Origin of the sequence: Gilliamella sp. B3023 (assembly GCF_026536845.1) — a bacterium.
Taxonomy (GTDB): domain Bacteria; phylum Pseudomonadota; class Gammaproteobacteria; order Enterobacterales; family Orbaceae; genus Gilliamella; species Gilliamella apicola_E.
The window spans coordinates 115,343-173,013 of record NZ_JAFNNH010000005.1; the positions used below are offsets into that span (position 1 = coordinate 115,343).

Here is a 57,671-nt window from a genome sequence, read left to right on the forward strand (position 1 = left end):
TACCGACTTTGCCTCGGCTATTATTGATAACTTTTAATTTTGCTTCTCGATCTTCAAAATGAATTTTGTCACGTTTAAGTTCAATGATTTTAGGTTTGCTGTTATTGCCCGCTGGTAAAATTTCTAATTTTACTATGGTGTTTTTAGGACCGCGTATTTTGTCAACAATATCCTCTAATCGCCAACCGATTACATCTTCTATAGGAGAATTGCTTTGCCCTACCCCGATAATTTTATCGCCAACTGTTAATAATTTACTTTTTTCGGCTGGGCCGCCAGTTACAAATGACATGATTACAGTATAATCATCTTGTTGACTAAGTGTGGCACCGATTCCTTCAAAAGATAAACTCATTTCAGAATCAAAATCCCGTTTTTTACGCGGCGCTAAATAGCTAGTATGAGGGTCAATTTCGCGAGCAAACGCATTCATAAAGACTTGGAAACAATCTTCATTATTAGATTGTTCAATAGTTTTTAATACGCGTTTATATCGTTTAGTTAATACTTCACGAATCTGAGTCTCGTTTTTACCCGTTAATGCTAAATTTAGCTCGTCATATTTAACGCGTTTTTCCCAATAGTCATCAAGTTCTTTTTCATTAGTTGCCCATGCTAGGTCTTCACGCTTAAAATTAATTTCGTCTTTAGCGCTAAAGTCCATTGGACGTTGCAATACTTCAAGCGCATATTGATATCGGTTGTAGCGTTTTTGTAAAAAAAGGTTGTAGATATCGTAAGCTGTTTTTAGATCGCCATCTCTTAATTCTTGACCTAATTGTTCTTGGTAATTACGGAATTTATTTACATCATCTTGAAGAAAGATAGTTTTATTACCATCTAATAATTTGAAATAGCGATCGAAAATTTTAGCTGAAAATGCACCATCTAGGGAAAAATCACGATAATGTGATTGAGTAAAGAAATTAGTTACTCGTTTGGCAACAACTTGATGTACTTCATCTTGTTTTAGAACTGGAATTTGTTCCGTTGCAGGAGCTTTGGCCTGAGCCGTTGTACTAATAATACATAAAATGAGACCGAATTTAACAAAACCTTTCAGTAACTTATTCATATAAATTCTCTATCGATTAATAATATGCTCAGGTTTGACTGTTAGTTCCATTCCTGTTCCTACTTTGACTTTGATGTGCTCTTTTTCAATAGTGATGATCTGTCCTTTGACTGGTTTTTGACCAACATTGACTCGGACAAAATCACCAATTTTCAAAGCTCTAGGTTTTCGAGAAGGTTTAGGGGCTGCTTTACGTTTTTGTTTTGCCCTTTCCTTAGCTTGCTCCTTGCTTTCTTTTAATTGTTGCTGAGCATGTTCCATTTGTTCTTTGGTAATAACTTCAGTTGGGTTACCATCTAAGTCAACGCGATTTGCACCTTCCTTTATGCAATATAGATAGCGCCAACCCATGGTGTAGGCTCTAAGTGCAATGCGAAGTTTGGTTTTGCTCAATAATTCACTATTTTCTAGGCGAGAAATAATATCTTGAAAGATGCCAATTTTTAAAGGCTTTGCTTCCCCTTCAATAGTAAAACAATTAGGAAACTGCTGGTTTAAATAATTAATAATCTCTTTAGTATTTGTTAATTGAAACTGATTTTCCATTGATTATTCCATTGCTACTAATAATTTTCTGACGATAAAGTATATCTCAGCTTGTACAATAACACTAATTATCTTTTTTGTGTTTGTTAATAAAAGAAATAAAATCTTTGATACCATTTCGCATTATCCATGAACTGACAATCGTTTGTTCTTCTGTAGATAATTGTTCAAATGCTGTCATCCACAGTTGTAATGGATTAATTGGCGAAACAACGTAAGTTGCACTCTCTTCCTCTAGATACAAAGCTTTTTTAACATCTATTGACAAGCTGCTAATGTGATATTCAATAGCTTTACCACGAACGCCTGAACGTTTACGAGAAGTCCAGTTTTCAGATCTTGCTTTACGATTTATACCTTGTGTTGTTGATGGCATCCCTGCAATACTTAATAGTTCTTTTGGTGAGAACCACTCTTTCATTCTAATAATCCTATTTTAAGAAACAAGAAAAAGTTATAGAAATTAAAGAAACTTTGATACAATATTAAGAAACTACTTACCATTGTTATTTAAAGTTAAATTATAAACTTACTGGTTTTGATAACTAGAAAGCATAACATAGATATTTAAGGTTATAAACTAAGAAGGAAGAAAAAAATGGAGATTAAATCTAATGATTGGCATAAAGCAGACATTATTGCCGCATTAAAAAAGAAAGGGACAACTCTCGCTGAACTATCTCGTCAATCCGGACTAAGTTCCTCAACACTTAGCAATGCGCTTGTTAGACCTTGGACAAAAGGAGAGTCAATTATCGCTAAAGCACTCAATTTAAAACCCTCGCAAATTTGGCCAAGCCGTTATATAAATTCAATGACAAGACAGCCAATTAAGCGAGTTTTGAGAAAAAGTTCAGATAATACATCTTCAAATCATTAACTGACAACAATCTAATTAACACTTTTTTACAAACATATGGAAACATATAGAAACACTTGTTTTCATGTGTTCGTTTTTGCTTTATTCTTTTATCAATTCAATTCATCTATTTTCTTTATTTAAACTAACTTGATTATTTTCATCAATATTAATCCTATGCTATGATTAGCCATCTTTTGATATAAATCATAGTTTAATAGGCAATTATTATGAAAAATCTTAGTAAAATTTTGGTGCTTTTATTTTCAGTATTAGCATTATCCGCATGTTCACAAAAAAATTATTTAGAACAAGGTACCCCACTAAGTCATGAGAAAGTGGATAAAATTGTTGAAGGCTCAACCACTGAGGCACAACTGCTGCATATTTTTGGTCAACCAGCAAGTAAGGTTAGTATTAATGCTAACGAATCAAAATGGACTTATACATATCTTAAAAAAAGTTCAACCAAAAATGCAATTTTTGGGGAAACTCAATACGACATTCTTGAAGGTACGTTAGAAGTAGTGGTAAACCAAGGTGTTGTAACTTGGTTTAACTATTCGCAAAACAATAAACAGAAGAAGTGGTAATTATCATTTGATTATTAAGCACATCAATTAGATGTGCTTTTTTATCTATTTGCTTAATGATTGTTCCTACCGTTAAATCCCCTTATTCTCATATTTTCATTTCATATTTTGTTTAGATTCCATTCATATACTTTATTCCGCTCTGGACAAAAGTCTTTATTACGTTATACTCGTTTGCGAAATTAACCAGACAATCGCTGCTTTGTTGTAGTCCCTTGCAAAAGGGAGACAAACAGAGGGGAGGAAAGTCCGGGCTCCATAGGGCAGAGTGCCAGGTAACGCCTGGGGAGTGTTGGCGAGAGCGAACATTCACGACTAGTGCAACAGAAAGTATACCGCCGATGGCTTAGCAATAAGATCAGGTAAGGGTGAAAGGGTGCGGTAAGAGCGCACCGCGCAACTGGTAACAGTTGTGGCACGGTAAACTCCACTCGGAGCAAGGTCAAATAGGGATTCATTGGCGCGGCCCGCGTTGAATCCGGGTAGACTGCTTGAGCTAATGCGTGAGTATTAGCCTAGAGGAATGATTGTCCACGACAGAACCCGGCTTATCGGTTAATTTCACCTTTTTATTCTTTACGGTTTTGCTTTGCTTGTTTTTTATTACTTAACCAACGCTTTATTGCTAACCAAATCGAAAATACTAATCCTAATACCAATAAAAATACTGGTATTAACATTAATAAAGACATAATCTGTTTTTCGTATGTTTTAAAAATTGGTGATAAACCAAATAAATAGCCTAATGTAACAATCAAAAATATCCATAATGTTGCACTTACCCAATTGTAGATATGAAATTTACGGCTATGCAAACCTGATAACCCCGCCATCATTGGTAATAATGTGCGAACAAATGCAATAAATCGTCCAATAAATAGTGCTTGTAAGCCATATTTGTGGAATAGTACCTCTGATTTATAGTGATATTTTTCTGGCAAATGTGCCATCCAATTCTGTACAGTTTTGGTATTACCCAACCACCGGCCTTGTGCATAACCGAGCCATGTGCCGAAGGCAGCACCAGCAATTAGAATTAAGTTTATAAGACCAAAATGAAAAACATCAAGACTTATCAATACGCCAGTTAGAAACAGTAAACTATCACCCGGTAAAAAAGCTGCGGGTAACACACCGTTTTCTAATAGAATGATGACAAATAGCATTCCATATAATATCCATAACACATCTGGGTTTGAGAGTGTTTTTATATCCATATGAACAAATGCTTGGTATAGTGTAATGATTGTATCCATTTAGCTTATTTTCTCATTAATGTATTATTATTAGTGGTTAATAGTACCACCTACGGTTAAATTATTCACTTTTAAAGTCGGTTGACCAACTCCAACAGGAACGCTTTGCCCTGCTTTACCACAAACACCAACACCTGGATCAAGTTCGAGATCATTGCCTACCATTGAAATTTGTTGCATCGTTTCAATACCTGATCCAATAAGCGTTGCACCTGTGACCGCCGTAGTAATTTTACCTTTTTCAATTAAATAGGCTTCTGAAGTTGAGAAGACAAATTTTCCTGAAGTTATATCGACTTGCCCACCTGCAAAATTAGGTGCATATAGTCCATAATCTACACTTTGGATGATTTCATCAAAACTCGATGTTCCCGCTAGCATGTAGGTATTGGTCATTCTAGGCATAGGTAAACAGGCATACCCTTCACGGCGACCATTGCCAGTCGAATGGCAATTCATTAATTTTGCGTTAAGCTTATCAAACATGTAGCCTTTTAAAACACCGTTTTCGATTAATACCGTTTTTTGACTTGGCGTACCTTCATCATCAATAGAGAGTGAACCTCGACGATTTTCAATGGTTCCATCATCAACGATAGTACAAAGCTCTGAGGTAACTTGTTCGCCAATTTTTCCTGAAAACACAGAACTATTTTTACGGTTAAAGTCTCCCTCTAGCCCGTGTCCTACTGCTTCGTGAAGTAACACACCTGGCCAACCTGCACCTAAAACAACTGACATGGTGCCTGCTGGAGCCGGTTTGGCTGAGAGCAAAACTAAAGCTTGACGCACAGCTTCTCGGGTATAACTATCTACATAACTTTCACCTGTTTTCGCATTAGTCGTTAAAAAATAGTCATAACTAAATCGACCACCACCGCCACTACTCCCTCGTTCACGTTTACCATCTTGTTCGACAAGAACGGATACTGATAAGCGAACTAAAGGCCTAACATCTGCACATAAGGTACCATCAGTGCCTGCGATTAAAATGTCTTCATAACTACCAATTAAGCTTGCTGAAACTTCAATGACTCTTGGATCAATTGAACGTGCTAACTTATCAACTTGGTGTAATAAGGCAATTTTTTCCTCTTGCGAAAAGCTATTTATCGGATTAAGCGATGGATACTTGATGATATTGTTAGCCGTTTTAAATGGAGTAACCATAATGGGTGTTTGATTTTTAGTAATAGAGTTTGCGGCTAATACACTTTGCTCTAATCGAGCTAAAGAAAGCTGATCAGTATAAGCAAATCCTGTTTTTTCACCAATAATCGCTCTAACACCAACACCTTGATCGCGATGAAAAGAGGCATTTTTAATAATGCTATCTTCAAGAGACCAACTTTCGTAATAACCAGATAAAAAATATAAATCACCAAAATCAATTTGCCTTGAACTAAGCATATCAAGCAAATTTACTATATCTTGCTGATTTAAGTTATTTGGATTGAGTAACCGTTCACTCACTTGGGCTACGTTCATAAATTCCTTAATCTAATGATTATCAATATAAAAACTGTAAAATTTATTATTACATAAGTACTACATCATATTGTTCTTGAATATAAAGTGGTTCAACTTTTACTTCAACACGTTTGCCAACAAACACTTCAACTTCTGCTAGCGCATGTGATTCATCCGTCGTTAATGCATTAGCCACTGCAGCTGAGGCATAAACTAAAAAGTATTCAGAGCGGTGAGCTTTGTATATACGAACAATTTCACGGAGTATTTCATTACAAACCGTTTCTACTGATTTAACAATACCTCGACCTTTACATGCAGGACACTCTTCACAAAGTATATGACCAATACTTTCTCGAGTCCGCTTACGTGTCATTTCAACTAACCCCAAACCAGAGAAAGTGTTCACGGATGTTCGTGCTCGGTCTTTGGCTAAAAAGTCTTGTAAAGATAGTAACACTCGTTCACGGTGAATATCTTCTTGCATATCAATAAAATCGATAATGATAATACCACCTAAATTGCGTAATCGTAATTGACGCGCAATCGCAATGGTTGCTTCGATATTGGTGTTGAAAATAGTTTCTTCTAAATTACGATGACCTACAAATGCACCAGTATTAATATCAATGGTCGTCATAGCTTCGGTTTGATCAATAATTAAATAACCACCCGATTTTAATTTGACTTTACGGTCTAACGCTCGTTGAATTTCGTTTTCAATATCATACAGATCGAAAATTGGGATATTACCGCGATAATGGGTTAATTTGTTGGTAACTTCTGGCATAAATTCCTGTGTAAACTCAACCAACAAATCATAAGTAAGTTTAGAGTCAACCAAAATTCGTTCAATTGGGTCGCCAACAAAATCCCGTAATACTCGTTGAGATAAAGCAAGCTCACCATAGACTAAATATTTGCTGATTGGACGCGCCATTCGTTCTTGAATTTTTGCCCATAAACGTTTTAAAAAATTGGCATCTTGTTCAAGTTCGTGAGCATTTGCTCCTTCGGCAGCAGTTCTAACAATAAAACCACTTTCATCGGTAACATATTGTTCAACAATTTTTTTAAGCCTTTCACGCTCTTCTTCCGATTCAATTCGTTGCGATGTCGCTACATGAGCAGAGTTAGGACCAGGCATTAAAACTAAATAACGCGAAGGTAAAGTTATATCTGTAGTAAGTCTGGCACCTTTAGTCCCCAAAGGATCTTTAACAACTTGTACCATTAAATCTTGGCCTTGACGTACCAATTCAGAAATATCTTTAACTTGAAACTGTTCTTGTTCACTGTCCGATACACATTCGGTATGCGGCATGATATCCGAGGCGTGCAAAAAAGCAGCTTTTTCAAGACCGATATCAACAAACGCAGCTTGCATACCCGGTAAAATACGAATGATTTTGCCTTTATAGATATTTCCTACAATACCTCGACGTGATTCACGATCTACGTGGATTTCTTGTAATATCCCATCTTCAATATATGCCACCCGAGTTTCTGATGGCGTTACGTTCATTAATAATTCGACAGACATAATGATCCCTTATTAATTAATAGCAAAGTTCCGTCTTATTAGTCGTAAGAATAGATAAATCACTATCCATAATACCCCATCAACAAAACTAGATACTAAAATTAAAGGTGAAATCGTTATGGTATGATAAATACTGACTTGAAACAGAAATACTAATATATTATAACAAAGCGAAACGGCAAAAATAATAATTGATTGTTGCCATAAAGCTAAATTACGGATTAACTGGAATTTAAACATTAACAAATAAGCCACGCATGAAAAAATAAATGCGTGAATACCTAAAAGCGATCCTGAGAATAGATCTAAAATGATACCTAATAAAAATGCTATGCTCATACCAATTCGGTGCGGTAATGCTATTAACCAATAGGCCATAATTAACATTAATAAATGTGGCTTAAACATATTATATTCAGGTGACCACGGTATGATTTGTACACATAAGCCAATTAGCAACGTTAACCAAATAACCAGTATACTAATTCGATTATTACCCCTCATGTTTTACTCCTTGATCGCCCCACAATAACAGTAGATAACGTAAACGTTTTAAATCTGCGGTTGGCGTAGCAGAAATAATGGGGGTGGAATCACTTATATCAAGCTTTACTGAGCTAACGACAGCCACTGGGTACCCTTCTGGGAAGCGACCATCAAGTCCAGAAGTGACTAGAACATCACCAACTTTGACATCAACATTGTTAGGTAAAAAATCAAGCGTTAAATCGTTACTGCATCCATTACCGACAGCTACCATTGAAATATCATTTCTTAATACTTGTACTGGAATTGCATGTTGATAATCACAAACTAAGATCGCTCGGCTTGTTGATTGAGCGGTTTGATAAATTTGTCCAACAATACCTTTTTCATCTACTACCGGCTGGCCTATATATACACCGTCATTTTTACCTTTATTAATTACCACTTGATAAACGTAAGGATCAGTATCAGCTAATAATACTTGAGCAGCCATTTTATGTTCATCGTGTCTTAAAGGTGAACCTAATAGCCCTCTTAGGCGGTCATTTTCATGCTTTAAATGTTCAAGCAATAATAGATTACTTTTTTGTTGCATTAAGGTTTCTTGCAGTTCTGCATTTTCTTTAATTAGTGTCTCTTGTGTTTTCGACATTTCATACAGCGAATCAAATGATGATTTTGGTGCATTTGAAACATGATAAAGTGGCGAAATTAAGGTATCTAAATAATAACGAACCTCTTTAAAAGGACGATAATTGATATCTAACACTATTAACGTCAAAGCGAGTGCCAGTGATATAAATAATTGAACACTCAGAGGCGAACGTTTAGAAAAAAGTAATTTCATTGTCCAGTATTTACCTGTTATATATCTAGAATTTAACTATTTTAAGATATGACTCCGCCGACAATGTCGGCGGAAAAAATGAAATATTCGTTACTTGCTAGTAATATTATTACTCTTCACTGAAGAGATCACCACCATGCATATCTACCATATCAAGAGCTTTACCACCACCACGAGCTACGCAAGTAAGTGGGTCTTCAGCTACAACAACGTGAATCCCTGTTTCAGCAGATAATAATTTATCAATATTACGTAATAATGCACCACCACCAGTCAATACCATACCATGTTCTGAAATATCAGAAGCTAGTTCTGGAGGACATTGTTCTAGAGCAACTTTAACAGCACTAACAATACCACTTAATGGCTCTTGTAATGCTTCTAAGATTTCATTCGAATTTAGTGTAAAACTACGTGGCACACCTTCAGCTAAGTTACGACCACGTACTTCGATTTCAAGGACTTCATCACCTGGATAAGCACTTCCAATGAAGTGTTTAATTTTTTCTGCGGTCGCTTCACCAATTAATGCACCATAATTGCGACGAACATAATTGATTATTGCTTCATCAAAACGGTCTCCACCAATGCGTGCAGAAGCGGAATAAACTACACCATTTAATGAAATAACAGCCACTTCTGTTGTACCACCACCGATATCAACAACCATTGAGCCAGTTGGTGCAGAAACTGGTAAATCAGCACCAATTGCCGCAGCCATTGGTTCTTCAATTAAATAAACTTCACGAGCACCAGCACCTAATGCTGATTCACGAATAGCACGACGTTCCACTTGTGTTGCGCCAACTGGCACACATACCAATACACGAGGACTTGGTCTTAAGAAGCTATGGCTGTGAACTTGTCGAATAAAATACTGTAACATTTTTTCAGTGACGGAAAAGTCTGCAATCACACCGTCTTTCATTGGTCTGATAGCTGCAATATTACCAGGTGTTCGCCCTAGCATCTGTTTCGCAGCATGGCCAACGGCAGCAACACTTTTAGGTGTTCCTGAGCGATCTTGACGAATGGCAACAACTGAAGGTTCGTTAAGCACAATGCCTTGCCCTTTAACATAAATAAGCGTGTTGGCTGTACCTAAATCAATCGATAAATCATTTGAAAACAAGCCGCGAACTTTTTTGAACATAATAAAAACTCTTCCTAGAATTAATCTTGTTTAAATATATTTGAGTATTAGAAGCAAACTTAGGCGTCTACAAAATATATATTTTAATTTTATCCGACAAATAATAGTTCATTTAGCAGATAAAAACCACAGCCAGCCTCAATAATAATTAAGGGTTATATTGTATCGCAATTTAAAAATAATACCTAGAAAATAGTATAACAAGTGTTTGTAAAGGAGATATATAATGACAAATTATGATTTACAGTGTATCCTTCCGCGTTAATGTTGAGTTACTATTTTTAGTATCGAATTAAAAGATTACTTTTAAGATATTAAAGGTACATTAAAATAATTGTTATTTATATCAAATAAACACGGTGTAATTCATGGATATACGTAAAATTAAAAAGTTAATTGAATTAGTAGAAGAATCAGGTATTTCTGAGCTTGAAATTTCTGAGGGTGAAGAATCGGTTCGAATTAGTCGGTCGACACCTACCTATACAGCTCCAGTGCAAAACATTCAAATTCCCCAACCAGTTGCTGTTCCTGCTCCTACAGTCACTGCGGCTACAGTTGAAGCAGAAGTCATCACAGAAACTAATAGTGGCACAACCATAAAATCACCAATGGTTGGTACGTTTTATCGAACTCCAAGCCCTGAATCTAAAGCATTTGTTGAAGTCGGTCAGTCTGTAAATGTTGGTGATGTGCTTTGCATTGTTGAAGCAATGAAAATGATGAACCAAATTGAATCAGAAAAAGCAGGGACTATTAAAGCTATCTTAGTTGAAAATGGTCAACCAGTTGAATTCGATCAACCACTATTCATTATTGAATAATCAGAATTATTTGTTAACTTAGACGATTAAGAGATTGAATATGCTTGATAAAATTCTTATTGCTAACCGCGGAGAAATCGCTCTTCGTATTTTAAGAGCATGTAAAGAACTTGGAATTAAAACTGTCGCTGTTCACTCTTCGGCAGATAAAGACTTAAAACATGTGCTACTTGCAGACGAAACCGTTTGTATAGGTCCAGCAGCTTCAGCCAAAAGTTATCTTAATATCCCTGCATTAATCTCTGCTGCCGAAGTAACCGGCGCAGCAGCTATTCATCCTGGATATGGATTTTTATCAGAAAATGCGGATTTTGCTGAACAAGTTGAACGTTCAGGCTTTATATTTATCGGTCCAAAACCTGATACTATTCGTTTAATGGGTGATAAAGTTTCAGCCATTGAAGCAATGAAAAAAGCAGGCGTACCTTGTGTTCCTGGTTCTGATGGTCCTCTTGGCAGTAATATGGACCTTAATAAGCAAATTGCTAAAAAAATTGGTTATCCAGTTATTATTAAAGCGTCTGGCGGCGGCGGTGGTCGTGGAATGCGTATTGTTCGTGAAGAAAAAGATCTCGAACAATCAATCAAAATGACTAAACTTGAAGCAAAAACTGCATTTAATAATGATATGGTTTACATGGAAAAATTCCTAGAAAACCCACGCCATATCGAAATACAAGTTTTATCTGATGGGCAAGGTCATGCAGTTTATTTAGGTGAACGCGATTGTTCAATGCAAAGACGTCACCAAAAAGTACTTGAAGAAGCACCAGCGGTTGGTATTACACCGAAAATGCGTAAATTCATCGGTGAACGTTGTGTTAATGCATGTATCGAGATTGGATATCGTGGTGCAGGTACTTTTGAGTTCTTATTTGAAAATGGTGAATTCTACTTCATCGAAATGAATACTCGTATTCAAGTAGAACACCCAGTTACTGAAATGGTTACTGGAGTTGATCTTATTCGTGAACAAATTCTGATTGCAGCTGGACAACCTTTGTCAATTAAGCAAAGTGACATTGAAATTAAAGGCCATGCAATTGAATGCCGAATCAATGCCGAAGATCCAAAAACATTTATGCCATCTCCGGGCAAAATAACACGTTTCCATGCTCCGGGAGGATTTGGTATCCGTTGGGAATCACATATATATGCTGGCTATACTGTACCACCATATTATGATTCAATGATCGGTAAATTAATCGCCTATGGTGAAACTCGTGAAGTCGCTATTGCCCGCATGAAGAATGCATTAGCAGAACTGGTTATTGATGGTATAAAAACCAATATCGAACTTCATCTAGAGATTTTAAATGATCAAGGCTTCATAAAAGGTGGCACGAACATTCACTATTTAGAAAAGAAATTAGGTATTTATGAGTAAAATAAGCCCTCAATAATTTGAGGGCTTATTGCTGTATAGAAGTAAATAAAGTATAGGTAATACATATGAAAAATTGGAAAAAAAGCGCTGAAGAAATTTTAACATTAGGTCCAGTAGTTCCTGTTATTGTTATTGAGCGTTTAGAAGATGCCGTTCCTTTAGCAAAAGCATTGATTGCTGGTGGCGTGAAGGTTTTAGAAGTCACATTAAGAACAGCTTGTGCACTTGACGCAATTAAGAAAATTATTAACGAAGTTCCAGAAGCTGTAGTCGGTGCCGGTACTGTAACCACAGTAGAGCAACTTAAACAAGTAACTGAGGCGGGTGTAGAATTTATCATCACTCCGGGTATTACTGACTCTATTTTAAAAGCAGCAGTTGAAGGCCCTGTGCCAGTTATTCCTGGGATTGCAACCATTTCAGAATTATTAACAGCTCAAGAATATGGTTTAACAGCATTAAAATTCTTCCCTGCTGAAATTAATGGCGGTGTTGCTGCGTTAAAAGCGTTTGCTGGTCCTTGTGGTTATATGAAATTCTGCCCTACTGGCGGTGTGAATCCTAAAAACTATCGCGATTATTTAGCGCTTGATAATGTTCTTTGCGTTGGTGGGACTTGGTTTATTCCTACTGATGCAATTGCTAAAGGTGATTTTGCTAAAATTACTGAAATGGCAAAAGAAGCCGTTGCAGGAGCAAAATAAGTTTTATCTTACCGCCGACATTGGTCGGCGGTTTAGTCAGTTCTGTCTAACTTCTAAGCCCTCTTCCACTTTCAATTATTCGCCATGCTATAAAATATAAAATGCTAACAAATAATATAAGCATCGAAAAAGTAATAACTAATGAAACATCACTAATACCTAAAAAACCATAGCGAAAACCATTGATCATATAAACAATAGGATTAAGTTTAGAAACCCATTGCCAAAAAGTCGGTAACATAGTGATTGAATAAAAAACTCCGCCCAAGTAAGTTAACGGTGTTAATACAAAGGTTGGAATAATACTTATATCATCAAATGATTTTGCAAATACTGCATTTAACAATCCAGCTAATGAAAACAAAATTGAGGTTAATAATAAGGTGAAAACTACAAAAGTCCACGAATAAACTTCATATCTAACAAAAAATAACGATACAGCAGTGACCAACACACCAGTTAATAAACCACGCATTACACCACCACCAACATATCCCCAAATAATAATATGAGTCGGAACAGGAGCAACAAGTATTTCTTCAATATTACGTTGAAATTTAGCACTAAAAAATGAAGAACAGACGTTTGTATATGAATTGGTTATGACCGACATCATAATTAAGCCTGGCACAATGAATGCCATATAACTAAAGCCCCCCATATCACCAACTCGCGAACCGATTAAATTACCGAAAATAATAAAATATAGTGACATTGTAATAACAGGAGGAATCAGTGTTTGGATCCAAATTCTTAAAAATCGGGTAACTTCTTTACGCCAAATACTTTTTAAGGCAATCCAATATAAATTATTCATCAATAGCTCCTTTGGTATCATTTCGCAACAAATCTACAAATAATTCTTCTAATCGATTAGCTTTATTACGAACACTAATCACTTTTATGTTTTGTTGATTGAGTTGTTCAAATAACTGATTTAATCCTTGTTGTTTATCTACGTTTACTTCTAACATGCCAGATTCAATATCAGTATAATTATACCCTTTAAGGGAGATTGGTGTTGATGTTGGTACATAATCAATAATAATTGTTTCAGATTGACTTTTTGCTAGTAAATCACGCATTGAAGAGTTAGCAATTAATTCTCCGTGCTGGATTATACCAATGTGACGGCAAAGCATTTCTGCTTCTTCCAAATAATGCGTGGTTAATATAATGGTGATACCTTGTTTATTAATCTCACGTAGAAAATCCCACATGGAACGACGTAACTCTATATCAACCCCAGCAGTAGGTTCATCCAGAATTAATAATTTAGGTTCGTGGACAAGTGCGCGAGCTATCATTAGTCGTCTTTTCATCCCACCTGATAACATATTAGCTCGACTATGTCGTTTATCCCATAAATCTAAAATACGCAGATACTTTTCAGCTCGTTGTAAAGCCAATTTTCGTGGCAACCCATAGTAACCACCTTGATTGGTAACAATTTGGATTACTTCTTCAAATTGGTTAAAGTTAAATTCCTGAGGAACAAGTCCTAATTGTCTTTTTGCATTAACAAGATCCGTATCTAAGTCATATCCAAAGATTTTAACTTGGCCTGAGGTTTTAGTAACTAAAGAGCTAATAATACCAATGGTGGTTGACTTACCTGCACCATTTGGTCCAAGTAAAGCATAAAAATCTCCTGCCGCTACAGTTAAATTAATTCCTTTTAATGCTTCTACACCATTTTTATATTTTTTCTTAAGCGCTATAAGTTCTAGTGCAGGTGTTGACGACATAAATGTATCCTAATTGAGTAAATTGCTATTTGAATAATATGATATCATGTTTAATCAATTGACAATATTGTTTAATATTTAGATAAATATATGGATTAAGGAATAAATGTTATGGTTAAAATTGGATTAGTTTCAATATCAGATAGAGCATCACAAGGCGTTTATCAAGATGAAGGTATTCCAGCTTTGTTATCATGGTTGAAATCTGCATTGAAAACAGCTTTTATTACCGAACAACGCATTATTCCCGATGAACAAATCATCATTGAAAAAACATTATGCGAATTGGTTGATGATTTGCAATGTAATCTGATTTTAACCACAGGCGGAACAGGACCAGCAATAAGAGATGTAACACCTGACGCAACTTTAGCTATCGCAGATAGAATAATGCCCGGATTTGGCGAACAGATGCGGCAGATTAGTTTACATTTTGTTCCAACTGCGATTTTATCCAGACAAGTTGGTGTTATTCGTAAGCAATGTTTAATTTTGAATTTACCAGGCCGACCAAAATCAATCAAGGAAACACTTGAAGGTGTAAAGGATGATGAAGGTAACACTATTGTTACTGGCATATTTGCAAGTGTTCCATATTGTATTGATCTGCTAGAAGGTCCTTACATCGAAACACATGATCACATCATTAAATCATTTCGTCCCAAAAATGCTATAAAATCTAATCTTTAATTTTATGCAAATGTCATGCATAATTATGTAGATTATATTCAATATTTGAATGAAGCTTTATAAGAACACTTGCTTAATTAGCAATCATTAAAAATAACTGACCGTAATCAAGCATTTTAGTTAACCCGTTAATATGACTTATTGTTTTAATCAGTTAGTCATAAATTAAATTTAAAGGAACAGTATGAAACAAAAAGATCTCACTAAAACTTTCAAAGAAATGCTTTTACAAGAAAAGTTTAGTTCTCAGATAGGTATCGTACAAGCCTTACAAGAACAAGGATTTGATAATATAAATCAATCTAAAGTATCGCGAATGTTAACTAAATTTGGCGCTGTAAGAACTCGCAACGCAAAATCTGAGATGGTTTATTGTTTACCTGCTGAAATGAGTGTTCCAACAACAAGCAGTCCATTAAAAAATTTAGTGTTAGATATTGATTACAATAGTTCAATGGTTGTTATTCGAACAAGCCCAGGCGCAGCTCAGCTTATTGCGAGATTGTTAGATTCAATCGGTAAATCAGAAGGGATTTTAGGCTCAATTGCCGGTGATGATACGATTTTTAGCACACCAACTAAAGATTGTTCTGTGAAAAAACTATATCAAACGATTATTGAATTATTTGAACGGAGTTTATAATTAACAGTTTATTTTAACAAAGCTCTATAATTTTTTTTAATATTTAACCTATTGACACATTTGGTAAAATCGTTAATCCTATACGACACTGAAATCAGAATTAAGAAGAGGCGCATTACTCAGGCAGATCATTTTAGGGACTGGAGCCGCAAATAAATGATTGAGGGGATGTAATGCCGAGGTTTAATTGTTATTCCAGAAAGCAATTAAATCGACTGCAAGGGCTGAATCCCTTGGGTTGTCACCCTAACAGGTGGAGCGCTTCATGGTATGTATTTTTTTAACTGTATTAGGACATGCCCGCTCTATCTCTGTTAAAAATAAAAATTTTTAATATGAGGAATACATGGAAAGATCATTTATAATTGCTAAGTTTGGCGGTACTAGTGTTGCAGATTATCCCGCAATGGTTAATAGTGCCAATATTGTTATAGCTAATCCTAGTGTCAAAGTTGTTGTGTTGTCTGCCTCTGCAGGCATAACAAATTTACTGGTAGCATTAGCTGAAGGTCGTGATGCCAATGTAAGAGCAAAACATATCGCTAAAATTCAATCGATTCAATACAACATATTAGAAAATCTTCCTGAAAATCCAACCCTACGTGCTGAAATTGACCAAATAATTGCAAATATTGCCTCATTATCAGAAGCTGCAAGCTTGGCAACTTCCCCTGCTTTGACGGATGAATTAGTCAGTCATGGCGAAATAATGTCATCAAAACTATTTGTCGAAATATTAAAACAAAAACAAAAAAATGCCCTATGGTTTGATGTACGTAAAGTCATGCGTACCGATGACAAGTTTGGTAAAGCCGTACCAAAAATTGACGAAATTAAACAACTTTGCTGTGCACATTTAAAATCTTTGAATCCAGAAGCTATCGTAGTTACTCAAGGATTCATTGGTAGTGAAAGTACGGGCAAAACCACAACTTTAGGTCGTGGTGGTAGTGATTATACCGCAGCTCTTCTTGGTGAGGCTTTAAACGCCACGCAAATAGACATTTGGACCGATGTTGCTGGTATTTATACTACCGATCCTCGTATCACATCAGGTGCGAAACGAATTGACGAAATATCATTTGCTGAAGCAGCTGAAATGGCGACCTTTGGTGCTAAAGTTCTACACCCTGCAACACTTGTTCCTGCTGTACGTAGCAATATTCCAGTATTTGTTGGTTCAAGTAAAGCGCCAGAAGCAGGTGGAACTATCGTTTATAACACACATAGCATAAAATCTGCACTACCTTCATTTAGAGCGTTAGCGCTTCGTCGCAAACAAACATTATTGACTTTAACTAGCTTAAATATGCTACACGCACAAGGCTTTTTAGCTAATGTCTTTACCATATTGGCTAAACATAATATTTCGGTTGATTTAGTCACCACCTCTGAAGTTAGTATCGCATTAACCATTGATACTACAGGCACTAATACTAACGGAAATAGCCTATTAACAAAAGCATTATTCGATGAATTATCAACAGTTTGCCATGTTGAAGTTGAAGAAGATTTAGCACTAATTGCCATCATTGGTAACAATCTAACCACAACAAAAGGTATCGCTAAAGAAGTCTTTGGCGCTTTAGATGACTTTATTATTCGACTTTGTTGTTACGGTGCTAGCACCCATAATCTTTGCCTTCTAGCAAGAAGCAATGATGCCGAAGATGTAATAAAGGTTCTACACAAAACGATTTTCGAATAGTTTAATATCAGGGGCGATTACATTATCGCTCCTAATCATTAATCATATAAACCAACAATTAAACAAAATACCTAGAATATTTGAAAAAATAATTGTAAACTACGCCTAATATTTGTATGAATTTGTGTTTCATACATCTATAGCTTCATACTGTTCTACATAATAATCATTTTTCTTCATATTTAGATAACAATTTTTAAAGCTGTAAATTTACGTTTTATTAATATCTGTTCAACAACTATCATCGTTATTTTTTAGCTATACTAGTAACTTTCAACTTAATTAGACGAAGGAAATTATCATGGGTATTTTAAGCTGGATTATTCTAGGATTAATTGCTGGATGGATCGCTAAGTTTTTTATGCCATTAGGCCGTGTTGGTGTGATAAAAACTATCCTACTTGGTGTAGCTGGTGCATTAGTCGGCGGTTATATCAGTACCTTCTTTGGTTGGGGTAGTGTGACTGGTTTTAACTTCCCAAGCTTGTTTATCTCTGTGCTAGGTTCTATTTTACTTATTTATCTTTACCGCCTTTTTAAATAAATTTAATAGCAATTTAAATTGGCGAGTTTACTCGCCAATTTTCACTCATCTATCCAATCAAAGTTCTCTCATTTATATCAATGTTTAAAACCTATTAACTTAAATAGCTTTTTAAGTATCCAAATTAATATATATGATAGTGAGTGATAAATTAGCAAAAGACGCTAGAAGACATGCCAAAAAACCAACAAAAAGTGCAATAAACTTATAAAACCCTATATTGCCAAAGCCTCCTAAATCCTTGTTAACAAAAACCACAAAGAATACTATTGCTAAAAGAGTCCACGTAAATAAAAATAGTAATTTTTCAAAGCGATTATCAAATTTAAAGCCTATTGCAATACAAATAACTTGAAAGGCAGTGAATATAATCATTAAAATTAGCCCGAAACTTCTACCCCAAATTTTGATATCATCAATTAATTCCATTTAATTTATTTAACGAGATTATAAGAAGTAATTTCGCCACTTCCAGTTTTTTGTTATATTAAACACTAAAATTTATCAAATTTATTCTGCAGGATAAAATGCTCAAAATATTTAATACATTATCACGTGAGAAAGAAATATTTAAACCAATTACACCAAATAAAGTTGGGCTATATGTTTGTGGTGTTACTATCTACGATCTATGCCACATTGGCCATGGCCGTACTTTTGTCGCATTTGATGTCGTTACTCGTTATTTACGTTTTTTAGGTTACGATCTCACTTATGTTCGTAATATTACCGATGTCGATGACAAGATCATCAAGCGTGCATTAGAAAATGGTGAAACTTGTGACGAATTAACTGAACGTATGTTAAATGAGATGTATGCCGATTTCGATGCACTTAATATCAAACGACCAGATGTCGAACCTCGAGCAACTCGTCATATGTCACAAATCATTGAACTTGTTGAAGAGTTAATAAGAAAAAATCATGCTTATATTGCTGACAATGGAGATGTGATGTTTTCGGTAGATAGTGATCCTAACTACGGTATTTTATCACGCCAAAATTTAGAACAGTTACAAGCAGGTGCTCGAGTTGATGTAGTGGACGTAAAACATAATCCAATGGACTTCGTTCTCTGGAAGATGTCAAAACCCAACGAACCAAGCTGGGATTCACCATGGGGGAAAGGTCGACCTGGTTGGCACATTGAATGCTCTGCAATGAATAGCCATCAATTAGGCAACCATTTTGATATTCATGGCGGTGGTTCTGACTTAATGTTCCCACATCATGAAAACGAAATTGCCCAATCAACCTGTGCCCATAATGGCCAATATGTAAATTATTGGATGCACTCAGGCATGGTAATGATAGACCAAGAGAAAATGTCCAAATCACTGAATAACTTTTTCACTATCCGTGATGTTTTAAAACATTATGATGCTGAAACTGTTCGATATTTCTTATTATCAGGCCATTATCGTAGTCAACTTAACTATAGTGAAGAAAATCTAAAACAAGCTCGTACCGCTTTAGAAAGACTTTATACGGCTTTGAGAGACACCGATGCTAACTATCCGCACAACACGCCAGATAGCGATTATCATCGACAATTTTGTCAGGCAATGGATGATGATTTCAATACTCCAGAAGCTTATTCAACTCTATTTGATTTGGCTAGAGAGATCAACAAAGCTAAAGCAGAAAATAACATGCCATTAGCTAATGAACTAGCTGCTGAGTTACGTTATTTATCTTCTGTACTTGGTTTACTTGAACAAGATCCGGTTAAATTCTTACAAGGTAATAGTCAAGATGATGAAGATACACAGCTAATTGAAGCGTTAATTAAACAACGCAACGATGCTCGAGCAAGTAAGAATTGGGCTTTAGCTGATGAAGCTCGAGATAAACTAAATCAAATGAATATTATTTTAGAAGATGGTGCTAACGGCACAACTTGGCGTAAAAAAACTTAATAATAAAAAATCCCCTAGATTTACACAAAACTAGGGGACTAATCTCACTATTTTTTATCTATTGACGTTAAAATTCCCCGTAAAATATTGAGTTCTTGCTGTTCAATACCAGCTCGCGTAAATAATCTACGTAAACGACCCATAATCTGCCCAGGATGATTAGGATTAATAAATCCGGTTTTTAATAACGTCTGCTCTAAATGCTGATAAAACCGTTCAATATCTTCGCTTTTAGGATACTGAACCTCATTCAGATTATCATCATCATGTTTTAAAGATGCCTCTAAAGTTGACAACATTGACATTCGAATTTCGTAAGTTAGAACCTGAACTGACATAGCTAAATTTAAAGAGCTATAATCTGGATTAGCTGGAATACCAACATGAAAATGGCACTTTTGTAATTCATCATTAGTTAATCCAACTCTTTCTCGACCAAAAACTAAAGCCACTTGAGCATGATGCGCGGTTTCAGCAATAATTTTGTCGCCACACTCTTTCGGGGTTAAGTTTGGCCATTGCAAACTTCTAGGACGCGCACTGGTACCTATAACCAATGAACAATCTGCTACCGCCTCTTCAAGGGATGAAAAAATCTGTGCCTGTTTGATAATATCACTCGCCCCGGCTGCCAGTGAAATCGATTGGGAATCGGGTTTTATTACAGGGTTCACTAAACATAAACGAGTTAATCCCATCGTTTTCATTGCACGAGCAGCAGACCCCATGTTACCAGTATGCGAAGTTTCAACTAAAACAATCTTAACATTATCTAAATAGCTCACATATTCCTCATTAAATAACTAAACTTAATACTTTAAATCAATCTAAATAAACCACAGTATATAATAAAAAACAGATTAAAAGCAGTTCTGTGCTACCTAATATCAAATACCAATAAATTATTTTAGACAAAAGTCACAAAAATCTTAATATAAACCTAATAACCTATTGACGAAATGTGAAAAATTTGTCAATGTAATCAATATAATAATAGCTCAATTAGTAAGTAAACATAGTGGAGGTCAATTATGACTTTAAGTATCACAAGTAAACAAATGGACATTACTCCTGCAATTCGTAGTTATCTTGAAGATAAGTTTTCGAAATTAGATAAATGGAGAGCTCTACTAATCAACCCTCACTTTATCTTATCTAAAGAGCCCGATGGATTTATTATTGATGCAACCATTGCAACCAAAGGCTCGCCACTAGTTGCTTCCGCTAAACACACTGACATGTATGCTGCAATTAATGATTTAGTTGGTAAACTTGAAAGACAACTAAATAAACTCCAACATAAAGGTGAGTCGCGCCGTGCATTTGACAGTATTAAAAATACAGTAATTGAAGAAGAATAATAATTTATAATTTAACAAAAAGGCACTTTAATAGTGCCTTTATTTTTTTGCTTGTTATAATATTACCCATCTAATTTTTAATCTATTAATGAATATGACAACCAGTCCTTTATTGCCTTTACGAAACAAAATTAACCAACTTGATCAAAAATTAATTGAAATCATTGCTGAAAGACGCCAAATTTCAGCCGAAGTTATCCAGGCTAAAATAAAAGCAAATATCCCTGTGCGTGATTTAGATCGTGAACGTTCATTGATTAAGGCATTAATCGAACAAGGTAAACAATATCATCTTGATGACCTATTAATTAAGCGTTTATACCAAATTATTATTGAAGATTCGGTTCTACTACAACAGAAGTTTTTACAAGAAAAACTCAACCAAGGCGTTATCTCATCAGCTAAAATTGCTTTCTTAGGACCAAAAGGTTCATATTCACATTCAGCAACTCGCCGTTATGCTAGCGCCCATTTTGATCAATTGACTGAATCAAGTTGTAATACATTTAAAGATGTTTTTGAAAAGATTGAATCAAAAGTTGTTGATTATGGAATTGTACCGATAGAAAACTCGAGTTCGGGATCTATTAATGAAGTGTATGATTTGTTACAAAAAACCAATTTACATATTATTGGTGAACTATCCTTAATGATTGATCACTGCATTTTAGCTCTTCCTAACACTAAACTTGAGCAAATAGATACTATTTATAGCCACCCGCAACCATTCCAACAATGTAGTAATTTCTTAGAAAAGTATCCTCATTGGAAAATTGTTTATTGTGATAGCACTTCGTCAGCAATGGAAACCGTAGCTAAATTAAATCAACCAAACATTGCAGCTATGGGAAATAAAGACGGTGGTGAATTATATGGCTTACAAGTTCTGGAGCACAATTTTGCTAATCAAAAAGAAAATATCACCCGCTTTATTGTGTTATCGCGTGAATCGATTGAAGTTTCCGATCAAATTCCGGCCAAAACTACAATCTTGATGAAAACGGGCCAACAAGCTGGGGCTTTGGTAGATGCTTTATCCGTATTACGTAATCATAATATTGTTATGACAAAACTTGAATCACGCCCTATCCATGGCACATCTTGGGAAGAGATGTTTTATATTGATTTACAAGGTAATATTAACGATTACGAAATGCAGATCGCACTTAAAGAATTAGCTTCCATCACTTTATATACTAAAGTGCTTGGTTGTTATCCTAGTGATTCTATTACCGCTGTCATGTAATGACTAATTTAAGTTTTTCAAATGCCGTACTCAACTGGTATGAACAGTACGGCAGAAAATCATTACCATGGCAAATTGAAAAAAGCCCTTATCATGTTTGGTTGTCAGAAGTTATGCTGCAGCAAACACAAGTTGCAACTGTTATTCCATACTTTAAGCGCTTTATTAAACAGTTTCCTAAAATTACCGATTTAGCGAAGGCTCCAATTGACGATATCTTACATCTTTGGACTGGACTTGGTTATTATGCACGTGCTCGTAATTTACATAAAGCAGCACAAGTTATAGCTGACAAGTTTGGAGGAAAATTTCCAACCAAATTTGAGGATGTTATCGCCTTACCAGGCGTTGGGCGCTCAACCGCTGGGGCTATCCTATCTCTATCACAAAATCAACATTATCCAATATTAGATGGTAACGTAAAACGGGTTTTAACCCGAACTTTTGCTATAGACGGATGGCCTGGTAATAAAAATGTCGAAAATCAACTTTGGCAATTAAGTGAGCAAGTCACGCCTAAAAATGAAGTTGCTAAATTTAATCAAGCCATGATGGATATTGGTGCAATGGTTTGTACTCGTTCTAAACCCAAATGCACTTTATGCCCTTTACATCAATTATGTATTGCTTATAAGACCGACAGTTGGCCACAATATCCAACTAAAAAACCTAAAAAGACTATTCCTGAAAAAACCGCCTACTTTTTAATGCTTGAACATGACAACATGATTTGGCTTGAAAAAAGACCGCCTGCTGGTATTTGGGGCGGATTATATTGTTTACCACAATTTGCAAGCGAGCAAGCATTAACTGACTGGCTAGACAGCCATGGTATTAAAACTAGCAAACCCAAACAGTTAATTGCATTTCGACATACTTTTAGCCATTTTCATTTAGATATTGTGCCTATTTACTGTGAGATCAAAAGCAATACTAAATGTCTAGATGAATCGAATGGTTATTGGTATAAACTAAAATCGGAAAATGCAAAAATTGGCTTAGCAACACCTATTTATAATCTATTAAATCAATAATCAACACAATCTATCAGTATCTAACAACCTTTTGATATATAATTACACATTATTTATTTTCTAAATTGTTTATTATGAATAGCAAACAAGCTCAAGGGCTATCTGCATGGTTAGTATTCCTAATGGCATTTGCCATTGGCGTCGCGGTAGCGAGTAATTATTATGCACAACCACTATTACACTCGATAACTAATGATTTACATATTGCAATTAAACATGCAGGTTTTATCATTATGGCTGCACAATTTAGTTATGCTGTTGGCTTGCTGTTCATTACCCCACTGGGTGACAAAATAGAACGTAAACGATTAATATTGACCTTGATGATATTATCAACCTGTGGGCTAATTATTAGTGCAACTTCACAAAACTTATGGTTACTTATGCTTGGTACGGCTATGACAGGTCTATTTTCAACCGTAGCCCAAGTACTAATTCCATTTGCCGCAACACTATCACGACCAGAGCATCGAGGTAAGATTGTCGGTACATTGATGAGTGGTATGTTGCTAGGTATATTATTAGGTCGTGCATTCGCTGGTTTTGTTTCTTCGATGACTGATTGGCATTATGTTTATTGGATTGCCGCGTCAGTAATGATCATTGTTACTTTGCTACTTTGGTTATCATTACCAACTTATAATAACACCATCAGTATTAACTATTTTCAACTGTTATTATCAATTGGCTCACTATATAAACAAGAACCTGTTTTACGAATTCGCTCATTGTTGGCAGTTATTTCCTTTGCGTTATTTTCACTGTTATGGACGCCGCTTGCCTTTTTATTAAGTAATAAACCTTACTATTATTCTGATTTTATAATCGGTTTATTCGGCCTAGCCGGTGCCGCTGGTGCACTAGGTTCACCTATCGTTGGCAAATTATCAGACAAAGGAAAAGGCTTTTTAGCCACGACCATTGGCCTAATATTACTTCTTGCTTCATGGGTACCACTTTCTCTTGCTGAATATTCACTTTTAGCCTTAATTATTGGGGTAGTATTGCTGGATTTTGCTGTTCAAGTTACTCATGTATCAAACATGAACGCCATTTATCAAATTCGACCAGAAGCACGTAGCCGTATGAACACTGGTTATATGGTAAGTTATTTTATCGGAGGCATGTTGGGTTCTATCGCTTCTACTTATTTGTATAGCAACTATGGTTGGATCGCGATAATTATTGCTGGAACAGTTTTAGGATTATTGGGTTTATTATGTTGGCTCTACTATCTTAAATCAGTTCGCAAACCATAAACGATTTAATTGCAAAAAAAAGTTGAGGAACGGGGTTTTTTAACGTTTATTTGCTCTAATATTCCGTTTTTAAACACTATATACTATTCGTCAGTTAACTTAAACATTTGCACCATTAATAAAAACAGGAGCCATCCATGGCTAAAATAGCCTATATTAATACGCCATTTAAAGTAAAAAATTTATCACTCAAAAATCGTATTGTTATGCCGCCGATGTGTCAATATCAAGCAAAAGACGGATTGGCTAATGATTGGCACTTTGTTCATTATGTTTCACGAGCGGTTGGTGGCGTGGGTTTAATAATTTTAGAAATGACCAATATTGCTCCAAATGGTCGAATATCGCCAAATTGCTTAGGTCTATGGAATGATGAGCAACGCGATCAGCTTAAACGTATCGTTGATGCGGTTCATGCTCAAGAAGGAAAAATCGCTATTCAAATTGCTCATGCAGGACGTAAAGCTTTGGGTGAGTCTGATGTCGTATCCTGTTCTCCTATCCGCTATGATGGGAACGTCGAAGCGAATCCAAAATGGCAATATCAAATGCCAAGAGAATTAACCAAAAGTGAAATCGCTGATATTATCGAAAAATTTAAACAATCAACCAAACGTGCGGTTGAAGCAGGTTTTGACGCAATTGAAATACACGGTGCACATGGTTATTTAATCCATCAATTCAGCTCATCAAAAACGAATATTAGAACGGACGAATATGGTAAGGATAAATTATTATTTGGTGAACAAGTAATTAAAGCAGCAAAATCAGTGATGCCAAAAGATATGCCACTAATTGTTCGGTTTTCGGCTCAAGAATACGGTACTAATGGTTACGATATTAATTATGGTTGCCAAATTGCTAAACGTTTTGCACAAGCAGGCGCAGATGTTTTAGATGTGAGTGGCGGTGGTGATGGTCAGTTAGATCCAAAGCATACGCCTCTATTTCATGCTGGATACCAGGTTTATTTAGCGCGAGCTATTAGGAAGGTCACTAATTTGCCAATTATTACTGTTGGTATGCTTGAAGACCCATATCTTGCTGATTATGTATTAAGTACTGGCGATGCTGATTTAGTTGCAATTGGTCGAGGTTTATTGAAAGATCCTTACTGGCCGCTAAGAATTCCAGCATCTCCATTTATCCCAACATCTTATCAAGTAGCTTTTAAATAAACTAATGATAATCCTGTAGTGTTAGCTACAGGATTAATTTACAAACTAAATTTTCATGGCATATTTGATGAGACGTTTCTTTATTGGCGAAAAGTTATCAATTGCGTTCATCCCAACTGTTCTCACCATTTTTTTAAAAGCATTATCGCCATTAAACATATCTTGAATAGTTCGCATTGCGGTTAACATGACTAAAGCATCTTTACGGCGAGTGAATTGGAATGATTTTAAGTTTTCTACTAAACCAATATCTTTATGTTCATCAATAAGTTTATTAATGGTTGCCACCAATAATGCAGAATCTTCAAATCCTAAATTAACTCCTTGACCAGCCAATGGATGAATAGTATGGGCAGCATCACCAATTAACACTAATCGATGTTTAATAAATTGTTTTGCAAACCGAGCTTTTAATGGAAACACCATTCTCGGATTGACCAACTGACATTGTCCTACTTTATCACCGCTTAATTTAAACAGCTCTTGGCAAAACTCAGATTCAGTTAACGAAGTTAAAATAGCTGCTTGCTCTGGTTTAGTTGACCATACTAAACAACTGTAATTGGGTTGCCAAAGTGGTAAAAATGCCACAATACCATTGGGATAAAAAATCTGCCTAGCACATGCTTGGTGAGGATATTGTGTTTCAACAGTTGTAATCACTGCATGATGAAGGTAATCACGCTCAAACACAGAAATTTTTTCCTGTCTGCGCAGCCAAGAGTGTGCGCCATCAGCACCTATGATCAGTTTTGCTTGTAACCGAGTATTATCCGAAAGTGTTAAAAAAGCATAATCTTCATTATAGCTATTGTCTATAGCGGCCAAATTGAAAATAGTGATATTTGAATTTGCTTGAGCATGTTGATACAGGTAGTAAGAAATTAAATTATTTTCGATGATATACCCAAGATTTGGATAACCATAATCTTTAGCATGTGCAGTAAGATGCGCTAAACCGTTTTTTTCCCAAACTCCGATCTCGCTAAAAGCATTAACGCGTTCGCTCGCACATAAATCGTTCCAAATACCAATTTGAGAAAAATATTGCTGACTTGCGCCATTAATTGCAGAAGCTCTAATTCCTATTTCGTCAAAAGCAAAATTTTGATTATCATTAACGTTAACATCAACAATAGCTACAGTTAAATTAGATTGGCTAAGAGCACATGCAGTTGCTAAACCAACCAATCCACCACCAACGATGGCCACATCAAATTGCGTTTTCATATCAATAAATAGGGTTATTTCTTATCAAGCTTATTATCATCTTCAACATCATCATTCATCGCTTTTTTAAAACCTTTCAATGCTGAACCAAGATCAGAACCTAAATTACGTAACTTCTTTGTTCCGAAAATGAGAACCACCACGGCAAGAAAAACTAATAGATGTGGAATGCTAAATGACATAATTAAAACCTCATTTAAAAATGTATCGCTATTTGAACAAGTTAAACGAACAAATAGATTATTTAATATTGGAATTGATTATACTCTTTTTATGATGGGATTTCATGACAAGTTAATTTAGATAAAAAAAAGACCCGCATAAAATATACGGGCCAACATGAAATATAAGGAATATAAGGAAAGAAAACAATGAAAAATCCTTACGCTGCTTATTATCCACTTTTTTTCTTTTTAGTCAACGTTTTTATTTGCCTTTCAGTAAATGTAGCAATTTTAGCTAAAAAATGACTTTAACCATTATAAATCAATAAATTAAAATAACACCCAACATATAAATAAGAATAATATATATTTGATAAATATCAATTACGCATTAAAAAAAACTTAATATCTATAAAACTACTTGAAATTTCAACGGAAAAACAAAGACAATAAAACGGAAAAAAAAGCCATACTTCTTATTATAACACTCGCTGTTTTTTTATTTTTATGCGAGAAAAGAATATTTTTCCATAATATAAAACGCGTTTAAACAAAAAATCGCATTAAAACTTAATAAAATTAAGAAGATTGATTCAAATTCATATGTAAAACTCATAAAAAATACAATATAATTATCAAACGGATGAAAAAATAAAAACGAAATAAGTATGATTAAAAATAAAAATGTAAAAACTTTTAAAGATAGGCTACATTCGTCAATGCAAGGATTATCTGTTTCATCCTTTGCAAAAAAATGTGATATGTCAGAAACGGTAATACGAGATTATTTGTCTGGAAAAACCTACCCTTCACTAACTCGTTTAGAAGTAATTGCTGAAAAATGTAATGTTTCATTCAACTGGTTAGCTACCGGTTATAAATTGGAAGTGTTGGATCCTAAAGACGATGATAATAACGAAGTTTATAATGAAAATATCTATCGTATCCCGGTTTATAAAAAACAATTACCAACTAAAGAAGAGGCGCAAAATCAACGTTACGTACGTGAAACGCCACCAGTAATGAATTATCCTATTGTTGAAGGTTGGGCTTCTCATCGTGGTTTAGATATCAAAAAACTTATAATCTATTGGGCGAAAGGTGATTTAATGGCACCTGAAATCGAAAATAATAATGGATTAATTATTAATACAGAAATAAACGAAATAATCGATGGCGCAATTTATTTAATTGAATACGAGAATTTCACTCTACTAAGAAAAATTCGCCTATCACTCGGAAATTGGATTTTGATTTGTAATAATCATCAATACCCAACGATTGAGGTTCCTAAAGCTCATTTCGAAAAATATAATATTGTCGGACGCGTTGTACAAATTATTAAAGATGTTTTTTAAGACAATTATTAGTAATCTAGTACTTTTCACTATATAATTTGCCATGAGGAAAGCTCAAAAACCCCTTTCCTCAACTTTTTTTAATTTTTATTAATGTTAGTTTAATAGGTATTGGAGTGATGTCTCTTTTAATTTAAAAATATCATATTTCGCTTATAGCACTTAGCATTTGGTAATAAAACCCTCACTTTTTTAGATCATTGGTAAACCTATCAATGAATAACCTTTTAACTAATAGGTCTAATATGTATCGATTTTTTGAAAAATTGGTATCACCTTATCCACAAGATGAACCACAGCCGATGGCTAAAAGTTTTTTTAGTTTTATTTGGCAATCGACGAAAGGCACACGTTCTTTCCTTCTATTATTAATCATACTGAGTTCATTAGCTGGCGCTTTTGAAGCCTTTTTATATGCTGCACTCGGTAAAGTTGTTGACTGGCTGGCAGCTGTTTCACCTAGTCAATTTTGGCAGCAGGAAAAATCAACCTTAATTGTATTTACGATTATTATATTAGCTAGCACGATCATTATTGCCTTACAAACCATCATTAAACATCAATGTTTGGCGGGAAACTTTCCAATGCGACTGCGTTGGAATCTACATCGATTAGTGCTAAATCAAAGTATGCGCTTTTTTCAAGATGAATTTGCCGGCCGTATATCAGCAAAAGTGATGCAAACCGCACTTGCGGTTAGGGATACCTGCTTTTTGGTTGCTGATATCTTTATCTATGTTTTGATTTCGTTTATTACTATGGCAACAATCATAGGTCAGTTAGATCTTTGGTTATTAGTACCGTTTATGGTTTGGTGTTTTGTTTATGGCATTGCGATGTATTACTTTATTCCACGACTAAGTAAAGTGGCTAGTATGCAGGCTGATGCTCGTTCAACCATGACTGGCCGAGTGACTGATGCTTACACGAATATTATGACAGTTAAACTGTTTTCTCATGCAGGCAATGAAGCAAAATATGCACAAGAGTCGATGGACGAATTTTTAGTTACCGTTAATAAACAAATGCGTTTAGTTAGTAGTTTTGAAATTGTTAATCATTTATTGTCTATTTTCCTCGTTCTTGGTACTACTGGCTTATCATTATGGCTATGGACTAATGATTTAATTGGTGTTGGAGCTATCGCCACTACAACTGCTGTCGCACTTAGATTGAACGGCTTTTCGCATTGGATTATGTGGGAAATGGCAGCATTATTTGAAAATATCGGCGTGGTTAAAGATGGTATGAATACGTTTTCTGTTGCTAAAACCGTTGTCGATGAACCTGATGCACCAACTCTTAAGGTGACTGATGGTAAAATCGAATTTAAAAATATTAATTTTAGTTACGATGCAAAATTAAACAATGCCATTATCGACAACTTAAATTTAACCATTAAACCAGGTGAAAAGATCGGTTTAGTTGGCAGATCAGGGGCGGGTAAATCCACTTTAATCAATTTATTGTTGCGATTTTATGATTTACAAAATGGTCATATTTTTATTGATAATCAAGACATCACCAAAGTCAATCAAGAAAGCTTACGCGCTCAAATTGGTATGGTTACCCAAGATACTTCACTATTACACCGCTCAGTAAGAGATAACTTATTATACGGTAATAACCATGCCACAGAACAAGAGATGATAATCGCAGCTAAAAAAGCTCATGCCGATAGTTTTATTGAAACCTTAGTAGATGCTAATGGAAGAACTGGATATGATGCTTTTGTTGGTGAACGTGGGGTTAAATTGTCCGGAGGACAACGCCAACGTATCGCTATTGCTCGAGTTATTTTAAAAAATGCACCAATTCTATTGTTAGATGAGGCAACTAGTGCGCTTGATTCTGAAATTGAACAAGCTATTCAAGAAAGCTTATATACGTTAATGGAAGGTAAAACGGTTATTGCTATTGCCCATCGATTATCTACAATTGCGGCGATGGATCGATTAATCGTTTTAGATCAAGGAAAAATCATCGAACAAGGAACACATCAAGAGTTGCTTAGTAAAGATGGACTTTATGCTCAACTTTGGAAGCATCAAAGTGGAGGTTTTTTAGCTGAAAATTTTTAACTTAAAATTTAGGGCGATGAGTAAATAACATCGCCCCAAAATCTTAATTCTCAAATTAGTCAAATCTAATTAATGAAATTTTTATAAAACTCAGATTCGAACTTCATAACTGCCCCGTTTTTAGGTTCCCCTTTACTATCAGCCCGATACCCTGATAATAATTGAACAAAAGCGACATAACGTCCGTCTGATTTTTGAATAAATCCGGCTAAATTATAACTACCTTGAATATAGCCTGTTTTAGCCATAACTACATCTTTAAATGGTGCTTGACTGAAGCTTTTACGGTTTTGCAACGTTCCATCAACACCCGCAATTGGTAATTTTTCAATAAAAGCGAGTTGATTGTTATGTGCTGAAATATACTGCAACACTTCCATTAGTTTGTTGGCGCTAACTAGATTAAGACGAGATAAACCCGAGCCATCGGCAATCACTAAGTTTTCTAAGTCAATACCTGCTTTTTTGCGAAGGATTTGTTTAACCGCATCACCACCATTACGCCATGTTCCTGCAGTATTATAATAGCGTGCGCCAAGTGTTCTAAAAATGGTGTCAGCATACAAATTATTTGATTTTTTGAGCATAACCGTTATTAACTCAGAAAGCGGTGCTGATTGACTTGATGTTAATAACGTTAAGGAACCAGTGGATTTTTGTTTTCTTTCGAAAACACGTCCACCATAAGTTATTTTTTGTTGTTTTAATTCATTTTTTAAAACAGTCGAAAAATATTCAGTTGGATCCATTACTGCAAATTTTAATGGTGTTTTATCCGCATTAGAAGCGATGCATCCAGATAAATAGTAGCGATTTTTATCGGCATTAACATCAAGCTCACAATATTTATCATGTGCATCTTTACTACTAGCGGAAATCGTTCTGACATCACCTGAAACCATAACTGGAATATTAGATGAAACAGAAACTGATGCTTTACCACCTACTTTACCCGGGGTTATTGTTGCATAAAAGCAGTTATCATCAATTGTTGCAGCTGATGCAGGGGCATTGTAACAAGCGGTTAAATTATTCCATGACCACCCTTCTGCTTTATCATGACTAGCAAAAATTGAAGTGTCTAAAATAACATTACCTGAAATTTTTTCTACACCCTTTTGACGAAGGGCGCTAATCATATTTTTTAATCTTTCTCGACTAAAAGTGGGATCACCACTCAATTTGATAATCAGATCACCATTGAGTTGTTTATTACTAACGGAACCATTCGCGTACATTCCAGTAACAAACCGAAAGTCATTACCCAGTTCAAGCTGTGCAGCTAGTGCAGTTATTACTTTTTGCGTACTAGCTGGCTGTTTAAATTGATCACTTTTGTATTTGGCTAATGTTTTAGGATTGCCATCAACAGTTTGCACTAAAATTGATAAATCACTCCCTTTGGGTAATGATGATATATATGGTTCAACCGATTGTGCTTGCAATAAGCTTGAATAAAAAGCAACGATAAATAGAAAAGATACCCTTATATTTGTCATGAATGTATGCTCAAAAAATTTATTAAATATATTAGTGTGGAAACAAATATATCTTTTTTTGATAAGCCTATCAATATATACTCAGTCTCTTTAAAAATAATGTTCTAAATACCATTATATTTTACATTTTTGAATTTAATCCAAGAGATAATTTAATATAGGTAACAAGGCTATGATTCATCATTCATTAGGTTTTCCAATCGAAACTGTACTGATGTTCGTCATTTTGGCTTTAACTGCGATTATAATTGATTTATATGCTCACCATAACGATAAACCCATTAGCCTAACCAGCGCAATATTATGGTCTTTATTCTGGGTTGCTGTTGCATTAGGTTTTGCACTTTATCTTTATCTTCACCATGGAAGTGAGATAGCAAGTTTATTTATCACAGGTTATGTGCTTGAAAAAGCGCTTTCGGTAGATAACTTATTCGTTATTATGGCGCTGTTTTCATGGTTTGCTATCCCTAACAATTATCGACATCGATTACTTTATTGGGGCGTAATTGGTGCGATTATTTTCCGAGCTATTTTTGTTGTAATAGGTACGGGTTTATTATCGTTAGGTCCTTGGATGGAATTGTTCTTTTCAGTAGTGGTTGCTTTAACTGGATTTATGATGCTGAAAAACCAAGGTCAAGATGAGAAAATTAAAGATTATTCAGAACATTTTGCTTATCGTATTGCTAAACGTATTTTCCCTTCTTACCCTAAGATAGTTGGTCATCACTTTTTATTAACCCGAAAACAACTAAACGCGGAGTTAACGAAGCCAGAAAATAGCGACCTAATTCATAAAATGCCAAAAAGTGCCTTATATGCAACACCACTATTTTTATGTGTTGTTGTGATTGAGTTGAGTGATGTTATGTTTGCATTTGATTCTGTTCCCGCAGTAATCGCGGTCAGCCAAGAACCACTGGTTGTTTATAGTGCAATGATTTTCGCTATTTTAGGGTTACGGACTATGTATTTTGTTTTAGAAGCAATGCAACAATATCTTGTTCATTTAGGCAAAGCTGTAGTCTGCCTACTATTTTTTATCGCAGCAAAACTGGCTTTAAATGCTAGCGACCATCTATTTAATTATGGTATTAACATAAGCCCTACTCTCAGCCTTTATATAGTATTAGGCATTTTATCTTTAGGTATTATTGCAAGTTTTATTTGGCCAAATAAATCCTAAAAAATAATAAGGGAATTGATAATCGGCAGTAAACCTGCCGATTAAAGATGAGAGCTATTGGCGTGTTGATGAACGAATAAAGTAACTCACACCTAAAATAATAAACCATAGTGGGGTTGCGATCAGTGCTTGGCGAGTATCAGCTTCAAATGTCAATAATACAATCACAAAAGCAAAAAACGCTAAACAAACATAACACATAAAAATTCCACCAGGCATTTTAAATTGTGATTCTTGATGCAAATTAGCTTTTTTACGGCGATAAGCAATATAGGAAATCAATATCAACGACCAAATAAACATAAATAAAATGGCAGAAATAGTCGTTACAATAGTGAATGCTTCCATCACATTTGGTACTAAATAAATCAGTACTACCCCACCGAACAAGCAGGTACATGAAAATAACAAACCATTAGCGGGGACTGAACGTCTTGATAATTTACCAAATGGTTCTGGTGCATCTTGTTTTTTAGCAAGACCAAACAACATTCGACTGGTTGAGTAAATACCACTATTGGCTGAAGAAGCCGCCGAAGTTAATACCACAAAATTGATAATACTTGCTGCAGCAGGTAAGCCAATCAAGGTAAATAGTTCAACAAATGGGCTTTTATTGGGTGAAATAAACTGCCAAGGTGTTACACTCATGATAATAATCAAGGCAAAAACATAGAAAAAGATAATTCGTGCTGGCACTGAATTAATTGCCCGTGGTAAATTTTTATTTGGATCTAGTGTTTCAGCCGCTGTAGTTCCAACAAGCTCAATACCAACAAAGGCAAAAATTGCAATTTGGAAACCAGCAAAAAATCCCATCGTACCATGGGGAAAGAAACCACCATACTCCCAAAGATTAGAAAACGCAGCCGTAGTATTGGTTTGTTCTGAATGATAAGCCGTGAAGACTAAAACAAGTCCAATAGCTATCAAGGCTAAAATGGCCACTATTTTGATCATAGAAAACCAAAACTCAGTTTCACCAAACATCCTAACAGTTAACAAATTCAAAGTTAAAAGCACAATAACTGTAAGTAGCATTGGGATCCATGCTTGTAGTTCTGGAAACCAGTGTTGAGCGTATCCTGCGATAGCAACAACATCTGCAATTCCGGTAATTACCCAACAAAACCAATAAGTCCAACCAGTAAAAAAACCAGCCCAAGGACCCAATAAATCGTTAGCAAAATCACTGAATGATTTATAATTTAGGTTGGATAATAAAATTTCTCCCATTGCCCGCATAACAAAAAATAAAACAAACCCAATAATCATGTACACAAAAACAATAGATGGTCCGGCAAGGCTGATTGTCTTCCCAGAACCCATAAATAATCCCGTACCAATTGCACCACTTATTGCTATTAGTTGAATATGTCTACTGGAGAGATTTCGTTTAAGATCATTATTTGAAGACGTACTGTTCATCGTATCGATTACCTGTCGTTTTTACAATTTTCGTTTTTTTATAAGAAGTAAAGGACTATAAAGTCTACAGCGCTAAATCGCAAGCTCAATCACATGAAAAATTTTTATAGCAATATCATAATTATTGGTAGTTTCTTATAATAGAATTGTGTAGCATAACCAACCATATCATTTAACTTATTACAATAAATTATCAAGATGAAAGAAAACAAATTTCACATTTATCTATTATGTTTAGCATTTATCATGTCACTACTTGCTGGCTGCCAGAGTGATCCTAATTCATCAAGTAAACAATTTAAAGACGGTAAACTACCACATGATTTAAATGCCAGTCGTCCGCATTTAGCTGTGCCTGTAAATATTTCTGACTATACGATTCAAATTGAAAAAATAAAAACAACATCGCCTTCTTTGTATCGTAAAAATGAACATATTTATAAAGCCGTTGATGCTTGGATTAATCGCTCATTGGGCTCAGCAGAATTCCATAAAGTGGGTCTAAAAAGTTATGAAATGGCGGGTAAAGATGGATATGGTAATGTACATCTAACCGGTTATTACACTCCGGTTATTAAGGCTAGATACCAACCAACTGGTGAATTTAAATATCCAATTTATAGAATGCCAACCCAATCTAAAGGGCAGTTACCAAGTCGAGAACAGATCTACAATGGCGCATTAGCTGGAAAAGGACTGGAGATCGCTTATAGTAATTCGTTAATGGACAATTTCATAATGGAAGTCCAAGGAAGTGCCTATATCGATTTTGAAGATGGTAATCCGCTTGTTTTCTTCTGTTATGGTGGAAAAAATGGCCATGGCTATTCAAGTATAGGACGCTTATTGGTTGAATCAGGAGAGATCGCTAAAGAAGATATGTCTATTCAATCCATAAGAGATTGGGCAAAAAGTAAGAGTGAAAAGAAAGTCAAAGAGCTATTAATCCAAAACCGATCATTTGTGTTTTTTAAACCGCAATATAACGCCGAAGTAAAAGGTGCAGCAGCAGTACCTTTAGTTGCCAATGCAGCAGTGGCATCAGATAAAACATTAGTCCCAACCGGTTCAGTTGTATTAGTTGATGTACCACTGCTTGATAATGATGGTCAATATCGTGGAAGGCGCGAAGTTCGTTTAATGGTTGCGCTTGATGTTGGCGGAGCAATTAAAGGCCATCACTTTGATCTTTATCTAGGTATTGGAAACAAAGCAGGTAAACAAGCAGGTTATTACAATCATTTTGGTCGAGCTTGGGTGATACAACCTTAACCAACCAACATCGACGCCATCAAAAGAACCTGCTAGAATAAGATAAAAAGCAGACTTTAAGGATAACTTATGAGATTATGTGACCGTGATATTGAAGCATATTTAGATAGTGGTAAATTAAAAATCACGCCACAACCTGCATCAAGTTGTATTAATGGAGCAACAGTAGATGTTCGATTAGGTAATCAATTTCGTACTTTCAGAGAGCATACAACACCTTATATTGATTTAAGTGGACCTAAAGAAGAAGTTGCAGCCGTTCTAGATCGCGTTATGAGCGAAGAGATGATATTAGCTGAAGGTGAAGCATTTTATTTACATCCAGGCGAACTTGCTTTAGCAGTGACACTCGAATCAGTTACGATTCCTGATGATTTGGTTGGCTGGTTAGATGGCCGTTCATCATTAGCTCGCTTAGGACTTATGGTACATGTTACTGCTCATCGTATCGATCCAGGCTGGCATGGACAAATTGTTTTAGAATTTTACAACTCAGGAAAGATACCAGTAGCACTTAGACCTGGTATGACTATTGGTGCATTAAGTTTTGAAACACTTAGTGGACCAGCTTCTAGACCATATAATCGCAGACAAGATGCAAAGTATAAAGACCAACATGGCGCTGTCGCCAGTCGTATTGATAAAGACTAATACAGTTCATAACCTTAATAAAGGACATTAATATGATAAAAAAAATATTGGTTACGCTATTTATCTTAATTTTGGTCATTGTTATCAGTATCGCTTCCCTTATTATATTTGTTGATCCTAATAATTTTCGTGGTTACATCTCACAAACAGTGAAAGACAAAACAGGGTATGAACTGACTATAGAGGGCAATCTACGTTGGCATATCTGGCCTCAAGTTAGTATTTTAACTGATTCGGTTAAATTATCCGATAGCGGTGCAACAAAACCTCTTTTAACCGCTGACAACATGAGGCTTGATGTTGAGCTTCTTCCTTTGTTTTCAAAAAATTTAGCGATTAAAAATGTATTTATTAAATCAGCAACAATCAATATTACGGATGAAAGCAAAGGTGAAAATGCTAAAAATAGCACTCAAGCCATTTCTTCAGAAAAACAACCATCTGAAGATAAAAAAAATCCATCTGATTGGAAATTCAGTTTAAATAAGTTTGAAATAGCGGATAGTACAATTGCATTTCAGCATAATCATGATTTGATAAATTTCAGAAATATTAATCTGTTATTAGAAAAAAATAACGATAAAAACCTTTCTCTTGAACTCAATGGGAACATCGATAAAAACCAGCAAGACTTATATTATTCATTAAACGCCAATATTGATTTAGCCCAATTCCCTGAAAAAGCAGTTATTGATTTAAAAAAATTGGATTACACGTTTAACGGCATAGTCAATTCAGAAAAAGAGATAAAAGGTAATGTAACTGGTGTATTTAATTATCAAAAAGCACCAATGCAATTGGATAGCCAAAATTTGGTTTTTTCAATTAACGATAATGATTTTACAAGTAAGATCAATGTCCGTTTTGATAACAAACCGGTGATCGATTTCCAATTAAATTCAAATAAATTTGATTTAACACCTTTCATCCAAAAAAATGAAAATTCAACGAAAAGTACTAACGTTCAACAAACTTCGCCAGTTGTATCGAATGTTTCCAAAAATGATAATGAATTAAGTATGCTTAATTCATTTGATGGAAAAGCAAAAATAAATATCAAAGAAGTCAAAGCGGATAAAATTGCATTAGGTAATTTGAATGTTGAAGTTGACAATCAAGATGGTATAGCAAACTTAAAAAATCTAACTTTCAATTTTGCAAATGGGCAAATTGCTGCCAACGGCACCGCTAATGGTAAACAAAAAAACCCACAAGTTAAATTGAATACCAAAGTTAGCAATATCAATTTAAGCTCATTTTTTACGCAAATGAATATGGCTTATGATCTTGATGGAATATTCAATGCTTCTGGAGTATTAGAAGCCAATACATTATCAACAACTAAATTATTAGAGAACATTAAAGGTAATGCTAATATCGTCATTACTAATGCTAAACTAAATAATATTAACATCCAAAGCATCATCGAAAATGCCGCCGCGAAATATAGCAATGGTAATATAAGTTCTGAAAATCATAAAAAATATACTGAGTTTCATAAAATCACAACCAATGCTTATATAAATCAAGGTAACATTGATCTTAATTCACTCAATGCAAACTCTGAAACATTAGATGTGATAGATAGTTCAGGAAGAGTGGGAATGGTTAATCGTGATTTAGATGTTAATCTAAATATAAAAATATTAGGTGGTTGGAATAGTAAAAGTGAAACTATTGCAAAACTACAAAAAGTGACTATACCACTACGTATATATGGTCAATTTTCTAATTTACACTATCAACTAGATATTGCCAAAATAGTATCTGATGTGCTTAGTGATAAATTACAACAGCGTTTAGATAAGCTACGTGATAAATTAGAAAACAATGGTTCCAGAGATAAAGATAAATCTAGACAAAAAGCAGTTGATATTTTAGGTGAATTTATCAAGAAATAAATATTTGATGAAATAATTATAATAGATATAAAAAAAGGTGAGCTAAATAACTCACCTTTTTTTATTCAATTAATCTACTTGATTATAAAATGAATTTGCTTAAATCTTCATCAGCAACAAGTTTATCAAGATGATCGCTGACATATTTAGCATCAATTGTAATGGTTTGACCACCCAATTCACTGGCTTCGAAAGAAACCTCTTCCATCAAACGTTCAAGCACAGTATGCAAACGGCGAGCACCTATATTCTCATTTTGTTCATTAACTTGCCAAGCAGATTCAGCAATTTTACGAATCCCATCTGGTGTAAAATCAATATTAACACCTTCTGTTGCCATTAATGCTTTATATTGCACTGTTAACGACGCATTAGGTTCCGTTAAAATACGCTCAAAATCTTCACTAGTTAATGCTTGTAATTCAACGCGAATTGGTAAACGTCCTTGCAGCTCAGGAATCAAATCTGAAGGACTCGCAGTTTGGAACGCACCTGATGCGATAAACAAAATATGATCAGTTTTTACTGAACCATGTTTAGTTGAAACAGTACAACCTTCAACAAGTGGTAGTAAATCACGCTGAACACCTTCACGTGAAACATCAGGACCAGATGAATTACCACGCTTACACACCTTATCGATCTCATCGATAAACACAATACCATTTTGCTCGACAGCTTCAATGGCTTCGTGTTTAAGATCATCGGGATTAACCAATTTAGCAGCTTCTTCTTCAATTAGCTGTTTCAAGGCATCTTTGATCTTCATTTTACGAGCTTTGGTTTTTTGACCACCTAAATTTTGAAACATTGACTGCAGTTGGTTGGTCATCTCTTCCATACCTGGCGGTGCCATAATTTCAACACCAATATTAACGCCAGCTATTTCAATCTCAATTTCCTTATCATCAAGAGCGCCTTCACGTAATTTTTTTCTAAATGCTTGTCTAGCAGTTGAATCATTATTGTTTTCAACTTGTCCCCAACCATCTTTTGCTGGCGGTACTAGCACATCTAAAATACGTTCTTCAGCTAATTCTTCTGCTCTATTACGATTTCGTTCAATTGCTTCTTGACGAATCATCTTAACAGCAGAATCGGTAAGATCACGAATGATTGAGTCAACTTCTTTACCTACATAACCAACTTCCGTAAATTTTGTGGCCTCTACTTTGATAAATGGAGCATGTGCAAGTTTAGCTAATCGTCTTGCGATTTCTGTTTTACCCACCCCTGTTGGGCCTATCATAAGAATGTTTTTTGGGGTAACTTCATGACGTAATGCTTCATCAAGTTGCATACGACGCCAGCGATTACGTAAAGCAATAGCAACAGAACGTTTTGCTTTATCTTGTCCAATAATATGTTGGTTTAATTCGCTTACAATTTCGCGAGGAGTCATTTCAGACATAATAATATTTCTCTTAAATCAGTTTTAATTAGTAATTAAGCTCTTCAATAGTTTGGAAGTTATTGGTGTAAACACAAATGTCACCAGCTATTGATAGCGATTTTTGTACAATATCATGTGCAGATAATGAAGTATTATCTAATAAAGCTCTTGCAGCAGCTTGAGCATAAGGTCCACCAGATCCAATCGCAATCAGATCATCTTCTGGTTGAATAACATCCCCTGTACCAGTAATAATTAATGATGCGGTTTCATCAGCTACAGCAAGTAATGCTTCTAACTTACGCAACATCCTATCGGTTCGCCAATCTTTGGCTAGTTCAACTGCCGCTTTAGTTAAATGGCCTTGATGCATTTCTAATTTACGTTCAAATAATTCAAATAAAGTAAAAGCATCTGCTGTACCTCCAGCAAATCCTGCTATCACTTTATTATTGTATAAACGGCGAACTTTTCGAGCATTACCTTTCATAATAATTCGTTCACCTAATGTAACTTGCCCATCGCCTCCAATAACGACTTGACCTTCACGACGGACACTGACAATTGTTGTCATATTCTGCTCCTTCTCTTACTAAAACACTTAATTCGGAATGAATAGAGAATATATTGGGATGATTAATAAATTTTCAACATCTGATTATTAAAATGCGAAATATTTATTTATTAATAGATGAAATGGTTAAATATCGTATTAAGATTTAAGCAGTTCAGATCTTACTTATTTGGGTTGGAAATCAATAGTCATTGTTTTAACTTCATTGTATAACTTACTAGAAGGTTTTGGTATAACCGCTAATTTAGTAGCTGCTAATGCCTCTCGACATAAATCAGCATCACCGCCTTTTGAGGTGACATTCAGCAATAATCCATCAGGTGCTATCTGGATTTGCAATGTACAAGTTTTTCCTCGATAAAGATTTTGCGGATTAATAAACTTATTACTAATTGCATTTTGTACCAACGATCTATATTTATTTAATTCGCCATCTGAGACACCTTTACGACTAGCTGCACCACCGGAAACATCAGGAGAGCCTGATGTAAGACCACCTAAGAGCTCATTAAGCGCTTTATCCTTTTTTGCTTGCTCAGCCCTTTTTGCAGCTGCGGCCTTCTCGGCGGCAGCTTTTTCTGCAGCAGCCTTTTCAGCGGCAGCTTTCTCAGCAGCAGCTTTTTCTGCAGCGGCTTTTTCTGCAGCGGCTTTCTCAGCAGCAGCTTTTTCTGCAGCGGCTTTCTCAGCAGCAGCTTTCTCAGCAGCAGCTTTCTCAGCAGCAGCCTTTTCAGCAGCAGCCTTTTCAGCAGCAGCTTTTTCTGCAGCGGCTTTCTCAGCAGCGGCTTTTTCAGCAGCAGCTTTTTCGGCTTCGGCTTTTTCGGCTAATTCTTTAACTTGTTTGTCTAATTGCTCTTGACGCTGTTGATTTGCTTTTTCCTGATTAACTTGCGCCTGCAATTGTCTTTGATATTGTTCGGTCATAACTGACGGATCAATCATGATTGCGTCAATAGAATTACCATTAATACTACCGTAATTTTCTCCATTATCATCAGGAATAAATTGATATCCTAAAACAATAATCAATATACCATGTAAAATAATGGATATGATAACTGGTAGACTTAGTTTTGATCTTAACTTGTTAGACATTGCTGACATTTTTTATAATTATTAATTTAAATTGGTTGAGTCATCAAACCGACCGATTTAACACCCGCAGATTGAAGCAAATTCAAAGCTTTTATAATTTCTTCGTAAGGAACTTGTTTAGCTCCACCGACTAAAAACACTGCTTTATCATTTAATGACATTTGCTGTTTAACTTCTGCAACAATTTGCTCTTGAGGTATATTCGATTGTCGATTTTGATCAATAATTATTGCATAAACACCAACTCCGGAAACCTCAATAATAATAGGTTTATTATCGGAAGGTGAAACAGTTTTTGACTCTGTCGCTTCAGGCAGATCAACTTCAACACTTTGACTAATAATTGGGGCTGTCGCCATAAAAATCAATACTAATACAAGCAATACGTCAAGTAACGGTACAATATTGATTTCTGATTTGGTTGAATAGCGTGAACGTCTACTCATAATTATTTCCTAACAGCTACTGCTTGACGTTGTAAAATTGTAGAAAACTCATCAATGAAGTTCAAATAGTTTTGTTCCATTCGACTTACACTTAATGATAATCGATTATATGCTAATACAGCTGGAATCGCCGCAAACAAACCAATAGCTGTTGCAATTAACGCTTCCGCAATACCTGGTGCAACCATTTGTAATGTAGCTTGCTTAACTGCGCCAAGTGAAATAAAGGCATGCATAATACCCCACACAGTACCAAAAAGACCAATATATGGACTGATTGAACCGACTGTTCCTAAGAATGGGATATGCAATTCTAAGTTATCTAATTCACGATTCATTGCTAAACGCATTGAACGAGATGCGCCATCTAATGCAGCTTCTGGCATATTTGGATTAATTTGATATAAACGAGAAAATTCTTTAAATCCCGAATAGAAAATATGTTCTGTGCCACAGATCTCTTCTTTATTGAATTTTGCTTTATCAAAGAGCACATTTAAGTCTTCGGCAGACCAAAAACTATCGTCAAACTGTTCGACTTGTTTTTTTGCTTTGCTTAAAATTTTGCTACGTTGGAAAATGATAGCCCAAGACATTACCGAAAATGCTAATAACAATAACATAACACCTTGTACTAAAAGTCCAGCTTGTAAAAATAGATCAATAATATTGAGATTATCCACTTAAATTAACTCCAAAACTAATAACTTGGGAAGCGCACACGGCTTCATTTTAGTCATATTGACACAAGCAATAACGACATCAGCGCTGCTGATAATTTGCTTATTCTGGTTTAAAATTGTCTGTTTAAAAATAATAGACGCCTTACGAATTTGCTCAACCTTAGTGCTGATAGTTAGCATGTCATCTAAACGGGCTGGAAAATCGTAGCTAATATCCATCTTTTTGACAACAAATGCAATACCTTCCTGTAATAACTTTTGCTGACTAATATCAAGATGTCTTAGCATTTCCGTTCTAGCTCGTTCAAAGAAGGCTAGATACCTAGCATGATAAACTACTCCGCCAGCATCTGTGTCTTCATAATAGACTCTTGCATTCCAATTGAATTGTTTCATATTTTATAATTTGAACGAAAAAATTTTCGTCATTATATATGATTATAAAATTCGCTGCACTATGATATAAAAATAGTTAAATGAAAACAATTATCATTTGTTAATTATTTGTCTAATATACAGCCCTATAACTAAAAAGGTGGCAATTTGCCACCTTTTTATCTATTTTATGACTCTTTAGTTTCTTTATCGTTATTTTCAAGCCAAAGTCCTGTAACAACTGCAAGCATACAAGCTGCAATTAATCCTGCTAACCATAGAAAGTAATACATAATAAATCCTTAATAAAGTGAATGTTTATTATTTTCAATATGATTTTTATCTAAACGGCCAAACATCTTAATGTAACACCATGTGGTATAGAACAGAATGAGTGGTACAAAGATTAGTGCTACACCAAACATGATATTAAGTGTTAATTGGCTAGAAGATGCGTCCCAAATTGTCAAACTCGCATTTGGCATAATGCTTGAAGGAATGATGAATGGGAATGTCGCAATACCATATGTCAGTAATACACAAGCAATGGTTAGTGCAGAAGATAAAAACACTAATCCATTTTTATTTAAACTAGAAAATAAAATAGTAAATAAAGGTAATAAAACACCTAAAGCTGGTACAACCCATAATATTGGATAGTTCATGTAATTTTTTAACCATGAAACATCTGTCGAAACAGTTTTGCTCAATGGGTTTGAAACACCATTAGGATCTATAGCGCTAGTTACCTCATAACCATGAATACCGAAGGCAACCCAAACTCCAGCTAATACAAATGCAATTAACATAATTAAACTAGCTATTTGAGTTGCTTTTCTTGCTCTTAAATAAAGTTCACCAGAAGTTTTCATTTGCAACCAAGCACCACCATGAGCAACGATTAACATTAAACTCACAACACCTGCTAATATTGCAAATGGGTTAAGTAAACCAAAAAATGACCCATCATAAAAAGAGCGATAACTATTATCAAATCTAAATGGAACGCCTTCTAACAAGTTTCCGAATGCAACACCGAAAACAAGAGCAGGAACAAAGCTACCTAAAAAGATTGCGATATCCCACATATTACGCCATTTAGAATTTTCTAATTTACTACGATAATCAAACCCAATTGGTCTAAAAAACAGTGCACATAACACCAAAATCATCGCAATATAAAATCCGGAAAAAGATACCGCATAAGCCATAGGCCAAGCAGCAAAAATACCTGCACCACCAGTAATTAACCAAACTTGGTTACCATCCCAGTGTGGTGCTATTGCATTTATCATAATACGGCGTTCAGTATCAGTTTTGCCAATAAATGGTAGTAAGATACCAACACCCATATCAAAACCATCGGTGACAACAAAAGCGATTAACACAACGCTAATCAGCACCCACCAGGTGACTCTTACAATTTCATAATCAATCATTGTATATACTCCCTATGCCTTATTCTGATATCGATTGTGTTTTTTCATAATGATAGCTGCCAGTACCTAAAGAGCTTGGTCCTAATCGAGCAAACTTAAACATTAAGAACATCTCAGCAACTAAGAACATTGTATAAAGTCCACAAATAAGAACCATAGTGAATAGTACTTCACCTGGAGTTAATGATGAATTAGCTACTCCAGTTGGCAATATGTCTTGAATTGCCCAAGGTTGACGACCATATTCTGCAACAAACCAACCACATTCACATGCTAGCCAAGGGAATGGGAGTGATAAAAGAAGTAAACGGCATAACCAACGTTTTTCACCAATTTTATTTTTGTAAGTTGACCATAAAGCAAGGCCAGTACCTAAAATCATTAATAAACCAAAGCCAACCATTCCTCTAAATGCCCAGAATAAAGGCCATACAGCTGGGATTGAATCTTCAGTTGCTGCTTTGATGTGTTCTTCAGTAGCTTCTGGAATTGTTAAGTTATCTTTATCGGTAAAACGTTTAACTAAATAGCCATAGCCTAAATCAACTTTATTGTCTTCAAAGGCTTTTAAAACCGCAGGGTCTTTATCGCCTTTTTGAATTTTTTCTAAACTAGAATAAGCGACAATACCATTACGAATTCGAGTCTCATTATCCGCTAAAATATCTTTTAAACCAGTTACTTTGGTATCTAATGAGCGAGTTGTCATAATTCCCATCACATAAGGAATTTCAACCGCAAACAAGTTCTCTTTTTTCTCTTGTGAAGGGAACGCTATAACGTTGAACGATGCAGGTGCTGGTTGAGTTTCCCATTCAGCTTCAATTGCAGCTAATTTAACCGGCTGTACAGTAGTCATTTCATGACCAGCTTCATCACCCATAATAGCGACCACAATTGACATAATAAAACCAAATACTGCAGCTACAGCAAAAGAGCGCTTAGCAAATGGTAAATCACGTTTTTTGAGTAAATAATATGAACTAATACTTAAGACAAAAATAGCACCAGTTAAATAACCCGCTGCTACGGTGTGAACGAATTTATATTGAGCAACAGAATTGGTAATTAACTCAAAAAAACTTTGCATTTCCATTCTTGAATTAATCGGATTAAAGTCTGAACCGACAGGGAACTGCATCCAACCATTGGCAACTAAAATCCAGAGCGCAGAAAGATTAGAACCAAAAGCCACACACCAAGTGACCATTAAATGCTTGCCACGGCTTAATCTATCCCATCCAAAAAAGAATAAACCAACCATGGTTGATTCTAAGAAAAATGCCATTAATCCTTCTATTGCAAGCGGTGCACCGAAAATATCACCTACATAATGCGAATAATAAGACCAATTTGTACCAAACTGAAATTCCATAGTTAAACCAGTAGCAACACCAACAGCGAAGTTGATACCAAATAGTTTACCCCAGAATTTAGTCATATCTTTCCAGACTTGCTTACCACTAACAACGTATACCGTTTCCATAATTGCAAGCATAAACGCCATACCAAGCGTTAATGGTACAAAAATAAAATGATACATCGCAGTGAGTGCAAACTGAAGGCGTGACAGTTCTACTATATCTAACATAAAGCGCTCCCTTATCCTTAAATGCCCACAAATTTTGTAACGTTATTATTGTACAACAAAATTTAATGAATAAAAATTGATTAATGTCAAAAAAATAAAACTTAAAAATGTTTTTTTATTGCTTCACCAATTTGAGCTAAGCTACTTACAACAGTAACACCTGCTGATTGCAGTGCTTTAGTTTTTTCTGCTGCGGTACCTTTATTGCCAGAAATGATTGCACCTGCATGTCCCATACGTTTGCCGGCTGGGGCCGAAACACCAGCTATATAAGCAACTACAGGTTTAGTAACATTATGTTTAATATAATTGGCGGCTTCTTCTTCTGCGCTACCACCAATTTCACCAATCATAACTATTGCTTCTGTTTTAGGATCTTGTTGGAGTAATTTTAATATTGAAATAAAATCACTGCCGGGAATGGGATCACCACCGATTCCGACGCAAACGGATTGGCCTAATCCAATATCAGTTGTTTGTTTAACTGCTTCATAAGTTAGCGTACCTGAACGCGAAACAATCCCAACTTTACCAGCTAAATGAATATGTCCAGGCATGATACCAATTTTACACTCATCAGGAACAATAATTCCTGGGCAATTTGGACCAATCATAACAACATCATTTTGGGTTAATTTTTCTTTAACAATAAGCATATCCAAGGTTGGAATGCCTTCTGTAATACAGACGATTAATTTTATACCTGCATCAATGGCTTCTAAAATTGAATCTTTACCAAAAGCAGCGGGAACATAAATAACGGTTGCAGTTGCACCGGTTGTTTCAACCGCTTCTTTAACAGTATTAAAAACAGGTAAACCTAAATGTGTCGTACCACCTTTGCCTGGTGTTACGCCACCAACTAATTTAGTACCATAGGCCAGTGCTTGTTCAGAATGGAATGTACCTTGGCTGCCAGTAAATCCCTGACAAATAACTTTTGTATCTTTATTAATCAAAATTGACATAGTAATTATTCTCCACCCATTCTCTTATTGTGCAACACTGACGATCTGTTGGGCTGCATCGACTAAACTTTTTGCGGTAATAACATTTAATTTACTTTTAGCTAAAATATCTCTTGCTAGTTCCGCATTATTACCTTCAAGACGAACGACAACAGGAACAGTCAAACCTATTTCCTTAATTGCATCAATAATGCCATTAGCAATAAGATCGCAGCGAACAATACCACCAAAAATATTGACTAATATTGCTTTCACATTTTTATCAGAAAGTATCAATTTAAAGGCTTCGGCAACCCGTTCTTTTGTCGTGCCACCACCAACATCTAAAAAGTTTGCTGGCTCACCACCATAAAGTTTAATCATATCCATAGTTGCCATAGCAAGGCCTGCGCCATTAACCATGCAACCAATATTGCCATCTAAAGATACATAGCTTATGCCTTGTTTAGCCGCTATCGACTCCCGTTCGTCTTCCTGTGTAGTATCTCTTAATACGACTAAATCAGGATGTCTAAACATAGCATTATCATCTAGCACAACTTTAGCATCTAGACAGATTAACTCCTGTGTATCGGTAATAACTAAAGGATTGACTTCTGCTAAAGAAACATCTTTTTCAATGAAAAGATTAGCAAAATTAACAAATAATTTAGCGAATTGATTGACTAATTTACCGGTTAAGCCAAGTTTAAAAGCTAACTCTCGGCCTTGATATCCGCATGGTCCTGTTAAAGGGTCGAGTGATATTTTATGAATTAAATGTGGCGATTGCTCAGCGACTTTTTCGATCTCAACACCACCTTCGGTAGATGCCATAATCACAATGCGTTTTGTACTACGATCAACAACCGCCCCTAAATAAAGCTCTTTTTCTATATTAGACGCTTTTTCAATTAAAATTTTATTAACTGGTTGCCCTTTAGACGTTGTTTGATAAGTCACTAAATATTGACCTAACCATTTTTCAGCAAACAATCTAATTTCATTAAAATCTTTAGTACAAATTACCCCACCTGACTTACCACGTCCACCTGCATGAACTTGGCACTTTGCTACCCAAGCATTAGATTGAGAAGAGAGCTCAGCCAATGTATCTTGTATTTCATCGATTGAATTACACACATAACCTTCTGGCACTGGCAAATTATATTGTTTAAATAGGTGTTTTGATTGATACTCATGCAGATTCATAAATAATTCCGAAACGTCGATTGCCATAAAATAGTGGCTAATTTTAATTCAAGTTGAAAAAATTGTGTAGTAAATAATTACTTATGTTTGGAGTAATTGAGAATTATTGCTGATAACTACCGACAGTGTTATACTCAAAACATGTATATTGTAAAAACAGTAAAGGTAAAAATATGGCACAAGTTGGAATTTTTTTTGGTAGTGACACAGGCAACACAGAAAATGTAGCTAAACAAATCCAACAAATTTTAGGTACAGACAAAGCAGATCTTTTTGATATCGCAAAAACAACAAAAGAACATATCGAAAAATATGACTTCTTATTTTTTGGTATTCCAACTTGGTATTACGGTGAGTCTCAAGCGGATTGGGATGATTTTTTTCCTAACTTAGAAAACGTTGACTTTAATGGCAAAACAGTCGCAATATTTGGCTGTGGTGACCAAGAAGATTATGCTGAATATTTTTGTGATGCAATGGGAACAATCCGCGATATTATCGAACCTAAAGGCGCAAAAATTGTCGGTCATTGGTCTACTGAAGGTTACAGTTTTGAAGCATCTAAAAGCTTAGTTGATGACAACCACTTTGTAGGTTTAGCAATTGATGAAGATCGCCAACCAGAATTAACAGAAGAAAGAATTAATAATTGGGTAAACCAAGTAAAAACCGAAATGAATATTTGATCTATCAGAGTGATTTATTTTATTTTCCGTTCATATTTTATAATATGCCTAATTAATTAACTAAATTGGAATGTAATATGACAAATCATGATAAAGATAACAATGCAGCACTCAAAAGTGCGGGTTTAAAGGTTACGTTACCGCGATTAAAAATTTTAGAATTACTACGCGATCCTTCATGCCAACACATTACTGTGGAAGATCTTTATAAAAAACTACTTGATATGGGCGAAGAGATTGGTCTTGCTACAGTATATCGTGTATTAAATCAATTTGATGATGCGGGTATTGTAACACGCCACAATTTTGAAGGAGGAAGAGCCGTTTTTGAGCTTGCCTCACAAAAACATCATGACCACTTAATTTGTTTAGATTGTGGAGAAGTTTTTGAATTTCGAGACGAAATTATCAACAAACGTCAAAAAGAAATTGCAGAGCAATATGGCGTGGAACTCACCTTTCATAGCTTATATCTTTATGGTCATTGCAAATCAGGTAACTGTAAAACTCATCCGGAACTTCATACAAAAAAATAAGCCTATTTAATAGGCTTTTCACTTATTGAGAACTCTTACTTTTATCTTTCAGGTTAATAATTAAATGAAGCAGCTATTAAATTTTATACCACTTATCGTCTTTTTTATATTTTTAACAATTTACGATATTTTTGTTGGCGTACAAGCCTTGATGGTTTCAGCAACCATCTCATTTTTAATTATTCTTGTTATGTATAAAAAAATTGATAAAGTCGAGCTCGTCTCCTATCTGATGATAATGATTTTTGGTGGCATAACACTTTATACGCAAAATCAAGACATAATTAAATGGAAAGTAACCATCATAAACTTCTTATTTGCTGCTGCATTATCTATTAGTCAGTTTGGTTTCAAAAAAAATCTACTACAAAAAATGTTAGGTAAAGAGATACATCTCGATATCGCTATTTGGAATAAACTCAACTTGATATGGATCGCTTTTTTTACGGTTTGCGGTTCATTTAGCCTAGTTGCAACCTATTATGCATCAAGTGATTTCTTCTGGATCTTCAAAGTATTTATTTTACCGATTGCATCATTAGTCATGTCATTGATATCGGGCATTTACATCTATCGGCATATGAATAAAATGGCTGATAACGGATAAAAAAATATAAGTAGGAGTACTTTCAACATGACGCAAGATAACCCTAATGGACAACTCGTTTTACGCACTTTAGCCATGCCAGCAGACACCAACCCTCATGGCCATATATTTGGCGGGTGGATAATGTCACAAATGGATTTAGCCGGTGGTATTTTAGCTAAAGAAATTGCTAAAAGAAGAGTAGTAACAGTAAATGCAAGTAGTATCACCTTCTACAAACCAGCAATGGTTGGCGATGTTGTTTGTTGTTATGCACATTGTATAAAAACCGGTACAACATCCATTACAATTGGTATTGAAGTTTGGATAAAAAAAATAACAGATGCTGACAATGCAACACAACGCTTCTGCATTACTGACGCGACATTTACTTATGTTTCTGTAGATAAACATAATAATCCAAAACCGTTGCCTGAAATATTTCAAAATTTCGATTGTACTAAAGACCCAATTAGTAAACTAAACTTAAGTTATAGCTGATAATTATGCAATTTACATCATTTCATGCCTTAGTAAGTACATTAATATTTCTTGTTTACTGGTTGCTTATTGTGTCAACCACCTTACGTATTGTCTTTAAAAGACGACCAACCACTTACGTAATCGCATGGATGTTAGTAATATATATATTACCTATAATTGGTGTCATTCTCTATTTTGCACTAGGTGAAGCTCATCTTGGGCAACAAAGAGCCAAACGTGCGCAAAAAATGCGCCCGACTATTACAAAATTTATTAATCGATTAAGTGCTTTTCCTGACATCTTTACCACCAAAGTCAGCCAGGTTAGCAAACCTATTTTTCAACTCTGTAAACATCAAACAGGTCTTGATGGGATCAGAGGCAACCACATTGAATTACTGAGCAATACCGATGCCATTTTTGACCAACTAATTCAAGACATAAACCAAGCCAAGTCAAATATCGAAATGGTCTTTTACATTTGGAACGAAGGTGGTAGAGCTGACGATGTTGAACAAGCGCTTATACAAGCCACACAACGAGGCGTCACCTGCCGCCTAATGATTGACTCAGCCGGTAGTCGACATTTTATCCGCTCCAAAGCCAGCCAAAGAATGCGAGACGCAGGCATAACCATCATCGAAGCATTGCAGGTTAATCTATTAAGATTTATGTTTAGACGACTTGATTTACGACAACATCGAAAAGTCGCCATTATTGACAACTACATCTCATATACTGGTAGCATGAACATCGTAGATCCACGATTCTTCAAACAAAATAAACATGTTGGGGAGTGGGTTGATATCATGATCAGAATGTGTGGTCCAGTAACCACACTAATGGGTGCAATATACGCCAGTGACTGGGAGCTAGAAACAGGAAAATATTTAGCCCTACCTCAAATTACTGATTTCGCAGAGCCGCCAGAAGATAAAAAACATATTATGCAACTGATTGCTTCAGGTCCTGGTTATACTGAAAACATGATCCACCAGGTACTCTTAACCGCAATCTACTCAGCTCAAGAACAAATTATATTCACAACGCCATATTTAGTACCAAGTGATGATATTTTACATGCAGTATGTACAGCCGCTCAACGAGGTGTTGAAGTAGTCATCATCGTCCCTAAAAAGAATGATTCGCTAATGGTCAAATGGGCAAGTCGAGCATTCTTTTCTGAATTATTAAACGGTGGGGTTAAGCTTTATCAATTTAACGATAATTTACTCCATACCAAAAGTGTATTAATCGACAACCAACTTAGTTTAGTTGGAACCGTTAACTTAGATATGCGAAGTTTATGGCTCAATTTTGAAATCACAACGGTAATTGATGATGCACAGTTTGCAAAATCACTATCTACACTGTTAGAACAATATTTATCACAATCAGACAAAGTGGATATTGAAAAATGGAAAAAAAGACCAATCTGGCAACGGATTGTTGAAAGACTATTTTATTTTTTTGCTCCATTGCTCTAAACAATCGTTGTAAAAATTAACGTTTGAGTAACCTTTGAAAAGATAGATATTAGTAACCTTTTTGCGAAACATCAGGCAAAAACAGATTATCTGCAATACGGAAAACGTTAGATTCAATTGTTCCATCTTCATTAAGCTTAATTTCACGCCAGCCTGGAGCTTCATCATTAGATAATTGAAACTCATAAGAATTTGGCTTGAATTGAAAACAAGTAGATGGTGTAGAAAACGCGTGGCAATTATGCCAAACATGATCTTGTTGTTGATGAATATGCCCCCAACCAAGACCTTTTATTGAAGGAAATTTTTTAACGATTTCCTCAAGTTCATTACTATTTTTTAAAATATGCTCATCTAACCAATGACAACCCGAACTAATAGGATGGTGATGCAAAAAGACCATCACATTTTTATCAGTATGAGCTAATAACGTCTTTTCAAGAAATTGCAACTCAGATTGAGGTAACAAACCACATGCCTGACCAACAACTTGGCTATTTAAAAGCACAATCAACCAATTATCACCAAGCAATACCACTTTATTTTCAGCCAGTTGGTAATTCGAAAAAACTTCCTGCATATAACTAAAATTATCATGATTACCAGCCAACCAAACACATGGCGTATTAAACTGCTTAATCTGCTCGGCAAAGCGGGCATAGGATTTCTTCGAACCATCTTGCACAAAGTCACCTGTTGCAACGATCAAATCATACTTTCTATTACCGCGCTTAATTTCATTAATAACCGATAAAAAACTCGCATTTGACTTAATGCCTAATAAAGCACCATCCTCATCAGCAAACAGATGTGTATCAGTAATATGCAAAATATTTGCACAATGCTTATTCTGTATTTGAAGCGTTAAAAGTGACGCCAAAATCTACCTCAATAATTATATATATGAAATCATGCCAGCAATAGAATTGATATTGTGATCAACATCACAATTTTTTATTTTTAAATCATGATGTTATACTAAATTGTAAAATAAAATTTATTTTTAGGGAAGCAATAATTTCCTGAATTTAACAAAAATAGCTTATTTCCACTCATTTCTTAGTGTCGAATGATTAAGTTGTAACCATTGTAATGCAATAATTGATGCCGCATTATTAATTACGCCTTCTTCAACCCACTTATAAGCTTGCTCACGGCTGACTACATGAACCTTGATATCCTCGTTTTCTTCAGCTAAACCGTGCACGCCTTTAGCGGTTGAAGCATCAACCTGACCAACCAAAACATGTAACTTCTCAGTTAAACCACCTGGTGATGCAAGATAAATAATAATTGGCTTACATTGCCCAACAACAATACCCGCCTCTTCCAAGGCCTCTCGTTTTGCTACTTCTTCAATCGACTCATTCTCATGATCCATCATCCCAGCGATCAACTCTAACATCCAAGGCGAATCTTCAGTCTCAATTGCAGCTATCCGAATTTGCTCAATAAGCACAACTTCATCACGCTTATCATCATAGGCTAAAAGCACCACAGCATGGCCACGCTCCAGAATTTCGCGACTCACCACCTCACTGATTGAACCATCAAATTTACGGTATTGAAAACGGTATTCCAATAACGAAAAAAAGCCCTTATATAAAATGCGTTTAGTTAAATTAAAAACATCTTTCTTGTTATAAAGCACAGGTTTAAATTTCATATCAAATTCTCAATTTTAAGCTAAATTTTAATAAAAAGTGCGAATCACGAATAAGTATACTTTCTATATGCTAATTATCTGTTAAAATTATGCAATTGAAAATATTATTCTATTTTATTGCTTTTAAAGAGAAGATTAATGAAAAAAACTTTAACCTTTTTAATTGGCTTAGCATTAAGTCAATCTGTGTTTGCTGAAAACTTAGTACAGGTTTATGAACAAGCGAAACAAACCAACCCAGATCTACGCAGTTCATTAGCTGAAAAAGATAAAGCTTACTCAGCAATTTCAGGTTCTCGTGCAAGCTTACTTCCGCAAGTTGGCCTTAGTGCTTCTTATGGTGTAGCACATGGACGTCGAGACGATAGCGGTGTTAAATCTAAAAGCGGTAGCTTATACCAAGTTGGTGTATCACAAAGTATCTTTAATTTTTCTAATTGGAAAGCGTTAGATATCACCAAAAAACAAGCCACTATTGCGGATATCTCTTATCAATACCAAGGCCAAACATTAATTTTAAACACCTCGGTAGCCTATTTTAACGTATTAAAAGCCCTTGATGCATTAAGCTTTATCGATGCACAGAAAAAAGCAATTGGTCGTCAATTAGAACAAACTCGCCAACAACATCAAGTTGGGCTAGTTGCTATTACCGACGTACAAAATGCTCAAGCAAATTACGACTTAACTGTTGCACAACAAGTTAATGCATTAAATGATTTAAATAATGCGCTTGAAGCATTACGCCAAGTAAGTGGACGCTTCTATTCTCAACTTGCCAGCGTTGACACTAAAACCTTTAGAACTGAGCAACCAACTCAAATCAACACATTGTTAAAACAATCTGAAACCACTAATCTCAATTTATTAACAATGAAGTTAAACCAAGAGATTGCTCGCGACCAAATCAAAATGGCTCAATCCGGTTTTATGCCTACTGCTAGCTTAGAAGCATCAACCAACCTAAATAAAAGCGAGAGTTATGGTGATACCAATTACAAGCGTCATACTGCCGGTAAAAAATATGCAGGTGATAACAGAATTGGGGTTAGCGTTAGCTTACCACTATTCTCTGGTGGCGCAACAGTATCACAAGTACAACAAGCACAACACAGCTTCGTAAGCTCAAGTGAAAAACTTGAAAGTACTAATCGTAGTGTGATTAACCAAATCCGCTCATCTTACAACAACATCTCATCATCGATCAGTGCGATTAAAGCTTATCAACAAGCGGTTGTTTCAGCACAAAGCTCATTAGAAGCAACCTCTTCTGGATACCAAGTGGGAACACGTACTATCGTTGACGTACTTAACGCAACAACACAACTGTATAGCTCAAAACGAAATCTTTCTGATGCTAAATACAACTATTTAACAAGTTTATTACAGTTAAAATATGCAGTTGGAACCTTAACGGCAAGTGATCTAGATTACCTAAACAATATGTTAGGTAAAGAAGTAAGCACACTTGCAACAATAAAATAATTCAATAAAAATTAATAAAAAAGCGATCATCAGATCGCTTTTTTTATTTATCCAAATACTTATTAAGTCATCGCATTAATAATAAAATCGATAAAAATATTGAGCTTAGGCAACCGTTGCTTATCGGCGGTATACAACAAATGGACTTCCCTCGCCGGCGGTAAAAAATTTTGTAAAACTGGGATTAATTTATTTTGTTTAATTGACTCTCTCAACGTCGACTCAGGTAACATCGTAATACCTAACCCTTCAAGGGCGGCCACAGCTAGTGCTGCCGTATTATTACTTTGAAATGATCCTGTAATTGGAACATTAATCAATTCACCATTTATCTTAAACGGCCACAAATTATCTTTTTTGTTTGAATTAACATATTGATAGATCAAACATTGATGCTTTTTCAAATCATCGGGTACCGCTGGCACACCATAACGAGCCAAATAACTTGGCGATGCAGCAAAAATAAGTTGCAAATCACTAAGCTTTCTCGCAATCAATCCCGAATCACTTAAAGAACCGATTCGAAACACCACATCAAAATCATCTTTAACTAAATCAACATAACGATCGTTTAACTGAATATCAATATTCACCTTCGGATAACATTTCATAAAATGGCTAATAACCGGAACCAAATTAAATTGACCATAACTCACCGGTGCACTAATTCTTAAACGACCTTTCGGCTCCTTACTATATGTTTGTGCTAATGTCTTAGTATTCTTAATCTCACTTAAAATAAATAGACATCGCTCATAATACTGCTTGCCAAACTCGGTCAAATTTTGCGATCGCGTCGTTCTATTTAACAACTTTAAGCCCAAATAATTTTCTAAAAACAAAATATACTTTGCGACCATTTGTGGAGAGGTATTTAAAGAGATTGAAGTTGCAGCAAACGATCCGGTCTTAACCGTTATCACAAAAGCTTCCATACACTTAACTAAATCCATATTATCAACCACCAGTTGTTAATAAATAAATTTTGACACTATTTATAGTCATTTTATATATAAATATAATACACATCCTTAATTAAAAAAAGAAAATACTCTAAACAAAAAATTGTTATCATATGTGCGAACTTTAATGTTCGCTAAACAATTTTAATGCGAGCGACTAAAATTGATTAATTAGAACATAGATACGGATATAAAAAGGATACGAAATGGAAATTGAAATAGAAATGGATATCGAAACAGAAACAGAAACTATTAACGCTGAAAAAAGATATACAGTCATCACCGGAGCCAGCTCAGGCATAGGTTACGCAACAGCAATCGCTTTTGCAAAAAGAAACAAAGACCTTATTATAATAGCAAGAAGAATAGAAAATTTAGAATCATTAAAAAACCAAATAGAAACAATCAACCCCGACATAGAAGTCATTATTAAAGTTTGTGATCTCACCGATACACAATCCATCTACACATTATTTAATGAACTAAGAAATTACTTTATCGAAACGTGGATCAACAATGCTGGTTTTGGACATTATGGTAGTGTAAGTACACAAGAGTTAACTAAAATTGAGTCAATGCTCCACCTAAACATAGAAGCATTAACCATCCTATCAACCCTTTATGTACGTAAATACCATAATCACACCAACACACAACTGATTAACATCTCATCACGAGGTGGTTATACCATTGTACCTAACGCGGTAACCTATTGCGCCACCAAATTTTACGTCAGTGCCTTTACAGAAGGGCTTGCTCAAGAACTAATACAGACTAACGCAAAACTAAGAGCCAAAGTACTCGCCCCAGCAGCAACGCAAACTGAATTTGGCAAAAAAGCCAACAATGTCAGTGAATATAATTATGACAAAAGTTTTGCCAAATATCATTCTGCCGACCAAATGGCTGAATTCTTACTAGCGCTCTATGACAGTGATAAAACCGTTGGGGAAGTTGATACTAAAGATTTCTCATTCCAACTAAAAGACAGCCATTTTCCATATTCAGGCAACCCAGCAGAAAATCAAAAATAAAAAGTTGAATATGGAAGGAACAATAAAAGGATTTTGGGGTTCAAAAACCCCGTTCCTCAACTTTTTTTACCGTATCATTTTAATAAATCCGCCCCAATTGAGGCGGATAGCTTAAACTTCGACACCACAAAATCGCTTTTTAATTGCC

At 35.2% G+C, this 57,671-nt stretch carries 59 protein-coding genes, 1 other RNA gene and 1 riboswitch (1 of these 61 cut by a window edge); of the genes, 29 read left to right on the forward strand and 31 right to left on the reverse strand.

From position 1 onward, the window contains the following. From prc to J3U16_RS04745, 3 genes are all read right to left on the reverse strand, one after another. Positions 1-1,075 carry the 5' portion of a carboxy terminal-processing peptidase gene (prc, locus tag J3U16_RS04735; RefSeq protein WP_267342558.1) on the reverse strand. 998 nt of this gene lie to the left of the window's left edge, so only the first 1,075 of its 2,073 coding nucleotides appear in the window; its start codon is at positions 1,073-1,075; its stop codon lies off the left edge, out of view. Between the two features lie 9 nt (positions 1,076-1,084). Continuing rightward, positions 1,085-1,621 (reverse strand): RNA chaperone ProQ, encoded by a 537-nt coding sequence (proQ, locus tag J3U16_RS04740; protein WP_065562206.1) that lies wholly within the window; start codon positions 1,619-1,621, stop codon positions 1,085-1,087. Positions 1,622-1,685: 64 nt separating this feature from the next. Continuing rightward, the gene (locus tag J3U16_RS04745) at positions 1,686-2,042 is read right to left on the reverse strand and encodes a DNA-binding protein (protein WP_065734288.1); all 357 of its coding nucleotides are present in this window, start codon (positions 2,040-2,042) and stop codon (positions 1,686-1,688) included. Between the two features lie 177 nt (positions 2,043-2,219). On the opposite strand from J3U16_RS04745, the gene J3U16_RS04750 reads away from it, so the two are divergent. The 3 genes from J3U16_RS04750 (at position 2,220) to rnpB (ending at position 3,640) form a co-directional block, all read left to right on the forward strand. Continuing rightward, complete coding sequence (locus J3U16_RS04750) at positions 2,220-2,501, forward strand: helix-turn-helix domain-containing protein (RefSeq protein ID WP_065562208.1); 282 nt, start codon at positions 2,220-2,222, stop codon at positions 2,499-2,501. 209 nt (positions 2,502-2,710) lie between these two features. Further along, positions 2,711-3,073, forward strand: a complete 363-nt coding sequence (gene bamE / locus J3U16_RS04755; RefSeq protein ID WP_065562209.1) for an outer membrane protein assembly factor BamE domain-containing protein — start codon at positions 2,711-2,713, stop codon at positions 3,071-3,073. Between the two features lie 178 nt (positions 3,074-3,251). Next, positions 3,252-3,640: RNase P RNA component class A (gene rnpB / locus J3U16_RS04760), an RNA gene on the forward strand. A gap of 2 nt (positions 3,641-3,642) precedes the next feature. Here rnpB and J3U16_RS04765 read toward each other — a convergent pair. The 6 genes from J3U16_RS04765 to J3U16_RS04790 form a co-directional block, all read right to left on the reverse strand. Next, positions 3,643-4,329, reverse strand: coding sequence for a DedA family protein (locus tag J3U16_RS04765; RefSeq protein ID WP_267342559.1), 687 nt, complete (start codon positions 4,327-4,329; stop codon positions 3,643-3,645). A gap of 30 nt (positions 4,330-4,359) precedes the next feature. Further along, a complete protein-coding gene (tldD, locus tag J3U16_RS04770) occupies positions 4,360-5,817 on the reverse strand; it encodes a metalloprotease TldD (RefSeq protein WP_267342561.1) in 1,458 nt (485 codons plus the stop codon). A gap of 49 nt (positions 5,818-5,866) precedes the next feature. Next, positions 5,867-7,342 carry a ribonuclease G gene (rng, locus tag J3U16_RS04775; protein WP_065562212.1) on the reverse strand — a complete coding sequence of 492 codons (1,476 nt, stop codon included), beginning with the start codon at positions 7,340-7,342 and terminating at the stop codon, positions 5,867-5,869. A gap of 12 nt (positions 7,343-7,354) precedes the next feature. Continuing rightward, complete coding sequence (gene mreD / locus J3U16_RS04780; RefSeq protein ID WP_065734286.1) at positions 7,355-7,846, reverse strand: rod shape-determining protein MreD; 492 nt, start codon at positions 7,844-7,846, stop codon at positions 7,355-7,357. Then, complete coding sequence (mreC, locus tag J3U16_RS04785) at positions 7,836-8,675, reverse strand: rod shape-determining protein MreC (protein WP_065562214.1); 840 nt, start codon at positions 8,673-8,675, stop codon at positions 7,836-7,838. Before mreC ends, mreD begins: the two co-directional genes overlap by 11 nt. A 109-nt stretch (positions 8,676-8,784) precedes the next feature. Next, positions 8,785-9,828 carry a rod shape-determining protein gene (locus J3U16_RS04790; protein WP_065562215.1) on the reverse strand — a complete coding sequence of 348 codons (1,044 nt, stop codon included), beginning with the start codon at positions 9,826-9,828 and terminating at the stop codon, positions 8,785-8,787. A gap of 368 nt (positions 9,829-10,196) precedes the next feature. Between J3U16_RS04790 and accB the strand changes: the two genes are divergently transcribed. From accB to J3U16_RS04805, 3 genes are all read left to right on the forward strand, one after another. Further along, complete coding sequence (accB, locus tag J3U16_RS04795; protein WP_065562216.1) at positions 10,197-10,652, forward strand: acetyl-CoA carboxylase biotin carboxyl carrier protein; 456 nt, start codon at positions 10,197-10,199, stop codon at positions 10,650-10,652. Between the two features lie 40 nt (positions 10,653-10,692). Continuing rightward, positions 10,693-12,039: an acetyl-CoA carboxylase biotin carboxylase subunit gene (accC, locus tag J3U16_RS04800; protein ID WP_267342563.1), complete on the forward strand. Its 1,347-nt coding sequence runs from the start codon at positions 10,693-10,695 to the stop codon at positions 12,037-12,039. Positions 12,040-12,104: 65 nt separating this feature from the next. Beyond that, positions 12,105-12,743 carry a bifunctional 4-hydroxy-2-oxoglutarate aldolase/2-dehydro-3-deoxy-phosphogluconate aldolase gene (locus J3U16_RS04805; RefSeq protein WP_065562218.1) on the forward strand — a complete coding sequence of 213 codons (639 nt, stop codon included), beginning with the start codon at positions 12,105-12,107 and terminating at the stop codon, positions 12,741-12,743. A gap of 46 nt (positions 12,744-12,789) precedes the next feature. Here J3U16_RS04805 and J3U16_RS04810 read toward each other — a convergent pair whose 3' ends face one another. Further along, entirely contained in the window at positions 12,790-13,560 is a 771-nt protein-coding gene (locus J3U16_RS04810; RefSeq protein ID WP_267342565.1) for an ABC transporter permease, read from the reverse strand. Beyond that, entirely contained in the window at positions 13,553-14,491 is a 939-nt protein-coding gene (locus tag J3U16_RS04815) for an ABC transporter ATP-binding protein (protein WP_065734285.1), read from the reverse strand. Before J3U16_RS04815 ends, J3U16_RS04810 begins: the two co-directional genes overlap by 8 nt. 111 nt (positions 14,492-14,602) lie before the next feature. Here J3U16_RS04815 and mog point away from each other — a divergent pair, with 111 nt between their 5' ends. The 4 genes from mog (at position 14,603) to J3U16_RS04835 (ending at position 18,076) form a co-directional block, all read left to right on the forward strand. Next, on the forward strand, positions 14,603-15,181 hold the full coding sequence (gene mog, locus J3U16_RS04820) for a molybdopterin adenylyltransferase (protein ID WP_218060001.1): 579 nt from the start codon (positions 14,603-14,605) through the stop codon (positions 15,179-15,181). A gap of 184 nt (positions 15,182-15,365) precedes the next feature. Next, complete coding sequence (argR, locus tag J3U16_RS04825) at positions 15,366-15,824, forward strand: transcriptional regulator ArgR (protein ID WP_065734283.1); 459 nt, start codon at positions 15,366-15,368, stop codon at positions 15,822-15,824. Between the two features lie 97 nt (positions 15,825-15,921). After that, a riboswitch (Lysine riboswitch) is annotated at positions 15,922-16,096 on the forward strand. Between the two features lie 74 nt (positions 16,097-16,170). After that, positions 16,171-17,532, forward strand: a complete 1,362-nt coding sequence (gene lysC, locus J3U16_RS04830; RefSeq protein ID WP_065734282.1) for a lysine-sensitive aspartokinase 3 — start codon at positions 16,171-16,173, stop codon at positions 17,530-17,532. 301 nt (positions 17,533-17,833) lie between these two features. Beyond that, the gene (locus tag J3U16_RS04835; protein ID WP_065562224.1) at positions 17,834-18,076 is read left to right on the forward strand and encodes a GlsB/YeaQ/YmgE family stress response membrane protein; all 243 of its coding nucleotides are present in this window, start codon (positions 17,834-17,836) and stop codon (positions 18,074-18,076) included. 111 nt (positions 18,077-18,187) lie between these two features. Here the strand turns inward: J3U16_RS04835 and J3U16_RS04840 are convergent, their stop codons facing one another. After that, on the reverse strand, positions 18,188-18,505 hold the full coding sequence (locus J3U16_RS04840) for a hypothetical protein (protein WP_267342567.1): 318 nt from the start codon (positions 18,503-18,505) through the stop codon (positions 18,188-18,190). Positions 18,506-18,603: 98 nt separating this feature from the next. Here J3U16_RS04840 and cysS point away from each other — a divergent pair, with 98 nt between their 5' ends. Further along, entirely contained in the window at positions 18,604-19,995 is a 1,392-nt protein-coding gene (cysS, locus tag J3U16_RS04845) for a cysteine--tRNA ligase (RefSeq protein WP_065734280.1), read from the forward strand. Positions 19,996-20,042: 47 nt separating this feature from the next. Here cysS and trmJ read toward each other — a convergent pair whose 3' ends face one another. After that, positions 20,043-20,780 (reverse strand): tRNA (cytosine(32)/uridine(32)-2'-O)-methyltransferase TrmJ, encoded by a 738-nt coding sequence (gene trmJ, locus J3U16_RS04850; protein ID WP_081303351.1) that lies wholly within the window; start codon positions 20,778-20,780, stop codon positions 20,043-20,045. Positions 20,781-21,026: 246 nt separating this feature from the next. On the opposite strand from trmJ, the gene raiA reads away from it, so the two are divergent. The 5 genes from raiA to J3U16_RS04875 all read left to right on the forward strand — a co-directional run bounded on the left by raiA (position 21,027) and on the right by J3U16_RS04875 (position 26,073). Then, the gene (gene raiA, locus J3U16_RS04855) at positions 21,027-21,356 is read left to right on the forward strand and encodes a ribosome-associated translation inhibitor RaiA (RefSeq protein WP_065562226.1); all 330 of its coding nucleotides are present in this window, start codon (positions 21,027-21,029) and stop codon (positions 21,354-21,356) included. 94 nt (positions 21,357-21,450) lie between these two features. Continuing rightward, positions 21,451-22,602, forward strand: a complete 1,152-nt coding sequence (gene pheA, locus J3U16_RS04860; protein ID WP_065562227.1) for a bifunctional chorismate mutase/prephenate dehydratase — start codon at positions 21,451-21,453, stop codon at positions 22,600-22,602. Continuing rightward, a complete protein-coding gene (gene mutY, locus J3U16_RS04865; RefSeq protein WP_267342569.1) occupies positions 22,602-23,636 on the forward strand; it encodes an A/G-specific adenine glycosylase in 1,035 nt (344 codons plus the stop codon). Before pheA ends, mutY begins: the two co-directional genes overlap by 1 nt. Before the next feature lie 74 nt (positions 23,637-23,710). Next, positions 23,711-24,895 carry an MFS transporter gene (locus tag J3U16_RS04870; RefSeq protein WP_220225059.1) on the forward strand — a complete coding sequence of 395 codons (1,185 nt, stop codon included), beginning with the start codon at positions 23,711-23,713 and terminating at the stop codon, positions 24,893-24,895. A gap of 137 nt (positions 24,896-25,032) precedes the next feature. Further along, positions 25,033-26,073, forward strand: a complete 1,041-nt coding sequence (locus J3U16_RS04875) for an NADH:flavin oxidoreductase/NADH oxidase (RefSeq protein WP_267331223.1) — start codon at positions 25,033-25,035, stop codon at positions 26,071-26,073. A 45-nt stretch (positions 26,074-26,118) separates the two neighbouring features. On the opposite strand, the gene J3U16_RS04880 is transcribed toward J3U16_RS04875, so the two are convergent. Both J3U16_RS04880 and tatA read right to left on the reverse strand, forming a co-directional pair. Next, positions 26,119-27,303, reverse strand: a complete 1,185-nt coding sequence (locus tag J3U16_RS04880) for an FAD-dependent monooxygenase (protein ID WP_267342570.1) — start codon at positions 27,301-27,303, stop codon at positions 26,119-26,121. A gap of 14 nt (positions 27,304-27,317) precedes the next feature. Further along, a complete protein-coding gene (gene tatA, locus J3U16_RS04885) occupies positions 27,318-27,488 on the reverse strand; it encodes a Sec-independent protein translocase subunit TatA (protein WP_141673909.1) in 171 nt (56 codons plus the stop codon). 647 nt (positions 27,489-28,135) lie between these two features. On the opposite strand from tatA, the gene J3U16_RS04890 reads away from it, so the two are divergent. Both J3U16_RS04890 and J3U16_RS04895 read left to right on the forward strand, forming a co-directional pair. Next, complete coding sequence (locus J3U16_RS04890) at positions 28,136-28,825, forward strand: LexA family transcriptional regulator (RefSeq protein WP_065562232.1); 690 nt, start codon at positions 28,136-28,138, stop codon at positions 28,823-28,825. A gap of 245 nt (positions 28,826-29,070) precedes the next feature. Next, the gene (locus tag J3U16_RS04895; protein WP_065734275.1) at positions 29,071-30,906 is read left to right on the forward strand and encodes an ABC transporter ATP-binding protein; all 1,836 of its coding nucleotides are present in this window, start codon (positions 29,071-29,073) and stop codon (positions 30,904-30,906) included. Between the two features lie 65 nt (positions 30,907-30,971). Here J3U16_RS04895 and dacB read toward each other — a convergent pair whose 3' ends face one another. After that, a complete protein-coding gene (gene dacB / locus J3U16_RS04900; RefSeq protein ID WP_065734274.1) occupies positions 30,972-32,405 on the reverse strand; it encodes a serine-type D-Ala-D-Ala carboxypeptidase in 1,434 nt (477 codons plus the stop codon). Between the two features lie 172 nt (positions 32,406-32,577). On the opposite strand from dacB, the gene J3U16_RS04905 reads away from it, so the two are divergent. Continuing rightward, positions 32,578-33,594: a TerC/Alx family metal homeostasis membrane protein gene (locus tag J3U16_RS04905; RefSeq protein ID WP_267331219.1), complete on the forward strand. Its 1,017-nt coding sequence runs from the start codon at positions 32,578-32,580 to the stop codon at positions 33,592-33,594. Between the two features lie 54 nt (positions 33,595-33,648). Here J3U16_RS04905 and cycA read toward each other — a convergent pair whose 3' ends face one another. Then, positions 33,649-35,022: a D-serine/D-alanine/glycine transporter gene (cycA, locus tag J3U16_RS04910; RefSeq protein WP_267331218.1), complete on the reverse strand. Its 1,374-nt coding sequence runs from the start codon at positions 35,020-35,022 to the stop codon at positions 33,649-33,651. Between the two features lie 198 nt (positions 35,023-35,220). Here cycA and mltA point away from each other — a divergent pair, with 198 nt between their 5' ends. From mltA to asmA, 3 genes are all read left to right on the forward strand, one after another. Continuing rightward, positions 35,221-36,294, forward strand: a complete 1,074-nt coding sequence (gene mltA / locus J3U16_RS04915; protein ID WP_065734271.1) for a murein transglycosylase A — start codon at positions 35,221-35,223, stop codon at positions 36,292-36,294. A gap of 69 nt (positions 36,295-36,363) precedes the next feature. Continuing rightward, positions 36,364-36,945 (forward strand): dCTP deaminase, encoded by a 582-nt coding sequence (gene dcd / locus J3U16_RS04920; RefSeq protein WP_065562238.1) that lies wholly within the window; start codon positions 36,364-36,366, stop codon positions 36,943-36,945. Positions 36,946-36,977: 32 nt separating this feature from the next. Further along, entirely contained in the window at positions 36,978-38,846 is a 1,869-nt protein-coding gene (asmA, locus tag J3U16_RS04925) for an outer membrane assembly protein AsmA (RefSeq protein ID WP_267342571.1), read from the forward strand. An 82-nt stretch (positions 38,847-38,928) separates the two neighbouring features. Here the strand turns inward: asmA and hslU are convergent, their stop codons facing one another. From hslU to sucC, 11 genes are all read right to left on the reverse strand, one after another. Next, on the reverse strand, positions 38,929-40,257 hold the full coding sequence (gene hslU / locus J3U16_RS04930; RefSeq protein ID WP_065734269.1) for an HslU--HslV peptidase ATPase subunit: 1,329 nt from the start codon (positions 40,255-40,257) through the stop codon (positions 38,929-38,931). Positions 40,258-40,285: 28 nt separating this feature from the next. Further along, positions 40,286-40,813, reverse strand: a complete 528-nt coding sequence (gene hslV / locus J3U16_RS04935) for an ATP-dependent protease subunit HslV (RefSeq protein ID WP_065562241.1) — start codon at positions 40,811-40,813, stop codon at positions 40,286-40,288. Positions 40,814-40,978: 165 nt separating this feature from the next. After that, positions 40,979-41,905, reverse strand: coding sequence for a cell envelope integrity protein TolA (gene tolA / locus J3U16_RS04940; protein ID WP_267342572.1), 927 nt, complete (start codon positions 41,903-41,905; stop codon positions 40,979-40,981). A gap of 26 nt (positions 41,906-41,931) precedes the next feature. Continuing rightward, positions 41,932-42,351 carry a colicin uptake protein TolR gene (tolR, locus tag J3U16_RS04945; protein ID WP_086364301.1) on the reverse strand — a complete coding sequence of 140 codons (420 nt, stop codon included), beginning with the start codon at positions 42,349-42,351 and terminating at the stop codon, positions 41,932-41,934. Positions 42,352-42,353: 2 nt separating this feature from the next. Then, entirely contained in the window at positions 42,354-43,034 is a 681-nt protein-coding gene (tolQ, locus tag J3U16_RS04950) for a protein TolQ (protein WP_065734266.1), read from the reverse strand. Next, positions 43,035-43,430 (reverse strand): tol-pal system-associated acyl-CoA thioesterase, encoded by a 396-nt coding sequence (ybgC, locus tag J3U16_RS04955; protein WP_065734265.1) that lies wholly within the window; start codon positions 43,428-43,430, stop codon positions 43,035-43,037. Between the two features lie 167 nt (positions 43,431-43,597). Next, the gene (gene cydX / locus J3U16_RS04960) at positions 43,598-43,702 is read right to left on the reverse strand and encodes a cytochrome bd-I oxidase subunit CydX (RefSeq protein ID WP_065562246.1); all 105 of its coding nucleotides are present in this window, start codon (positions 43,700-43,702) and stop codon (positions 43,598-43,600) included. 9 nt (positions 43,703-43,711) lie between these two features. Further along, on the reverse strand, positions 43,712-44,848 hold the full coding sequence (cydB, locus tag J3U16_RS04965; RefSeq protein WP_065562247.1) for a cytochrome d ubiquinol oxidase subunit II: 1,137 nt from the start codon (positions 44,846-44,848) through the stop codon (positions 43,712-43,714). A 19-nt stretch (positions 44,849-44,867) separates the two neighbouring features. Continuing rightward, positions 44,868-46,439: a cytochrome ubiquinol oxidase subunit I gene (locus J3U16_RS04970; protein ID WP_220225069.1), complete on the reverse strand. Its 1,572-nt coding sequence runs from the start codon at positions 46,437-46,439 to the stop codon at positions 44,868-44,870. 101 nt (positions 46,440-46,540) lie between these two features. Further along, positions 46,541-47,407, reverse strand: coding sequence for a succinate--CoA ligase subunit alpha (sucD, locus tag J3U16_RS04975; protein WP_267342573.1), 867 nt, complete (start codon positions 47,405-47,407; stop codon positions 46,541-46,543). 24 nt (positions 47,408-47,431) lie between these two features. Continuing rightward, positions 47,432-48,598 carry an ADP-forming succinate--CoA ligase subunit beta gene (sucC, locus tag J3U16_RS04980; RefSeq protein WP_065562250.1) on the reverse strand — a complete coding sequence of 389 codons (1,167 nt, stop codon included), beginning with the start codon at positions 48,596-48,598 and terminating at the stop codon, positions 47,432-47,434. A gap of 173 nt (positions 48,599-48,771) precedes the next feature. Here sucC and fldA point away from each other — a divergent pair, with 173 nt between their 5' ends. The 5 genes from fldA to cls all read left to right on the forward strand — a co-directional run bounded on the left by fldA (position 48,772) and on the right by cls (position 52,376). Then, positions 48,772-49,284, forward strand: a complete 513-nt coding sequence (fldA, locus tag J3U16_RS04985) for a flavodoxin FldA (protein WP_065562251.1) — start codon at positions 48,772-48,774, stop codon at positions 49,282-49,284. Positions 49,285-49,361: 77 nt separating this feature from the next. Then, positions 49,362-49,820, forward strand: a complete 459-nt coding sequence (fur, locus tag J3U16_RS04990) for a ferric iron uptake transcriptional regulator (protein WP_065562252.1) — start codon at positions 49,362-49,364, stop codon at positions 49,818-49,820. A 64-nt stretch (positions 49,821-49,884) separates the two neighbouring features. Beyond that, positions 49,885-50,427, forward strand: coding sequence for an inner membrane-spanning protein YciB (locus J3U16_RS04995; RefSeq protein ID WP_220225071.1), 543 nt, complete (start codon positions 49,885-49,887; stop codon positions 50,425-50,427). 27 nt (positions 50,428-50,454) lie between these two features. Continuing rightward, the gene (yciA, locus tag J3U16_RS05000) at positions 50,455-50,907 is read left to right on the forward strand and encodes an acyl-CoA thioester hydrolase YciA (RefSeq protein ID WP_065562254.1); all 453 of its coding nucleotides are present in this window, start codon (positions 50,455-50,457) and stop codon (positions 50,905-50,907) included. A gap of 5 nt (positions 50,908-50,912) precedes the next feature. Further along, positions 50,913-52,376 carry a cardiolipin synthase gene (cls, locus tag J3U16_RS05005; RefSeq protein WP_267342574.1) on the forward strand — a complete coding sequence of 488 codons (1,464 nt, stop codon included), beginning with the start codon at positions 50,913-50,915 and terminating at the stop codon, positions 52,374-52,376. A gap of 49 nt (positions 52,377-52,425) precedes the next feature. Here the strand turns inward: cls and cpdA are convergent, their stop codons facing one another. Beyond that, complete coding sequence (cpdA, locus tag J3U16_RS05010; RefSeq protein WP_267342575.1) at positions 52,426-53,256, reverse strand: 3',5'-cyclic-AMP phosphodiesterase; 831 nt, start codon at positions 53,254-53,256, stop codon at positions 52,426-52,428. Between the two features lie 162 nt (positions 53,257-53,418). After that, a complete protein-coding gene (nudF, locus tag J3U16_RS05015) occupies positions 53,419-54,042 on the reverse strand; it encodes an ADP-ribose diphosphatase (protein WP_267342576.1) in 624 nt (207 codons plus the stop codon). A 138-nt stretch (positions 54,043-54,180) separates the two neighbouring features. Between nudF and tolC the strand changes: the two genes are divergently transcribed. Beyond that, entirely contained in the window at positions 54,181-55,527 is a 1,347-nt protein-coding gene (gene tolC / locus J3U16_RS05020) for an outer membrane channel protein TolC (protein ID WP_267338238.1), read from the forward strand. A gap of 62 nt (positions 55,528-55,589) precedes the next feature. On the opposite strand, the gene J3U16_RS05025 is transcribed toward tolC, so the two are convergent. Further along, entirely contained in the window at positions 55,590-56,480 is an 891-nt protein-coding gene (locus J3U16_RS05025; RefSeq protein WP_065734255.1) for a LysR family transcriptional regulator, read from the reverse strand. A gap of 215 nt (positions 56,481-56,695) precedes the next feature. On the opposite strand from J3U16_RS05025, the gene J3U16_RS05030 reads away from it, so the two are divergent. After that, positions 56,696-57,523 (forward strand): SDR family NAD(P)-dependent oxidoreductase, encoded by an 828-nt coding sequence (locus J3U16_RS05030; protein WP_267342577.1) that lies wholly within the window; start codon positions 56,696-56,698, stop codon positions 57,521-57,523. Positions 57,524-57,671 lie beyond the last annotated feature (148 nt).

Excerpts from the sequence above, each read along its gene's own strand:
- J3U16_RS04880 (WP_267342570.1), bottom strand. The coding sequence starts at position 27,303 with ATGAAAACGCAATTTGATGTGGCCATCGTTGGTGGTGGATTGGTTGGT.
- J3U16_RS04890 (WP_065562232.1), top strand. The coding sequence starts at position 28,136 with ATGATTAAAAATAAAAATGTAAAAACTTTTAAAGATAGGCTACATTCG.
- yciA (WP_065562254.1), top strand. The coding sequence starts at position 50,455 with ATGACGCAAGATAACCCTAATGGACAACTCGTTTTACGCACTTTAGCC.
- mreD (WP_065734286.1), bottom strand. The coding sequence starts at position 7,846 with ATGAGGGGTAATAATCGAATTAGTATACTGGTTATTTGGTTAACGTTG.
- J3U16_RS04995 (WP_220225071.1), top strand. The coding sequence starts at position 49,885 with ATGAAGCAGCTATTAAATTTTATACCACTTATCGTCTTTTTTATATTT.
- cysS (WP_065734280.1), top strand. The coding sequence starts at position 18,604 with ATGCTCAAAATATTTAATACATTATCACGTGAGAAAGAAATATTTAAA.
- tldD (WP_267342561.1), bottom strand. The coding sequence starts at position 5,817 with ATGAACGTAGCCCAAGTGAGTGAACGGTTACTCAATCCAAATAACTTA.
- accC (WP_267342563.1), top strand. The coding sequence starts at position 10,693 with ATGCTTGATAAAATTCTTATTGCTAACCGCGGAGAAATCGCTCTTCGT.
- fur (WP_065562252.1), top strand. The coding sequence starts at position 49,362 with ATGACAAATCATGATAAAGATAACAATGCAGCACTCAAAAGTGCGGGT.
- mog (WP_218060001.1), top strand. The coding sequence starts at position 14,603 with ATGGTTAAAATTGGATTAGTTTCAATATCAGATAGAGCATCACAAGGC.
- J3U16_RS04790 (WP_065562215.1), bottom strand. The coding sequence starts at position 9,828 with ATGTTCAAAAAAGTTCGCGGCTTGTTTTCAAATGATTTATCGATTGAT.
- mutY (WP_267342569.1), top strand. The coding sequence starts at position 22,602 with ATGACTAATTTAAGTTTTTCAAATGCCGTACTCAACTGGTATGAACAG.
- nudF (WP_267342576.1), bottom strand. The coding sequence starts at position 54,042 with ATGAAATTTAAACCTGTGCTTTATAACAAGAAAGATGTTTTTAATTTA.
- sucD (WP_267342573.1), bottom strand. The coding sequence starts at position 47,407 with ATGTCAATTTTGATTAATAAAGATACAAAAGTTATTTGTCAGGGATTT.
- hslU (WP_065734269.1), bottom strand. The coding sequence starts at position 40,257 with ATGTCTGAAATGACTCCTCGCGAAATTGTAAGCGAATTAAACCAACAT.
- accB (WP_065562216.1), top strand. The coding sequence starts at position 10,197 with ATGGATATACGTAAAATTAAAAAGTTAATTGAATTAGTAGAAGAATCA.
- argR (WP_065734283.1), top strand. The coding sequence starts at position 15,366 with ATGAAACAAAAAGATCTCACTAAAACTTTCAAAGAAATGCTTTTACAA.
- J3U16_RS04895 (WP_065734275.1), top strand. The coding sequence starts at position 29,071 with ATGTATCGATTTTTTGAAAAATTGGTATCACCTTATCCACAAGATGAA.
- proQ (WP_065562206.1), bottom strand. The coding sequence starts at position 1,621 with ATGGAAAATCAGTTTCAATTAACAAATACTAAAGAGATTATTAATTAT.
- J3U16_RS04840 (WP_267342567.1), bottom strand. The coding sequence starts at position 18,505 with ATGGAATTAATTGATGATATCAAAATTTGGGGTAGAAGTTTCGGGCTA.
- mltA (WP_065734271.1), top strand. The coding sequence starts at position 35,221 with ATGAAAGAAAACAAATTTCACATTTATCTATTATGTTTAGCATTTATC.
- J3U16_RS04750 (WP_065562208.1), top strand. The coding sequence starts at position 2,220 with ATGGAGATTAAATCTAATGATTGGCATAAAGCAGACATTATTGCCGCA.
- tolA (WP_267342572.1), bottom strand. The coding sequence starts at position 41,905 with ATGTCTAACAAGTTAAGATCAAAACTAAGTCTACCAGTTATCATATCC.
- asmA (WP_267342571.1), top strand. The coding sequence starts at position 36,978 with ATGATAAAAAAAATATTGGTTACGCTATTTATCTTAATTTTGGTCATT.
- fldA (WP_065562251.1), top strand. The coding sequence starts at position 48,772 with ATGGCACAAGTTGGAATTTTTTTTGGTAGTGACACAGGCAACACAGAA.
- J3U16_RS04815 (WP_065734285.1), bottom strand. The coding sequence starts at position 14,491 with ATGTCGTCAACACCTGCACTAGAACTTATAGCGCTTAAGAAAAAATAT.
- J3U16_RS04810 (WP_267342565.1), bottom strand. The coding sequence starts at position 13,560 with ATGAATAATTTATATTGGATTGCCTTAAAAAGTATTTGGCGTAAAGAA.
- J3U16_RS05025 (WP_065734255.1), bottom strand. The coding sequence starts at position 56,480 with ATGGATTTAGTTAAGTGTATGGAAGCTTTTGTGATAACGGTTAAGACC.
- dacB (WP_065734274.1), bottom strand. The coding sequence starts at position 32,405 with ATGACAAATATAAGGGTATCTTTTCTATTTATCGTTGCTTTTTATTCA.
- dcd (WP_065562238.1), top strand. The coding sequence starts at position 36,364 with ATGAGATTATGTGACCGTGATATTGAAGCATATTTAGATAGTGGTAAA.
- cycA (WP_267331218.1), bottom strand. The coding sequence starts at position 35,022 with ATGAACAGTACGTCTTCAAATAATGATCTTAAACGAAATCTCTCCAGT.
- sucC (WP_065562250.1), bottom strand. The coding sequence starts at position 48,598 with ATGAATCTGCATGAGTATCAATCAAAACACCTATTTAAACAATATAAT.
- J3U16_RS04870 (WP_220225059.1), top strand. The coding sequence starts at position 23,711 with ATGAATAGCAAACAAGCTCAAGGGCTATCTGCATGGTTAGTATTCCTA.
- J3U16_RS04745 (WP_065734288.1), bottom strand. The coding sequence starts at position 2,042 with ATGAAAGAGTGGTTCTCACCAAAAGAACTATTAAGTATTGCAGGGATG.
- tolC (WP_267338238.1), top strand. The coding sequence starts at position 54,181 with ATGAAAAAAACTTTAACCTTTTTAATTGGCTTAGCATTAAGTCAATCT.
- J3U16_RS04805 (WP_065562218.1), top strand. The coding sequence starts at position 12,105 with ATGAAAAATTGGAAAAAAAGCGCTGAAGAAATTTTAACATTAGGTCCA.
- ybgC (WP_065734265.1), bottom strand. The coding sequence starts at position 43,430 with ATGAAACAATTCAATTGGAATGCAAGAGTCTATTATGAAGACACAGAT.
- lysC (WP_065734282.1), top strand. The coding sequence starts at position 16,171 with ATGGAAAGATCATTTATAATTGCTAAGTTTGGCGGTACTAGTGTTGCA.
- mreC (WP_065562214.1), bottom strand. The coding sequence starts at position 8,675 with ATGAAATTACTTTTTTCTAAACGTTCGCCTCTGAGTGTTCAATTATTT.
- J3U16_RS04765 (WP_267342559.1), bottom strand. The coding sequence starts at position 4,329 with ATGGATACAATCATTACACTATACCAAGCATTTGTTCATATGGATATA.
- tolR (WP_086364301.1), bottom strand. The coding sequence starts at position 42,351 with ATGAGTAGACGTTCACGCTATTCAACCAAATCAGAAATCAATATTGTA.
- rng (WP_065562212.1), bottom strand. The coding sequence starts at position 7,342 with ATGTCTGTCGAATTATTAATGAACGTAACGCCATCAGAAACTCGGGTG.
- cls (WP_267342574.1), top strand. The coding sequence starts at position 50,913 with ATGCAATTTACATCATTTCATGCCTTAGTAAGTACATTAATATTTCTT.
- raiA (WP_065562226.1), top strand. The coding sequence starts at position 21,027 with ATGACTTTAAGTATCACAAGTAAACAAATGGACATTACTCCTGCAATT.
- hslV (WP_065562241.1), bottom strand. The coding sequence starts at position 40,813 with ATGACAACAATTGTCAGTGTCCGTCGTGAAGGTCAAGTCGTTATTGGA.
- cydB (WP_065562247.1), bottom strand. The coding sequence starts at position 44,848 with ATGATTGATTATGAAATTGTAAGAGTCACCTGGTGGGTGCTGATTAGC.
- bamE (WP_065562209.1), top strand. The coding sequence starts at position 2,711 with ATGAAAAATCTTAGTAAAATTTTGGTGCTTTTATTTTCAGTATTAGCA.
- J3U16_RS05030 (WP_267342577.1), top strand. The coding sequence starts at position 56,696 with ATGGAAATTGAAATAGAAATGGATATCGAAACAGAAACAGAAACTATT.
- J3U16_RS04970 (WP_220225069.1), bottom strand. The coding sequence starts at position 46,439 with ATGTTAGATATAGTAGAACTGTCACGCCTTCAGTTTGCACTCACTGCG.
- J3U16_RS04875 (WP_267331223.1), top strand. The coding sequence starts at position 25,033 with ATGGCTAAAATAGCCTATATTAATACGCCATTTAAAGTAAAAAATTTA.
- J3U16_RS04835 (WP_065562224.1), top strand. The coding sequence starts at position 17,834 with ATGGGTATTTTAAGCTGGATTATTCTAGGATTAATTGCTGGATGGATC.
- pheA (WP_065562227.1), top strand. The coding sequence starts at position 21,451 with ATGACAACCAGTCCTTTATTGCCTTTACGAAACAAAATTAACCAACTT.
- J3U16_RS04905 (WP_267331219.1), top strand. The coding sequence starts at position 32,578 with ATGATTCATCATTCATTAGGTTTTCCAATCGAAACTGTACTGATGTTC.
- cydX (WP_065562246.1), bottom strand. The coding sequence starts at position 43,702 with ATGTATTACTTTCTATGGTTAGCAGGATTAATTGCAGCTTGTATGCTT.